The organism is Janthinobacterium darwini (assembly GCF_051380905.1).
Classification (GTDB): domain Bacteria; phylum Pseudomonadota; class Gammaproteobacteria; order Burkholderiales; family Burkholderiaceae_D; genus Janthinobacterium.
In genome coordinates this window covers 173,015-230,136 of sequence record NZ_JBNYXX010000003.1, presented here as the reverse complement: position 1 = coordinate 230,136, position 57,122 = coordinate 173,015, and the positions used below count along the sequence as shown (strand labels likewise).

Annotated in this window: 50 protein-coding genes, 2 tRNA genes and 4 pseudogenes (2 of these 56 running past the window's edge); 16 read left to right on the top strand and 40 right to left on the bottom strand. The window is 59.4% G+C overall.

Going from position 1 to position 57,122, the window contains the following annotated elements:
• Together ACQ4WZ_RS19410 and bla are read left to right on the top strand one after the other, a co-directional pair.
• Positions 1-1,960 carry the 3' portion of a hybrid sensor histidine kinase/response regulator gene (locus ACQ4WZ_RS19410; RefSeq protein ID WP_436574269.1) on the top strand. The gene continues 722 nt to the left of window position 1, outside the view, so 1,960 of the gene's 2,682 nt are visible here — the last part of the coding sequence; its start codon lies off the left edge, out of view; the stop codon is at positions 1,958-1,960.
• Complete coding sequence (gene bla / locus ACQ4WZ_RS19405) at positions 1,953-2,846, top strand: class A beta-lactamase (RefSeq protein ID WP_436574268.1); 894 nt, start codon at positions 1,953-1,955, stop codon at positions 2,844-2,846. Before ACQ4WZ_RS19410 ends, bla begins: the two co-directional genes overlap by 8 nt.
• A gap of 117 nt (positions 2,847-2,963) precedes the next feature.
• Here bla and ACQ4WZ_RS19400 read toward each other — a convergent pair whose 3' ends face one another.
• From ACQ4WZ_RS19400 to ACQ4WZ_RS19360, 9 genes are all read right to left on the bottom strand, one after another.
• Positions 2,964-3,404, bottom strand: a complete 441-nt coding sequence (locus tag ACQ4WZ_RS19400) for a DUF695 domain-containing protein (RefSeq protein ID WP_101484117.1) — start codon at positions 3,402-3,404, stop codon at positions 2,964-2,966.
• 44 nt (positions 3,405-3,448) lie between these two features.
• Positions 3,449-4,123, bottom strand: coding sequence for a hypothetical protein (locus ACQ4WZ_RS19395; RefSeq protein ID WP_436574267.1), 675 nt, complete (start codon positions 4,121-4,123; stop codon positions 3,449-3,451).
• A 161-nt stretch (positions 4,124-4,284) separates the two neighbouring features.
• Positions 4,285-4,635, bottom strand: coding sequence for a hypothetical protein (locus ACQ4WZ_RS19390; protein ID WP_436574266.1), 351 nt, complete (start codon positions 4,633-4,635; stop codon positions 4,285-4,287).
• Between the two features lie 113 nt (positions 4,636-4,748).
• Complete coding sequence (locus tag ACQ4WZ_RS19385; RefSeq protein WP_436574265.1) at positions 4,749-5,744, bottom strand: extracellular catalytic domain type 1 short-chain-length polyhydroxyalkanoate depolymerase; 996 nt, start codon at positions 5,742-5,744, stop codon at positions 4,749-4,751.
• A 123-nt stretch (positions 5,745-5,867) separates the two neighbouring features.
• Positions 5,868-8,087: a TonB-dependent receptor gene (locus ACQ4WZ_RS19380; RefSeq protein WP_436574264.1), complete on the bottom strand. Its 2,220-nt coding sequence runs from the start codon at positions 8,085-8,087 to the stop codon at positions 5,868-5,870.
• 147 nt (positions 8,088-8,234) lie between these two features.
• A complete protein-coding gene (locus ACQ4WZ_RS19375; RefSeq protein WP_101484112.1) occupies positions 8,235-9,041 on the bottom strand; it encodes an alpha/beta fold hydrolase in 807 nt (268 codons plus the stop codon).
• 116 nt (positions 9,042-9,157) lie between these two features.
• On the bottom strand, positions 9,158-9,796 hold the full coding sequence (locus ACQ4WZ_RS19370; protein ID WP_208327819.1) for a TetR/AcrR family transcriptional regulator: 639 nt from the start codon (positions 9,794-9,796) through the stop codon (positions 9,158-9,160).
• Positions 9,797-9,904: 108 nt separating this feature from the next.
• Positions 9,905-10,861 (bottom strand): bifunctional helix-turn-helix transcriptional regulator/GNAT family N-acetyltransferase, encoded by a 957-nt coding sequence (locus ACQ4WZ_RS19365; protein WP_436574263.1) that lies wholly within the window; start codon positions 10,859-10,861, stop codon positions 9,905-9,907.
• A gap of 83 nt (positions 10,862-10,944) precedes the next feature.
• Complete coding sequence (locus tag ACQ4WZ_RS19360; RefSeq protein WP_436574262.1) at positions 10,945-11,379, bottom strand: hypothetical protein; 435 nt, start codon at positions 11,377-11,379, stop codon at positions 10,945-10,947.
• 130 nt (positions 11,380-11,509) lie between these two features.
• Between ACQ4WZ_RS19360 and ACQ4WZ_RS19355 the strand changes: the two genes are divergently transcribed.
• Together ACQ4WZ_RS19355 and ACQ4WZ_RS19350 are read left to right on the top strand one after the other, a co-directional pair.
• A complete protein-coding gene (locus ACQ4WZ_RS19355) occupies positions 11,510-12,700 on the top strand; it encodes an Lcl C-terminal domain-containing protein (protein WP_436574261.1) in 1,191 nt (396 codons plus the stop codon).
• A gap of 40 nt (positions 12,701-12,740) precedes the next feature.
• Positions 12,741-13,259: a hypothetical protein gene (locus tag ACQ4WZ_RS19350; RefSeq protein ID WP_436574260.1), complete on the top strand. Its 519-nt coding sequence runs from the start codon at positions 12,741-12,743 to the stop codon at positions 13,257-13,259.
• A gap of 3 nt (positions 13,260-13,262) precedes the next feature.
• Here ACQ4WZ_RS19350 and ACQ4WZ_RS19345 read toward each other — a convergent pair whose 3' ends face one another.
• The gene (locus ACQ4WZ_RS19345; protein WP_101484107.1) at positions 13,263-13,979 is read right to left on the bottom strand and encodes an SDR family oxidoreductase; all 717 of its coding nucleotides are present in this window, start codon (positions 13,977-13,979) and stop codon (positions 13,263-13,265) included.
• Between the two features lie 151 nt (positions 13,980-14,130).
• Between ACQ4WZ_RS19345 and ACQ4WZ_RS19340 the strand changes: the two genes are divergently transcribed.
• Positions 14,131-15,435: an MFS transporter gene (locus ACQ4WZ_RS19340; protein WP_101484106.1), complete on the top strand. Its 1,305-nt coding sequence runs from the start codon at positions 14,131-14,133 to the stop codon at positions 15,433-15,435.
• 53 nt (positions 15,436-15,488) lie between these two features.
• Here the strand turns inward: ACQ4WZ_RS19340 and ACQ4WZ_RS19335 are convergent, their stop codons facing one another.
• A complete protein-coding gene (locus tag ACQ4WZ_RS19335; protein ID WP_436574259.1) occupies positions 15,489-15,914 on the bottom strand; it encodes an SMI1/KNR4 family protein in 426 nt (141 codons plus the stop codon).
• A 376-nt stretch (positions 15,915-16,290) separates the two neighbouring features.
• Between ACQ4WZ_RS19335 and ACQ4WZ_RS19330 the strand changes: the two genes are divergently transcribed.
• Both ACQ4WZ_RS19330 and ACQ4WZ_RS19325 read left to right on the top strand, forming a co-directional pair.
• The gene (locus ACQ4WZ_RS19330) at positions 16,291-17,871 is read left to right on the top strand and encodes an isocitrate lyase (RefSeq protein WP_436574258.1); all 1,581 of its coding nucleotides are present in this window, start codon (positions 16,291-16,293) and stop codon (positions 17,869-17,871) included.
• A gap of 252 nt (positions 17,872-18,123) precedes the next feature.
• On the top strand, positions 18,124-18,546 hold the full coding sequence (locus ACQ4WZ_RS19325; RefSeq protein WP_436574257.1) for a type II toxin-antitoxin system HicB family antitoxin: 423 nt from the start codon (positions 18,124-18,126) through the stop codon (positions 18,544-18,546).
• A 12-nt stretch (positions 18,547-18,558) separates the two neighbouring features.
• Here ACQ4WZ_RS19325 and ACQ4WZ_RS19320 read toward each other — a convergent pair whose 3' ends face one another.
• From ACQ4WZ_RS19320 to ACQ4WZ_RS19295, 6 genes and pseudogenes are all read right to left on the bottom strand, one after another.
• A complete protein-coding gene (locus ACQ4WZ_RS19320; protein ID WP_436574256.1) occupies positions 18,559-18,993 on the bottom strand; it encodes an STY0301 family protein in 435 nt (144 codons plus the stop codon).
• 10 nt (positions 18,994-19,003) lie between these two features.
• Positions 19,004-19,132: a BPSL0067 family protein gene (locus ACQ4WZ_RS19315; protein ID WP_436574255.1), complete on the bottom strand. Its 129-nt coding sequence runs from the start codon at positions 19,130-19,132 to the stop codon at positions 19,004-19,006.
• 41 nt (positions 19,133-19,173) lie between these two features.
• A pseudogene (locus ACQ4WZ_RS19310) lies at positions 19,174-19,362 on the bottom strand (transposase); the annotation flags it as partial.
• A gap of 715 nt (positions 19,363-20,077) precedes the next feature.
• Entirely contained in the window at positions 20,078-20,281 is a 204-nt protein-coding gene (locus tag ACQ4WZ_RS19305) for a KTSC domain-containing protein (protein ID WP_436574464.1), read from the bottom strand.
• A 28-nt stretch (positions 20,282-20,309) separates the two neighbouring features.
• Positions 20,310-22,070 (bottom strand): ATP-binding protein, encoded by a 1,761-nt coding sequence (locus ACQ4WZ_RS19300; protein ID WP_436574254.1) that lies wholly within the window; start codon positions 22,068-22,070, stop codon positions 20,310-20,312.
• Positions 22,071-22,083: 13 nt separating this feature from the next.
• Positions 22,084-23,259: an SIR2 family protein gene (locus ACQ4WZ_RS19295; RefSeq protein ID WP_436574253.1), complete on the bottom strand. Its 1,176-nt coding sequence runs from the start codon at positions 23,257-23,259 to the stop codon at positions 22,084-22,086.
• Positions 23,260-23,918: 659 nt separating this feature from the next.
• On the opposite strand from ACQ4WZ_RS19295, the gene ACQ4WZ_RS19290 reads away from it, so the two are divergent.
• Entirely contained in the window at positions 23,919-25,037 is a 1,119-nt protein-coding gene (locus ACQ4WZ_RS19290; protein ID WP_436574252.1) for a YecA family protein, read from the top strand.
• Between the two features lie 613 nt (positions 25,038-25,650).
• On the opposite strand, the pseudogene ACQ4WZ_RS19285 reads toward ACQ4WZ_RS19290, so the two are convergent.
• The 4 genes and pseudogenes from ACQ4WZ_RS19285 to ACQ4WZ_RS19270 form a co-directional block, all read right to left on the bottom strand.
• Positions 25,651-25,767 (bottom strand): annotated as a pseudogene (locus ACQ4WZ_RS19285) (transposase); the annotation flags it as partial.
• A pseudogene (locus tag ACQ4WZ_RS19280) lies at positions 25,758-26,057 on the bottom strand (restriction endonuclease); the annotation flags it as partial. The pseudogenes ACQ4WZ_RS19285 and ACQ4WZ_RS19280, both read right to left, overlap by 10 nt.
• 59 nt (positions 26,058-26,116) lie before the next feature.
• Positions 26,117-26,677, bottom strand: a pseudogene (locus ACQ4WZ_RS19275) (DUF4391 domain-containing protein); the annotation flags it as partial.
• Between the two features lie 71 nt (positions 26,678-26,748).
• A complete protein-coding gene (locus ACQ4WZ_RS19270) occupies positions 26,749-27,231 on the bottom strand; it encodes a hypothetical protein (RefSeq protein WP_436574251.1) in 483 nt (160 codons plus the stop codon).
• Between the two features lie 487 nt (positions 27,232-27,718).
• Here ACQ4WZ_RS19270 and ACQ4WZ_RS19265 point away from each other — a divergent pair, with 487 nt between their 5' ends.
• Entirely contained in the window at positions 27,719-28,048 is a 330-nt protein-coding gene (locus ACQ4WZ_RS19265) for a hypothetical protein (protein WP_436574250.1), read from the top strand.
• Between the two features lie 13 nt (positions 28,049-28,061).
• Here the strand turns inward: ACQ4WZ_RS19265 and ACQ4WZ_RS19260 are convergent, their stop codons facing one another.
• The 5 genes from ACQ4WZ_RS19260 to acs form a co-directional block, all read right to left on the bottom strand.
• Positions 28,062-28,436, bottom strand: a complete 375-nt coding sequence (locus ACQ4WZ_RS19260; RefSeq protein WP_436574249.1) for a phage integrase N-terminal domain-containing protein — start codon at positions 28,434-28,436, stop codon at positions 28,062-28,064.
• Between the two features lie 998 nt (positions 28,437-29,434).
• Positions 29,435-30,073 (bottom strand): DUF4102 domain-containing protein, encoded by a 639-nt coding sequence (locus ACQ4WZ_RS19255; RefSeq protein WP_436574248.1) that lies wholly within the window; start codon positions 30,071-30,073, stop codon positions 29,435-29,437.
• Complete coding sequence (locus ACQ4WZ_RS19250) at positions 30,066-31,376, bottom strand: tyrosine-type recombinase/integrase (RefSeq protein ID WP_436574247.1); 1,311 nt, start codon at positions 31,374-31,376, stop codon at positions 30,066-30,068. Before ACQ4WZ_RS19250 ends, ACQ4WZ_RS19255 begins: the two co-directional genes overlap by 8 nt.
• 231 nt (positions 31,377-31,607) lie before the next feature.
• Positions 31,608-31,698, bottom strand: a tRNA-Ser gene (locus tag ACQ4WZ_RS19245).
• Between the two features lie 190 nt (positions 31,699-31,888).
• Positions 31,889-33,895, bottom strand: coding sequence for an acetate--CoA ligase (gene acs / locus ACQ4WZ_RS19240; RefSeq protein WP_436574246.1), 2,007 nt, complete (start codon positions 33,893-33,895; stop codon positions 31,889-31,891).
• 293 nt (positions 33,896-34,188) lie between these two features.
• Between acs and ACQ4WZ_RS19235 the strand changes: the two genes are divergently transcribed.
• The 4 genes from ACQ4WZ_RS19235 to ACQ4WZ_RS19220 all read left to right on the top strand — a co-directional run bounded on the left by ACQ4WZ_RS19235 (position 34,189) and on the right by ACQ4WZ_RS19220 (position 37,569).
• Positions 34,189-34,809 carry a TIGR00645 family protein gene (locus tag ACQ4WZ_RS19235; protein ID WP_096234101.1) on the top strand — a complete coding sequence of 207 codons (621 nt, stop codon included), beginning with the start codon at positions 34,189-34,191 and terminating at the stop codon, positions 34,807-34,809.
• A gap of 99 nt (positions 34,810-34,908) precedes the next feature.
• A complete protein-coding gene (locus tag ACQ4WZ_RS19230; RefSeq protein WP_133993986.1) occupies positions 34,909-36,450 on the top strand; it encodes a fumarate hydratase in 1,542 nt (513 codons plus the stop codon).
• Positions 36,451-36,514: 64 nt separating this feature from the next.
• Positions 36,515-37,360: a glutamate racemase gene (gene murI / locus ACQ4WZ_RS19225; RefSeq protein WP_436574245.1), complete on the top strand. Its 846-nt coding sequence runs from the start codon at positions 36,515-36,517 to the stop codon at positions 37,358-37,360.
• A gap of 133 nt (positions 37,361-37,493) precedes the next feature.
• Positions 37,494-37,569, top strand: a tRNA-His gene (locus tag ACQ4WZ_RS19220).
• Between the two features lie 95 nt (positions 37,570-37,664).
• Here the strand turns inward: ACQ4WZ_RS19220 and ACQ4WZ_RS19215 are convergent.
• A complete protein-coding gene (locus ACQ4WZ_RS19215; protein WP_436574244.1) occupies positions 37,665-38,423 on the bottom strand; it encodes a hypothetical protein in 759 nt (252 codons plus the stop codon).
• 53 nt (positions 38,424-38,476) lie between these two features.
• Positions 38,477-38,923, bottom strand: coding sequence for a response regulator (locus tag ACQ4WZ_RS19210; RefSeq protein WP_166674921.1), 447 nt, complete (start codon positions 38,921-38,923; stop codon positions 38,477-38,479).
• A gap of 287 nt (positions 38,924-39,210) precedes the next feature.
• Between ACQ4WZ_RS19210 and ACQ4WZ_RS19205 the strand changes: the two genes are divergently transcribed.
• The 3 genes from ACQ4WZ_RS19205 (at position 39,211) to ACQ4WZ_RS19195 (ending at position 43,012) form a co-directional block, all read left to right on the top strand.
• On the top strand, positions 39,211-41,316 hold the full coding sequence (locus tag ACQ4WZ_RS19205; protein ID WP_436574243.1) for a TonB-dependent receptor family protein: 2,106 nt from the start codon (positions 39,211-39,213) through the stop codon (positions 41,314-41,316).
• 327 nt (positions 41,317-41,643) lie between these two features.
• A complete protein-coding gene (locus tag ACQ4WZ_RS19200) occupies positions 41,644-42,303 on the top strand; it encodes an FxDxF family PEP-CTERM protein (protein WP_101484886.1) in 660 nt (219 codons plus the stop codon).
• Positions 42,304-42,562: 259 nt separating this feature from the next.
• Positions 42,563-43,012, top strand: a complete 450-nt coding sequence (locus tag ACQ4WZ_RS19195) for a hypothetical protein (RefSeq protein WP_101484088.1) — start codon at positions 42,563-42,565, stop codon at positions 43,010-43,012.
• Positions 43,013-43,367: 355 nt separating this feature from the next.
• Here the strand turns inward: ACQ4WZ_RS19195 and ACQ4WZ_RS19190 are convergent, their stop codons facing one another.
• The 12 genes from ACQ4WZ_RS19190 to rimP form a co-directional block, all read right to left on the bottom strand.
• On the bottom strand, positions 43,368-43,712 hold the full coding sequence (locus ACQ4WZ_RS19190; protein WP_133994004.1) for a hypothetical protein: 345 nt from the start codon (positions 43,710-43,712) through the stop codon (positions 43,368-43,370).
• A gap of 150 nt (positions 43,713-43,862) precedes the next feature.
• A complete protein-coding gene (locus ACQ4WZ_RS19185) occupies positions 43,863-44,435 on the bottom strand; it encodes a hypothetical protein (protein WP_436574242.1) in 573 nt (190 codons plus the stop codon).
• A gap of 168 nt (positions 44,436-44,603) precedes the next feature.
• Positions 44,604-44,951 carry an energy transducer TonB gene (locus ACQ4WZ_RS19180; RefSeq protein ID WP_243858431.1) on the bottom strand — a complete coding sequence of 116 codons (348 nt, stop codon included), beginning with the start codon at positions 44,949-44,951 and terminating at the stop codon, positions 44,604-44,606.
• A gap of 119 nt (positions 44,952-45,070) precedes the next feature.
• Positions 45,071-46,810: a methyl-accepting chemotaxis protein gene (locus ACQ4WZ_RS19175; protein ID WP_436574463.1), complete on the bottom strand. Its 1,740-nt coding sequence runs from the start codon at positions 46,808-46,810 to the stop codon at positions 45,071-45,073.
• Between the two features lie 534 nt (positions 46,811-47,344).
• Positions 47,345-47,809, bottom strand: a complete 465-nt coding sequence (locus ACQ4WZ_RS19170) for a hypothetical protein (protein ID WP_436574241.1) — start codon at positions 47,807-47,809, stop codon at positions 47,345-47,347.
• Positions 47,809-48,759: a tRNA dihydrouridine(20/20a) synthase DusA gene (gene dusA, locus ACQ4WZ_RS19165; protein ID WP_436574462.1), complete on the bottom strand. Its 951-nt coding sequence runs from the start codon at positions 48,757-48,759 to the stop codon at positions 47,809-47,811. Before dusA ends, ACQ4WZ_RS19170 begins: the two co-directional genes overlap by 1 nt.
• A 177-nt stretch (positions 48,760-48,936) precedes the next feature.
• Complete coding sequence (gene typA, locus ACQ4WZ_RS19160; protein WP_101484081.1) at positions 48,937-50,769, bottom strand: translational GTPase TypA; 1,833 nt, start codon at positions 50,767-50,769, stop codon at positions 48,937-48,939.
• A 207-nt stretch (positions 50,770-50,976) separates the two neighbouring features.
• On the bottom strand, positions 50,977-51,912 hold the full coding sequence (gene truB / locus ACQ4WZ_RS19155; RefSeq protein ID WP_436574240.1) for a tRNA pseudouridine(55) synthase TruB: 936 nt from the start codon (positions 51,910-51,912) through the stop codon (positions 50,977-50,979).
• 2 nt (positions 51,913-51,914) lie between these two features.
• Complete coding sequence (rbfA, locus tag ACQ4WZ_RS19150) at positions 51,915-52,337, bottom strand: 30S ribosome-binding factor RbfA (RefSeq protein ID WP_034782531.1); 423 nt, start codon at positions 52,335-52,337, stop codon at positions 51,915-51,917.
• A 117-nt stretch (positions 52,338-52,454) separates the two neighbouring features.
• Complete coding sequence (gene infB / locus ACQ4WZ_RS19145) at positions 52,455-55,313, bottom strand: translation initiation factor IF-2 (RefSeq protein ID WP_133994010.1); 2,859 nt, start codon at positions 55,311-55,313, stop codon at positions 52,455-52,457.
• A 46-nt stretch (positions 55,314-55,359) separates the two neighbouring features.
• Entirely contained in the window at positions 55,360-56,925 is a 1,566-nt protein-coding gene (nusA, locus tag ACQ4WZ_RS19140) for a transcription termination factor NusA (RefSeq protein ID WP_071079176.1), read from the bottom strand.
• Positions 56,922-57,122 carry the 3' portion of a ribosome maturation factor RimP gene (gene rimP, locus ACQ4WZ_RS19135; RefSeq protein ID WP_071325130.1) on the bottom strand. Its footprint extends 288 nt past the window's final position, so only the last 201 of its 489 coding nucleotides appear in the window; its start codon lies off the right edge, out of view; the stop codon is at positions 56,922-56,924. The genes nusA and rimP overlap by 4 nt, the downstream gene beginning before the upstream one ends.

The window sequence follows — 57,122 nt, the reverse complement described above, 5'->3', positions numbered from 1 at the left end:
CGGCATTTCGCTCGACTTGACGGCCAGCAAGCAAAACGAGGAAACCCTGCGCCTGACTCTGGAGGCCGGTGAAGTGGCCACCTGGAACTGGAACATCGTGGCCGACCGGGTCACGGCCGACAGCAATATGGCGCGCTTGTTCTCCGTCAATGCCGAAGCGGCCACGGCAGCGCCGCTGGCGCGCTACCTGGGCATCATCCATCCCGATGACCGCGAGCAAGTCAGCGCGCAGATAAGCCAGGCAGTGCATGCGCACACGCCGTTCGAGGCCAGCTACCGCATCGGTACCGGCGATGGCCAGTACCGCTCGGTCATCGCGCGGGGCCGCGCGGAATACGCACCCGATGGCACGCCCTTGCAATTTCCAGGCGTCCTGCTCGACATCACGCGCCAGAAACAGGTGGAAGATGCGCTGCGCCGCAGCGAGGAACGCTACCGCACCCTGATCGAGCTGATGGACCAGGCCTTTTGCGTCATTGAAATGCTGTACGACGAGCAAGGCCACCCCATCGATTTTCGCTACATGGAAGGCAACGCCGCCTTCGTCAAGCAGTCTGGCCTGGACAATGCCATCGGCAAGACCATCCGCAGCTTCGTGCCCGACCACGACCAGCACTGGTTCGACCTGTACGACCAGGTCGTCAAAACCGGCGAGCCCGTGCGCTATGAAAACGAAGCCGTGGCCATGGAGCGCTGGTTCGAAGTCTTCGCCGCGCGCCTGGGCGGCCCCGGCAGCCGCCTGCTGACGATACTGTTCAGCGACATCAGCGAGCGCAAGCGCTCGGAGCAGCAATTGCGCCAGTTGGCGGACAATCTGTCCGAGATGGACCGGCGCAAGACGGAATTCCTGGCCACCCTGGCGCACGAATTGCGCAACCCGCTGGCGCCCATCCGCAACGGCTTGCAAATCATGCGCCTGGCGGCCGACAAACCCGCCACGGTGGCAAGAGTGCGCGACGTGATGGAGCGGCAAGTCAATCAGATGGTGCACCTGGTCAATGATTTGCTGGACGTGGCCCGCATCACGCGGGGCCAGATCGAACTCAAGCTGGAACGTGCAGACTTGAAAACCATCATCGCCAGCGCCGTGGAAACAAGCATGCCGCTGATCGAAGCGGGCCACCACCAGTTGCAGGTGCAACTCGACGAGCAGGCGCTGCCGCTCGAGGCCGACCCCACGCGGCTGGCGCAAGTGCTGGGCAATTTGCTCAACAATGCCGCCAAGTACACGCCCGCCGGCGGCCATATCAGCTTGCGCGCGGTACGCGATGGCAGCGAGGCCTTGATCGAGGTCAAGGATAGCGGCGTAGGCATCCCCGCCGAGTCGATCACGACTGTGTTTGACATGTTTACCCAGGTGTCGCAAAACATGGGCAGGGCTCAGGGCGGCCTGGGCATCGGCCTGTCGCTGGTGCGGCGCCTGGCAGAGCTGCATGGCGGCAGTGCCACGGCGGCCAGTGCCGGCGCGGGCCTGGGCAGTACTTTCATCGTGCGCCTGCCCCTGCTGGAGGAGGAAGCGGCAGCGCCCGCCGCACCGGCCGCCCCCGCCAGCGCCAGCGCCGCCCATGGTCCCCAATTCCGCGTGCTGGTGGTCGACGACAATGTGGATGCGGCCGATACCCTCGCCGCCGTGCTCGACATGATGGGCCATGCCACGCAAGTGGCCCACGACGGCGCGCAAGCCCTGGCCGCGGCGCCGCAATTTTTGCCAGACGTTATCTTCCTCGACATCGGTCTGCCCGGCATGAACGGCTACGAAGTGGCGCGCGCGCTGCGCAGGATACCGGCCGGCGCCAACGTCGTGCTCGTCGCATTGACGGGCTGGGGCGCCGAAGACGACCGCAGCCAATCGAGCGCGGCCGGCTTCGACTATCATCTGACCAAGCCGGCCAACCTGCTCGCCATCGGCGAACTGCTGGCCACCCTTTCCACACCAAAGACAGCGACAGACCATGACTGAATCCCCAAACCAACTCCGCCGCCACCTCCTGCTGGCCAGCGGTGCCGCCCTGCTGTGCCCGACATCGCTGCTGTTTGCCGCGCCCGCCACCAGCCTCGTCGCCGCCCACACGCAACTGGCCGCGCTGGAACAGGCCGCAGGCGGACGCCTCGGCGTTGCCGCCTGGCGCCAGGGCAGCGAACTGCGCATTGCCTATCGCGCCGACGAACGCTTTCCCCTGGCCAGCACCTTCAAGGCGATGCTGGCGGCCGCCGTGCTTGCCCGCAGCGTCAGCCAGCCGGGTTTGCTGGATCAGCACGTGCGTTACGAGAAAAAAGAACTGGTCACGTATTCGCCCATCACGGAAAAGCATCTGGCCGACGGCATGACCGTGGCGGACCTGTGCGCCGCCACCTTGCAGTACAGCGACAATAGCGCAGCCAATTTCTTGATGACATTATTAGGCGGGCCGCAAGCCGTGACGGCGTTTGCGCGCAGCATCGGCAATACGGTATTCCAGCTGGAGCGCTGGGAAACGGAACTCAATAGTGCCATCCCCGGCGAAGTGCGCGACACGGCCAGTCCCGCGTCAATGGCGCACAGCTTGCAGCAATTATTACTGGGAAATAGCTTGCCGGCGCCGCAGCGCCAGCAGCTCGACGCCTGGATGCGCGGCAACACGACAGGCGACAAGCGCATCCGCGCCGGCGTACCGGCTGGCTGGCAGGTGGCCGATAAAACGGGCTCGGGAGCGTATGGCAGCGTCAACGATATCGGCGTCGCCTACCCGGCCAGCGGCGCACCGCTGGTCATCGCCGTGTACTACACACGCGAACAGAAAAAAGCGGACACGAATCAGGACATCATCACGACCGCCACGCGCATCGTGGCGTCCGCGCTGGTCTGATTAGATCCAACCCTGATAAAACCGTTGCGAGCGGAAGGGAGCTGTCGCCGAGAGCGGAGCTGTGCTGTAGCACAGTGAGCATCGCAGGCGGCAGATCACGACGCGCAGCAGGTTTGATCAGGTCGTTGGGGGCAAGGCGGCCATGAAACCTGCATACGTGGACCAGGCGGGGTCGGCCGCGCTGCGGATTTCAATCGGGAATTTCGGGCGCGATGCCAACGCCGTATTCAGGCGATTGAAAAACTCTTCGCCCGATTGCGTGTAATAAATCCATTCGCGCAAGTTTTCACCCGTCGATACCAGCGCCAGGGTGGCGAAGCCGCCCTCTTCCACCACGGGCGCCAGCGCCGCTTCCAGCTCTTCCATGTGCTCGCGCTCGTTCGGCGCGGGCATGCCCGTTTCGTCTTCATAACGCCAGGCGATGATGATGCGGTCCGGCTGCGACGACAGGTCCCAGTCGTCATGGAAGGCGTCGACATAACGGTAGATGATGGCCATCTCGTCGCTATGCGTGACGATGGTGCCCCAGCTGCGGGCGGAAGTGGAATTCTGGTTCATGGTTGCAACAGTCAAAAAGAAGAATCGAGCAAAGGGCGAGCAGTCTACAGCACTGGCGGGCAAGTTACATTCCACGCGTCATACTGGGCACCGCTCTTGCGCAGCCAGACGCGGGCGTAGCTGTCGCGGTCACTCTTGAACACCAGCGCATAGCGCTCTTCGGCACGCGGTGCGGCGGCGCCCACGTCGACGGCCGCCAGCGTAAACTTCAGCGCCCGCAAGGGGGCGCAGGCCGTGTTACCCGCCATCAATAATCGCGCCCGCTCCAGCAGCGGCTTTTGATACAGCAACACGCCTTCCAGTTCCACATCGGGGATGCGCTGCAGCATGCGCACGGGCTCGGCCACCGCGCGGCAAGTGCCACGGTCGAGCCAGGCGTAATACTCCATGCCCGCCTCCTGCCAGCGCGCCTGCTTGCCCTCGCCATGCAGCACGAACTTGGTGCGCTGCGTACGGCACAGAGCGCCATGACCGCGATACGGCGGCGTTTCCGCGCTGCCCACCACTTCGCGACCACGGCCCCCCACCACGGGCACGCTCTCAAACACGGTGCGCGTGGCAGGCTCGCCCGGATATTGCTGCGCATAAAATTCCAGCAAGGACGCGCGCTGCTGCGCATCCACCGTCACCACCTCGGCGGCGTTGGCAGAGATGCACACGGTCGACACTACACACAGCGCCAAGTGGCGCACGAAATATCCTGGCATGTATCCTGGCATGGCATTCCTTCAATCGGAGTTCAGGGGCGGGTATCGCCCAAGCGCAGATTATATAGTTTGCAGCTAATACAGGGAGCCGCGGCTGTCAGGACGTGCACCCACTGGCGAAACTGGCTTGAACTTTAGTCAGACCTTGTCTTGCTCTCCACTACTTCCGTCAACTATTGCCGTTTGGCCAGCAAGGCGGGATCAAACGCCGTCCACGCCTCCAGTCGCAGCGCATACGCGGACGTCATCATCCAGCCGAATACCTCCGTTTTGTCTTCCTCGGGGCCGCAGGCTGCGTGCAGGCTGACGAGGCCCGGATGCGGGTGGCCCAGGTTCTGGAATCCCTTGCCATAGGCCGTGCCGGGCGGGCTCAGGGCCAGCCAGGCGGGTTCGCGGGAATAGAAATCGTTGAACAGGCGGTATTCGATGACGTGGTAACACTCGTGGTGTACGCGCAAGTCCATGCGCGCGAAGACGCCGGCCGGGTAGCGCTCCATCGCCGGCAAGACGATGCTGAGCAACAATTGCAGTCCGGCGCGGTCTTGCTACGAGCCGCTAGCATGGGATCTTTCACCGGCATCAAAAATGGGGCGCAATCACTGCACCCCATTTTACTAGCGGCAAATTCCTCAAAGCGTCAGCGCTGGTAGTTCTTGAAGAAATTCCAGCTGATCACGGTGGCGTCCGGCCCCAGTTCATCGCTGAACGGCCAGCCGGGAGGGCCGCCGCTCCACGCATGGTTCATGCCCTCGACCGTGTACTTTTGCGCGATGACGGCGCCGTTGTGCAGGTAGGTGTCGATGGAATAGCTGCGGCCGTACGGCACTGTCTGGCGCACGATGCTGTCGGCACGGTAGCGCACGCTGTCATTGTCGAGGCCATCGTCGCCCACATCGCTGGTCTGCAGGAATTGCTCGATGGTTTGCTCGCCGTTGACGGGGTTGACGACGATGTCGGCCGTGCCGTGGAACACCATCGTCGGCATCAGCCGGCGCGGCGAACCGGAGCAGCGCCAGGCATCCTTGCCCCGCGCTTTCGGGTCGAAGGAACTGCCGTTGAAGAGGGAATCGGCGGCCGTGAGCATGCCGATGGCGCCCTTGTACATGCCGCCCGAATGCACCATCACGGCGGCGAACACGTCCGAGTAGCAGGCGGCCATGATGGAGGCCATGGCGCCGCCCGCCGAGATGCCCGTCACATACACGCGGCTATCCTGCACCGCATACTTGCTCTTGACCTTGTTCAAGATACCCATCAGCACGGCCGGCTCGCCCGTACCCCGTTCCTGGTTCAGCGGCAGCATGAAATTCCAGCAACGCATGGGGTTGGCCGTGGCGTTCTGGCGCGGATAGACGACGATGAAATTTTCGCTGTCGGCCAGTTGGTTGTAGCGGCTGACGGCGGCCATGCTGTTCGGTTCGGAACCACAGCCGTGCAGCATCAGCACGACGGGCAGCGGCGTGTTCGGATGGTAATTGGTCGGTAGCCAGACCTGGTATTCGCGCGTGCCCCACAGGCTCGCGTACAGGCCGAAGTCCCACTGACCAGCGGCCGCCGGCAGCGCGGCCAGCAAGCCGCAGGCGGCGGCGATTGCGGATAAGAAGTGACGCAGTTGCTGATGCAGATGTGCCATGCCAGTCTCCTGATTCATTAAGGACGAAAACAGCGACAATGAACCGGCTTGGACCTTGGCCAGACCGGCACTTCCGACAGGCGAAGCCGGACCCAATGGGTCCAGCCCCGGCGGTGAAGAACTTTAAAATTTGTAGCCTGCCTTGGCGATGATCTGGCGCGGCGGACCGTAGAAACCGTCGAGGATGAACACGGCGGGAATGTTGTAGCCATCCGTGCGGTAGCGTTTGTTGCCCAGGTTGCTGCCGTGCAGACTGAAGGTCCAGTTCTTCGGCGCTTCCCACACGACACCAGCCGTCCAGATGCTGTAGCCGCCCTGCGCCAGGGTTTCGCTCAAGTCAGTAGTCGGATACACCTTGCTGCGGTAGCCATAACCGACCATGCTGCGCAGCGCGCCGCCGAAGACGTCGCGGTCCGTGCGCGTCAGGTTCAAGCCCACTTGCCGGCGCGGCGTGTTGCTGAATTTTTGCGTATCCGCAATGTTCTTGCCGCCACTCATGAACTCGTCATAGCTTGCGTTCAGCAGCGCGAGGAAACCGTTGACTTCCCACTGGCGGTTAGGCCGCCACGAGAATTCGAACTCGGCGCCTTTCACCGTCGCCTTGCCCGCGTTCGTGAAGTCGCCATAGAAGCCCGGCACGCCGCCCGGCTGTACATAGCTGGTAAACACCGACAACTGGATATCCTTGTAGCGGTTGTAGAACAGGGCCACGTTGGCGTCAAACGTATCGTCCGGTGCCGCGTACTTCATGCCCACTTCCAGCGCGTCGAGTTTTTCATCCTTGTAGGGGCGCGCGGAATCGGGCACCACCAGGTTGTTGGCGCGCACGTTGTAGCCGCCCGACTTGAAACCGCGCGACAGGTTGCTGTAGAAATTCGTCGTCTTCGACGCTTCATAGCGCACGGACAGTTTCGGCGAGGTATTGCTGACCGACAAGGACTTGTCGAAGTCGGCCGCCGTCTGGATGGGCCGCGTAAAGCCCACGTCGGCAAAAGCGCGGTTGAGCACGATGGCGCGCTTTTCCTCGCGCGTGTGGCGCAAGCCCGCATTGATGCTCCAGACCTTGCCCAGCGGCCAGGTCCAGTCCGTATACAGCGCCGTGCTGTCCGTCTCCACCGTGCTGACGGCGGCCGTGAACTGGCGCCCCAGGAAGTTGTTGTAGATGCCGCCGCCGGCCGTCCCCTCGAAGCGGTACAGGCCGATCACGCCGGCGCCGTAGTCGCCACTGTACGAGGCCTGCAATTCCAGGCTCTTCTGCTCGTCGCGCGAGTCGCCGAACACGTCAGCGATGGGCTGCGGCAAGCCGTCGAAGTCGATGGTTTGCTCGGATGTGCTGCGCCGCTTGGCACCGATCACTTTCACGGACCACTCGTTCGACAGCGTGTAATTGGCCACCAGCGAGCCGCCCCGGTTGTGCGTGAAGTTGTGGCCCGGCATGCCGCTCTGGATATCGTAGGCGCTGGTGCTGGCTGGCCGCCTGAGCGGGTCAAAGGCGCTCACGCCCATGCGCTGGAAGCCGCGCACGCCCGATTTGTCGTCCGTGGCGTCCAGGCTCAGCACGACGGTGAGGGGTATGTCCTGCGGAAAGTAACCGACGGACAGGCGCGCTGCCGTACTGTCCTGGTCGCTGACCTGTTCGCCATTGAAGGTGTTGCGACCGAAGCCGTCGCGGTCCAGCTTGGCAGCGGCCAGGCGCGCGCGCCAGGTGCCGCTCTCGTTGGCCAGATTGAAGGCGGCCTTGAAGTTGCGCTGATTGTAATTGCCGAGGCCCACTTCCGCCGAGGCGCCGTTTTCCTTCGCCAGGGGGCGCGAAATATACTTGATGGCGCCACCGATGGTGTTCTTGCCGTACAAGGTACCTTGCGGGCCGCGCAGCACTTCGATGCGCTGCACGTCGAACACGTCGAGCAGCGCGCCTTGCGGACGGGCCATGTAGACGTCGTCAAAATAAATGCCCACGCCCGGGTCCACGCCCCAGACGGGGTCGGCCTGGCCCACGCCGCGAATAAAGGCCGTCAGGGTGGTATTCGTGCCGCGCGAAGCGTACACGGTCAGGTTCGGCACGCGCTCCTGCAAGTCGGCCAGGTTCTGGATATTCGCCCGTTCCAGGGCCTTGGCGGAGAACGCCGTGACGGCCAGCGGCACGTCCTGCAGCCGCTCTTCGCGGCGGCGGGCAGAGACCGTCACGGTTTCCATGCGTTCTTTCGCATCGCTGGCCTCGCTGGCGCTCTGGGCGCTGGCGGCGGCAGACGTGGCGGCCTCCTGCGCCAGGGCCTGTGTAGAAAAGCTGAAGGCACCGGCAACGGCGAGGGCGGCGGGCATTAATTTCAAAGCAAGTTTCATAGCGTCTCCAATGTCAGGCTTGCTTGCCACCAGAGAAGATGACCGGATTCCAGAATCGCAAGACGTAACGGTACCCGCGCGCGCAATGCGAGCACCTGCCCTGCGATGACTGTTTCCCGGCCCCTGCCCGTGCGGCGAGTGGCCTGTTTATTTTGAATGTGTGGCGAGGAAGGACTGCAACAAGGTATTCACACGCTGCGCCTGGTCCAGGGGCGTGGCGTGGCGCGAGTTCGCGATAATCTCGATCTCGCACTGCTGAAACTGTGCGGCAAAGGCCCGCTTGCTGGCGACGGGCGTGTAATCCTGGTCGGCCGCCATGATGAAGACGGGCATGGCCAGGGCCTGGAAATGCAGATCAATATCCCAGTGGAAAATGGCGTCCAGCGCGGCCAGGTAGGCGCGCTTGTCCATGCCCGCCATCTGCGTGGCGAAGCGCTCGACGAGGGCTTGCTGGGACGGATCAGGAAACAGTTTCTTGCCGATGATCTTGCCCATGGCTTTCAGGCCGAAGGTAGCGATCACCGTGCGGCGTAGCCAGTAGGCAAACAGCAGCGCCGCCGGCTTGCTGCCCTGGAACGGCTGGGAGTTGATCAGGCACAAGCTGGCCACCCTGTCGGGAGCGCGGTTGGCCATTTCCAGGCCCACCATGCCGCCCAGGGAAAAGCCGACGATGTGCGCGCGCGGCACGTCGAGCTGGTCCATCAAGTTGAAGAGGTCGTTGGCGAAGTCGCCGATCTGCCAGTCGCCGTTTGGCGCAGGGCTGGCGCCATGGCCGCGCAGGTCGGGCACGATCAGGCGATAGCTGCTACCGAGTGCATCGATCTGCGGGCGCCAGTCTTCGGCGCAGGAACCGAGGCCGTGCAGCAGAAACACGGGATCGCCCTGCCCTGTCTCTGTGCCGAGATCGAGGTCGAGGTGATGCAATGTAACATCGGATGTCGTGTGACGCCGCATTCTGTCTCCTTGCTGTTGAACATGCTTTGTGTTCAGGTGCAGGAATATGTTTTCCTGCTGTTGGAAAACATAATACGGAATCCGAATTCCGATTTCAAGTTAATTCGATAAATATCTCAAGTCAGATAATTTAAAGCAACACGCACGAGTTCATCTTCGAGTGCCGCGCCCGACAAAAAGGACAGCGAACCCGTCAAGGTATGCTGGTTCAGGATGCCCAGCAGCACGGGCGGCACCACCATCATCGCCTGCGTGGGGTTGGGGTGACGGATGCTGGCCGACTTGCTGGCCAGCACGGCGACCGTGCGCTGCGAGATCAGATGATTGATCTGATGCACCCTGTCGCGAAATTGCGCATCCTGCGACGCGCGCGTGATCAAGGCGCGCAACACGCCGCGCCGGCCCGTGTTGACAGCAACAAACATGGCCACCATGGCGCGGATGAACTCTTCCAGGCTGCGCGTTTCCCACTGGCGCAGCTCCGTCAGGGTCTCGACCTTTTCCACCATGTCGGAAAAAAAACGCTGCAGCAGCAAGCGGCTCAGGGTGTCCTTGTCGCCCAATAAACGGTAAAACGTGCCCACCGAGGTTTCCGCCAGCCTGGCCAGGTCGGCCACGCCAATTTCATCGAAACGGTTTTCCGCCAGCAACTGCTCGCCTACCAGCAGCAGGCGCTCGAATGCTTGTTTGCTGCGCGCCTGGGTGGGCTCGGGTGGAACGATCATCTGCGGGAAGGGCATCGGAAAGGAAGGCATGCGGCGTCGGCGTCTCTCGATAGTGGAACCGTGGTTCCGTTATTGGGTGCGCGTATTGTAACGCGTGAGACGGCCGATGGGGAGCGCCGCGTGGCGCCCCGGCGTGTGCTACCGGCCCTGCCACTCCATGTAGACGTCGGCGCGCTGGTAATGCGCGTCGCCGGCGGGCCGCGCCACGTGCTGAAAGCCGCTGCTTTCATACAGGCGGATGGCGGGCGCCAGCTTGCTGTTCGACTCCAGGAACAGCAGTTGCGCGCCGCTGGTTTCGAAAGCATCGAAGGCCCGCTCGATCAGGCGGCGCGCGATGCCCAGGCCCTGGCATGCTGGCGTGACAGCCATCTTCGACAGCTCGATGCTGGCATCGCCAGCGCGGATCAGGGCGCAGGTGCCGACGATTTTTCCATCGAGGCGCGCGAGGAAGATCTGCCCGCCATCGTCAAGTATCGAGCGCTGCGGATCGGACAGCACTTTGTCGTCGAGCGCCTCGACATAGAAATAGCGTTCCAGCCATTCGATATTCAGGCGCTTGAAGTCCGCCGCGTAGGGCGCGGCGTAATCGATGATTTCCACGGCGGCCCGCTCGCGCTGGCGCCGGCAAGCGGCGATGGTTTCGCCAAAGCCTTGCGACTGCAAGCGCGCCTCCGCCCGGTCCAGGCTGGCCATCAGATGCGGCGTGCCTTGCTCGAATACCACATCGACGGCGGCGCGCACATCGTCCCACAGGGGTGCCATATTGCGCAGCAAGGCTTGCCCGGCATCGGACAGCGCCAGCAGGCGGCGCCGCTCATCCTTGGCGTCCGGCATTTCCGTCACCACACCGGCATCGAGCAGCTTGCGCCCCAGTTGCACCACCACCGGGTGCGTCTGGCCGATTTGCGCGGCCAGGGCCGTGATCGCCGTGGGGCCGTTGTCGCGGAGCAGCAATAACAAGGGGAAACAGCGCGAGCTCAGCTCGACGCCGGCCGCCAGATAGCTGGTATCGACGCCCGCATACAGTTGATCGGAAAGACGGCGCAGTCGGCTGCCCAGCATCAGGGAGCCGTAGGTTTGCAGGTTGGAAGACATGTTTGACAGGATATATGTAAGTAGTTACGTATACCCTAACGTAAACAAACTTTCAGTGTCAAGCGTCAGCGCTTGTTGATCGCTTATTCATCATCATCGTCATCGGCCAGCGCCAATTGCAGCCTGGCCCGGAACACCGCCCCCGCCATCTCGCCCAAGCCCGGCCACACCTGCGTCAGCCAGCGCCTGCCTTCCTCGCTCGGTTCCACATACGGCGCGCTGCGCGTAGCGCAGTCCAGGCCGATTGCGATGACTTGCCCCGCATCTTCCAGGCCGCCCGCGATCATGGCATCGATGGGCAAGGCGATCAGCTCGGCGGTCAGATGTGGACGCAACAGGCAGGCGGGCGCGATGATGGCGAACGACGCTTCTGCATAACTCCAGCAATTGGTGGGCCAGTGGGCGTTTTTCACATTTTCCAGGAAGACAGCATCACTGAGCGTTTCCGGATGGGCTTGCGCCTGCGCATAGAAAGCGGCAAGGGCGACGAGTTGTGGCGGGGAAGTCCAGGTGGGCATCGGTCAACAATCCAGGCAAGGCCGCGCCGGGGTGGCGGCAACGGTGGACTCTAGCATGTTCAATCGTCGCGCTGAAACACCAATGAGCCGGGCATAATCACGTCCGCCGCCACTCTCGCCAGCCACAGCCATGCCAACCGCCTTTGAACTCTGGAAAGCCGAACTTTTAATTGTGGGCAACATCGTCCAGGATGACGACAGCACCACGCCGCCCGATGAAGCCCAGCGGCGCTTCCAGCGCTACTGCGCCATGCTCGATGCGCTGACGGGCACGGAAGGCGCGCAATACGCGCTGGCCATTGTTCAGTCCGTGCAAGCCGAGCACGATTACGGCGCCTACCAGACGGCCAACCGCGCCGCCTGGCGCTTCGGTGAAACGGCGTATTGCACGACCCTGCTGCAGGAACTGCCGCGTTTGATCGCTACCCTGCCCGACTGGGCCGGTGACTTTCTCGTCGGCATCGCCAACGGCGAGGGCACGCCCCACGCCTCGGCCATCACCTGCTTCAACACCCTGCTGGCCGCCGCGCCGACTGCGCATCGGGCGCTGATCGCGGCGTTTATTGCACAGGAAGAAGACGACGGCTGGCTCGATCATTGCCCCGGCGTGCTGGGCGCCATCGCCGGCGAGCGCTACGCGGGCATCATGCCTGGCCACAATGGCGCGCCCAGTTACCAGCTGTTCCTGCTACCCGGCGAAGCCGACGCCCTGCCTTGGCAGGCAGCTCTAGCCTGGGCAACGGCGCGGGGCGCCTGCCTGCCGACGCGCAGCGAACTGGCCCTGCTGCACGCCAACCTGGGCCACGCCTTCCCGGATGCCTGGTACTGGTCGCCGGAAGAGGACGCCATCCTGCCCCGCATGGCCTGGAACCACGATTTCGACAGCGGCACCCAGTACAACTTTCGCAAAACCTACTCGGGCCGTGCCTGCGCCGTGCGCCGGGTCGCGCTGCCGCCATCGGCCGCCGCGCCCGTTCCCCTGCAACAGGGCGAACGCTATGCCGGCCTGATTCTCGGCAGGGATGGCGCGCCCGATTACCACCTGGTGCTGCAGCCGGACAAGTGCGAGCTGGAGAGCCATACCTGGCAAGCCGCATCAGACTGGGCCGCCAGCCTGGGCCACAGCTTGCCGGATCGGCGCGAGCAGACCTTGCTGTATGCGACATTGAAAGAAGAGTTCCGGCCCAACTGGCACTGGTCGTGCGAACCGGGCGACATCGAGGACGAAGCCTGGTGCAAGGATTTTGACACGGGCGTCAGCTATCAGACCGCGCGCGAGTTTGACGGCTACGCGCGCTGCGTGCGCCGAGTGCTTGTATAGTGCGCGTTTGCTCGCGCGAGCTGCCCCATCAAGGAAACCCATGCTGTTATCACTCGACGATCCCATCTGGCCCACCCTGGAAGGCGGCTACCGCACGCCCTACGACGTGGCAGAGGCGCTCAAGGCCATGCAGGCAGGCAAAGACGTCTGGCATGAACTGTGGGAAGAACTGCACCACCAGGGCGACGTGGGCGTGGCTTCATATGCGGCCGTGCCCCAGCTCGTCCACCTGCTGGGCGACGCTGACGCGCGAGAGGAAGATTTTTATGCGCTCATCGCCCTGATCGAGCTGGAGCGCCACCGCAAGCACAATCCGCCGCTGCCGGCGTGGCTGGCCGGCAGCTACCAGGCAGCCTGGGCGCAACTGCCCGCCATCGCCGCGCGCGACCTGCAGAGCCAGTTCGATCCCGTCATGCTGGAATCCGTGTTTGCCGTGCTGGCCCTGGCCAAGGGCAACTTGCGCCTTGGCGCCCTGCTGCTGCAGATGGACTCCTCCGAAGCGGATGAGTGGCTGGAAGAGCGTCTCGGCTGGTCCGAAGTCTATGGCGCAGACGCCTAAGGCCTAGAAACGCTCGTCGCGCAGCGCCGGCAGCACCAGTTCGCGCACGAACGAGGCATGCGATAGGCTCAGCAGCATGCGCACGACGGCGACGACGTCATGCACGGGGATCAGCTCGCCCTCGCCCCGCGCCGCCGCATCCGCCAGCGGCACCGACAAGTCGTCGTAGGTATTCAGATAGCCCAGCTGCAGCGCCGTCACGGCCAGCCCCTGCGCGCGGAAACCTTCACGCAAGGCATCGGCGATGCCGTTCAGGGCAAATTTCGAGGCGCTGAACGTCACTTCCGGGCGGCCGCTCTGGCGCAGGCCGGAAGTGGAGCCCGTGAGTATCAGCTGCGGCTTGCTGCTGGCCAGCAAGCGGGGCACCAAGCGCTTGAGCAGCAAAATGGTCGCCGTGATGTTGGTATTGACCATGTCGACGATGGCGTCGTCTGCATCACCGAGGAAAGCGTAGTCATCGCTGAACGCCTTTTCTTCCCATACGCCCAGGTTGTAGATCACCGCGTCCAGCGCGGCCGGCGCATCACGCGCGATGCGTTCGACAGCCTCGGCAGGTGCGGCCAGGTCCGCCGCAATCCATTGCAGCTGTGTGCCCTGGCCGGCAGGCAAGTCGGCGGGTTGCTGGCGCGATACGCCGATGACGGCATGCCCGTCAGCGAGCAAACCGTCCACCAGCGCGCGTCCCAGGCCCCGGCTGGCGCCCACGATCATGATGTGCATACTGTGTCCTTTCCAATGAAGTCAACGCTGATGATAGCGGCGTTGTATTAAGCACAGCTGAGACGACTGCCCATCCCCACGCGTTTACTCGCACGGCGGAAATGCGTATGCTAGGTCTGGCAATCTCCGATAACACACAAGAACGAGACACATGCCTACTTCCAACACCGCCGCAATCAACGCCGCAAGCCGTCCCCTCACCAAACAAGACTATAAGACCCTGTCGCTTGCCGCCTTGGGCGGCGCGCTGGAATTCTACGATTTCATCATCTTCGTCTTCTTTGCCAACGCCATCGGCCAGCTGTTCTTCCCGCCGGAAATGCCGGAATGGCTGCGTTTGCTGCAAACCTTCGGCATCTTCGCCGCCGGCTACGTGGTGCGTCCTTTGGGCGGCATCGTCATGGCCCACTTCGGCGACTTGCTGGGCCGCAAGCGCATGTTCACCCTCTCCATCCTGATGATGGCCGTGCCGACCCTGCTGATCGGCCTGCTGCCCACCTATGCCACCATCGGCCTGGCCGCCCCGCTGCTCTTGCTCTTGATGCGCGTCTTCCAGGGCGCGGCCGTGGGTGGCGAAGTGCCGGGTGCCTGGGTGTTTGTCTCCGAACACGTGCCCAGCCGTTTCACGGGCTTTGCCTGCGGCGTGCTGACGGCCGGCCTGACGGTGGGCATCCTGCTCGGTTCGCTCGTGGCGACGGGTTTGAATACCGTCTACACACCGCAAGAAATCACCGAAGGCGCCTGGCGCTATCCGTTCTTGCTGGGCGGCATCTTCGGCTTTGGCGCCATGTATTTGCGCCGCTGGCTGCATGAAACCCCCGTCTTTGCGGAAATGCAGCAGCGCAAGGCACTGTCCACGGAAATGCCGCTGAAATCCGTGCTGCGCAGCCACCGCGGCGCCGTCGCCGTGTCGATGCTGCTGACCTGGATGCTGTCGGCCGGCATCGTCGTCGTCATTTTGATGACGCCGGCCCTGCTGCAAAAGATCCACCACATCGCCCCGCGCACCACCCTGGTGGCCAATACCGTGGCGACCCTGTGCCTGGCCTTCGGCTGCATCATCGCCGGCATGCTGGCCGACCGCCTGGGCGGCAAGCGCGTGATCTTCGTCGGCTCCGTGCTGCTGGCCATTTCCACGTATATCTTCTATACCACCGTCGGCAGCCGCCCCGACCTGCTGCTGCCCCTGTACGCGATGACGGGCCTGTTCGTCGGCGTCGTCGGCGCCGTGCCCTATGTGCTGGTGCAAGCGTTCCCGGCCCAGGTGCGCTTCTCGGGACTGTCGTTTTCCTACAACTTGTCGTACGCGATATTCGGCGGCCTGACGCCCGTGGTCGTGACCCTGATGCTGAAAAACAACGTGCTGGGCCCCGCTTACTACGTGATCGGCGTGTGCGTGGTCGGCATGCTGACGGCGCTGTTCATCAAGGATCAGCGGCAGACTGTGGGACGCTAGATACACGCAGCGCACGGGCTTGCCTCGTGCGCTGCGGCAACTGCCCCGGTAAGCTATCTAGAAAATAGCAACAGGAAGTCTTCAAAGGAGTTTGCAATCTTTCGCCAGTAGTCATCGTCCCACAAGATGACAGAGGGCGCGCTGTGGGCACCCCTGTAATCGAAACAGAATGGACTCCCGTCACCGGCCATGCCGAAACAAATGATTTCTGTAAAATCAATAATGTCCGGCATGGCTCCCGGCTCAGCACTGACACTTCCAGGCTCCCCATAGCAGCCATCACCTACGAAACACACGCCAAGCTTCGCTGTCTGGGCACCCAATTCGACGACATCCATATAGATGTGAGCCAATTCCGTCTGCAAGACGTTACCGAAAGAATCGAGCTCTTCCTTCAGTCTCAAATTACAGAATCCTTCCGCGTCCCGATACCTTGCTGCAAAAGCAACATACTCGACGGGCAAATCCATACCGTTCATCTGCATTGCTGACTTTACCTTTCACAATCGGAACATGATATTAAAACAAAATTGCTTCTGCGCCACCTTCGGGTGGTTTTTTTTGCCCCGATTTGTCGCGCTGCACCAAATTCTGAAAAGACGTTTCACATCGCGAAATTTCAAACAGCAGGCTCAGCCATTAATGCTCTCACTTTTTGAAAATTCGTTTCACATCCTGAAAAATTATAATTAAGCCTTTGAAAAACAAGGATTAAATTTAAGTTATATGTCTTATATAAGACTTGAACATCGGCGCGAATCGGCCTACTATTTAGTCATGCAGTTTGCTTCGACAAGACGTTGTGGCGCACTCGGCGATTTTCTCAAACATAGCTTTTCTTTTTAGGAGATTCACATGTCCCAATATCAAGACGACATCAAAGCTGTTGCTGGTTTGAAAGAGCAACAAGGCAGTGCCTGGAACGCCATCAATCCCGAGTCCGCCGCCCGCATGCGCGCCCAGAACAAGTTCAAGACCGGCCTGGACATTGCCCGCTACACGGCCAAGATCATGCGCAACGACATGGCTGCCTACGATGCGGATCCATCCAAGTACACCCAGTCGCTCGGTTGCTGGCATGGTTTCATCGGTCAACAGAAGATGATCTCGATCAAGAAGCACTTCAACAGCACCGACCGCCGCTACCTCTACCTGTCCGGCTGGATGGTCGCCGCACTGCGCTCAGAGTTCGGCCCGCTGCCAGACCAGTCTATGCATGAAAAAACCGCCGTCACCAGCTTGATCCGTGAGCTGTACACCTTCCTGCGCCAAGCCGATGCCCGCGAACTGGGCGGCCTGTTCCGCCAGCTGGACGCGGCCCAAGGTGCTGAGAAGCAAGCGATCCAGGTCAAGATCGACGGCCACGTGACCCACGTCGTGCCCATCATCGCCGACATCGACGCCGGTTTCGGCAATGCCGAAGCGACCTATTTGCTGGCAAAACAGTTCATCGAAGCGGGCGCCTGCTGCATCCAGATCGAAAACCAGGTGTCCGACGAGAAACAATGCGGCCACCAGGACGGTAAAGTCACGGTGCCACATGAAGACTTCCTGGCCAAGATCCGCGCCATCCGCTACGCTTTCCTGGAACTGGGCGTGGACGACGGCATCATCGTCGCCCGCACCGATTCGCTGGGCGCCGGCCTGACCAAGCAGATCGCCGTCACCAATGAACCAGGCGACCTGGGTGACCAATACAACGCCTTCCTCGACTGCGAAGAAGTGTCGGCCGATGCGCTGGGCAACGGCGACGTCATCATCAAGCGCGAAGGCAAGCTGCTGCGTCCAAAACGCCTGCCGAGCAACCTGTTCCAGTTCCGCGCCGGTTCCGGCGAAGAGCGTTGCGTGCTCGACTGCATCACCTCGCTGCAAAACGGCGCCGACCTGCTGTGGATCGAAACGGAAAAACCGCATATCGCGCAAATCGGCGGCATGGTCAGCGAAATCCGCAAGGTCATCCCGAACGCCAAGCTGGTGTACAACAACAGCCCATCGTTCAACTGGACCCTGAACTTCCGCCAGCAGGTGTATGACATCATGAAGGCCGATGGCAAGGACGTGTCCGCCTACGAACGCGCCCAGCTGATGAGCGTGGAATACGACCAGACGGAATTGGCGATCACGGCCGACGAGAAAATCCGCACCTTCCAGGCCGACTCGGCCCGCGAAGCCGGCATCTTCCATCACCTGATCACCCTGCCGACCTACCACACGGCCGCCTTGTCGACCGACAACCTGGCCAAGGAATACTTCGGCGACCAGGGCATGCTGGGCTACGTGGCCGGCGTACAGCGCAAGGAAATCCGCCAGGGCATCGCCTGCGTGAAACATCAAAACATGTCCGGCTCGGACATCGGCGACGATCACAAGGATTACTTCAGCGGCGAAGCGGCGTTGAAGGCGGCTGGTAAAGACAACACCATGAACCAGTTCTGAGATTTTAGTTTGGCTGTAGAGTGAAAAAAAACCCGCTTCGGCGGGTTTTTTTGCGTCTGCGCTGCGGGCAGGCGGCAATTTCGTAGGTCGGCTTAGCGGAACGCGTAAGCCGACATGCACAGCCGCAGGCGCGGCTTGGCAGGGTTGCTTATTGAGTGCGAAAAGCGCTTCCGCTATCTTTATTGCATTTGAACTCTGGCAGCGCAGCGACTATGCTGAAATGCACGCTCAGCTCAATCACAGGGAGCGACCATGCATATCCCCGTTGTCATTTTCAAAGATGCAGCCAGCGTGTACGGTGTGAACGTCCCCGACATCCAAGGCGTCCACTCGTGGGGCGACAGCGTGGAAGACGCGCTCAACAACGTCCGGGCAGGCATCACCAGTCACATCGAGACATTGCTGGAACTGGGCGAGCCCGTGGATATCACGCAAAGCAAGATCGAAGCCCTGCAGGCTAATCCTGAACATGCGGGCGGCATCTGGGCATTGGTGCACCTCGACCTTGAAAAGCTCGATAGCAAGCCCGAACGCATCAACATCAGCCTGCCACGCTTTGTGCTGAGCAAGATCGACCGCTATGCGGCGGCGCGACACGAAACGCGCAGCGGCTTGCTGTCGCGTGCGGCGCTCAGCTTGATCGAGGCCGAAGCCAAGGGCGGTGGTGCGCGGTGATACCAAAATGCCTTAACGGCAATCGATATCGATCTCGTTCTGCCCAGCCTTGCTGCCTTTCCTGTAGGTAAATTCGCAAACGCTGACACTGTCGTCCATCCTCCTCGACAGTGTGACTTCACCATGCACGCCGTAACTGCATTGCTGCCACTTGCCATCTGGATAGGGGCCCTCCAGACGGTAGCTGAGCGTCGTTTGCCCTTTCTTCTTGCGCTCCCCGCTGGGCACCAACTGCCCCCTGCGCTCCGGTGCGCCATCGATCGGCGCTGCGGCGCTCAGGTAGAGCGGGCTGCCAATATACGATGTCCAGCCAGCCGGTACGGCATCCAGTTTGATAGAGGTCGCAGGCACGCTCGTCGGGCAAGCGAGCGATGTGGCCACGGCGGCGTGCGCGAGCGCCGGGAAAAGCCAGCAGGCGGCGCCGGTCAACAAACGTCTAGGTTGCATGGATACTCCGCTATTCGATGACGAAAAAAGCATCGGCATTGTTGCTGGGATCGATATGCAAGCCATTCTTGTACTGGCCTTTGGATCGCAAGGTGCGGGAAGTCACGACGCCCGGGCGCTTGCCCGACCACTGATCCATGACAATGATACCGTCCAGCGTCTGTCCCATATACAGGGCCGCGTGATTGCCTTACTCTGTGGCGTGATGCCTTGCCGCTCCAACTGAAGCTGCTGCACCCAGCGGCGCAGCACTGATTCGCCGATGCCGACCGACCGGCTTGCCTCTGTATGGCTATATCCTTGATCCAGTACCAGGCATGCCGCCTGCCGTTCGAACTCAGGGGAAAACGTACGTCTTTGCTTGCTCATCAAACACCTCTCCATGGCGAGCACTCTCGCCTAAATCAGTGTCCGGGTACATTAAACCACTACAGGTGGCAATTTCGTAGGTCGGCTTAGCGGAACGCGTTAGCCGACATGCATAGCCACAGGCACGAATTGATGGGGTTGCTTATTGAGTGCAAAAGAACCGCTTCCGCGATCTTTATTGCATTTGAAACATTGTATCGCAGCGACTAGGCTGAAATACACGCTCAGCTCAATCGCAGGGAGCGGCCATACATATCCCCGTTGTCATTTTCAAAGATGCAGCCAGCGTATTCGGTGTGAACGTCCCCGACATCAAAGGCGTCCAGGAGTATTGCTTGGTTGATTGTCTTGGTAGTTCACTGGATTTCGCAGTATGGCGTGCCGGGATCAGGTTTACCGACTGGACAGGGACTGATGCATAGGCTCCGTAGGAGCCTACTAGGTTCTTGTCGGCATGGGTTCATAGCCTATCGGAGGGAAATCGAAGGGTCGGACCTACCGGCCCGGCCTTCTTCGAATCGACCAACTGCTGCCCGCTGCACGAGCAGGTTCCGCGCCGAGGACACGCGTTCGTGGTTCTAATCAAGCTCTCGACTGAGCTAGCTTCTACCGTGCCTATAAAGCCTCAGCCCGTGTACGAATGGGAGACCTGCCCCATGGATGTGTACCATGAGTGGCGCGAATGGTGGACGATACCCCATGGGTGGGCTAAAAGTCAGACCTGAGCGTAAGAATACGAATTCTTAATATTAGTTGCATGATAGCTGCCAACCGATGCCGCGTACCTGAGTTCATTAAAGACGCTCTCAGGGACATTGAAGTAGTCGTATGTCTTATTCGACTTAAACTCGATGCGCAAAGTACTCGCGTTTGAGTCATAGCCAATACGCTCGATGTTCGATGAGTCAACGTAATGCATTTCCATAGTATCTCCTGTTTGGTTGGCCCTACTTGGGCGCGGCGCTCGGATCTTGATTACGCCACGCAGACACCAGTCCTGAATAATCCTCCTTGCCAAAAGCCTTCGACCAGCTTGCGGCGACCACCGGGTCTTTGCTATCCGGGAAATGCCCTTCTCGCGGCAACTTAAACCGACAGCGCATCGGCAACCGGGCAGCCTCACCAGCGATAATGGCCTCCCCCGTTCGAAGCACTGGCAAGCTGTCCACGATCCCGGAAATACCCTCCGACATTGCCGATTTCACGCGACTTCGATCTGTAGCGTTATTGATTCTTAGAGCGAACAACGTTCCGCACTGAGACAAGATCGTTTCATCTATTTCGGAGGGGCGTTGACTGACAAGCATGGCGCCGACGCCAAACTTGCGCCCCTCCTTCGCAATCTTCTGCACCATGCCTTTGGCCAAGCCAACTGCCCCCGCCGACAAGTAGCGATGCGCCTCTTCCAGTACTAGTAGAACAGGTCTATTTTTCATGCCCTCTTTGTAGTTCCGCCCCCATAACGCCGACTCGAAAATAATGTCTAGAACGGACCCTAACAGCAAATCCAGGCGCGCAGAAGGCATGCCCGAAAGGTCTAGAATGGTGATCGGCTTATCATGACCAAGCCAACATTGAATCAACTCCGGTAGATCCTTTTTCACTTTCAAACCGGCGTCGGGCTGCCAATCGCCGGGACTCATGAAAAATGAAAATTGATTGTCCAACAGACGTGACCGCATCAAATCGAGCTGCCTTTTCATCGAGCCGCCGCTGCCCTTAAATGGAGACTTCCCTCCTGCCGCAGGGGGATTAAATTTCGGCGGAACCAAAGTCTCCGCATTCCCTTTATCGGCAACAGAGGGCGTAGTTTGTTCCTTGTCCTCCCAATTCACGTTGTCATGCCACATCAGGTCATGCCAGATCTGTTTAAGGTTAAACGGAATCGGAGTGTCTGCCGAAATCCGCTCCAGATCAAAATCTTGGACGTTATTGTTCTTTATGAACGCAATTTTTTGCTCCACGATGCGATCAAAAATCAAGCTCTTATTGCCCTCCGAAATCGGGCCGCAAAGAAAATCGATCAGGTTTTCGGATGAAACGCACCAGTAGGGAATATGAAGCTTGGTTTCACCGCCCTTGGGGATGACCGAGAAAACGGAGGCGATATCGCCCAGCGCCGCCGAATACTCGCCGTGGATGTCGATCAACACGATTCGCGCGGCAGGATAGCTGGTCGCGCCATGCTCATCCGTCACAATGGATCTGAGCAGACTAGACACGCTAGTGGACTTGCCTGAGCCCGTCGAGCCCAGCACCGCAGAGTGCCGGGTTACGAGCTTATCTAAGTCAATGCTGACCTTGATACTGTCCGAGCTCGAAAGCGTGCCTACGACTATTTGGCCGGAAGCCGCACCGCCATAGATTTTTCTGAGATCGCTCTCGACAACCAAGTGCGCCTCGTCGTTGATACTGGGGTATTGGCTGATGCCCCGCTCAAACTCGTCGCCAATCGTTTCGCCCACCAATTCGATCTTGATCCAGCGCCGATCCATCTCGTGCGCGTTGCCGACCTGGTCCACGCTGGAGGATTCGCTTGTTTCGGCGATTAGCCCATACAGGTTGTTATACCCTTGGGGAATCCTGACGAAACTGCCCACTTGGCCTACGCGATGGGTTTTTCCACCAATGATCAGCAAACCAGAATTCACCTGCGGCGCCAACTCAACCGTCAAGGACGAGCCCGCGACGGCGCTGACGCTACCCAAGTAAGTCGGCTCCTTATTCATCGGTGGCAACCTCAAGCGCTGGCTCTATCGCTTTGGACTTTCCACCGCCTGACATGGCGAGGAATCGAGCCAACAGCTTGAAATCCCCTAATAAGAACGTGCCTTCCTTCCAGTATTCCGCGCGGATCGCTTCCCAATTTTTGCTGGGCGGATCTCCCAATTTCCAAGGGGCCTTGATGCCGTTAATGATCGCGCCGTCCCGGCAGTAGACGCTCATGTTCGGGCAGCGGGAGGCCAGTTCCGCTGCGTATACCTCGTTGTCAAGATTTTGATACTGCAACGCGATCAACGCGGAGGAGGGATTTGCGGACATGCACTCGCTCAGCTTGGCGGAGATATGCGCGTCGGCGAACGAGAAGCCCGAGCAGATGAGCAAAGTGTCCGGCTCTAGCAAAAAATTCTTCAAACGCTCAAACAACGATGAGAACGGCGCAGACTGCGTTTGGTCATACTTTATATGGGATGGATACACCATCGTCGAGCCTGCATCCGTGTTACTGCGGACGATCTCACCGCTAGCGCTCTTTGACCAGCCAATGGAGCCGTGCAGTTTCCAGAGGCGCACCCAACGCTTTGGCAAGTCGTTATTTGAAATGCTGGACGGATCGAAGAATGGAACTTTTGAACCGGAGAAACCGTCAAAATAGGGCGTCTTGACACGCTCCATCGCCTCCTCAAAAAGCAAATCGTAGTTTGTGGTAAAAATTTCCACCGGGTGATTTCGATTGATGCCGTTGATCCAAGAAATCGTATCGGAAAATGGGTTTTCTCCCGCTGGTAAAGGCTTGCTCACGATCTCATAAATCAACGAACATATTTTCTGCGACAGAGATTGGAAGCCCGTCGCGTCGAGGCCACAGACCTTGGATTCGCCGATCACCTCTGCCAGCGCCCGAATGCGAGAGAGAGCCAGCTCGATGTTCGAGTTGTGGATTTGCTTTTCGATCCCTTCAAAAGCTTCCTTAAATTCATCCTTAAGACCCGCCCGGATCAAGTCTGTTAAGCCAGCCACATTGGGGATCAACGGCACATAGGCACCTGCCTTACCGATGTTCACGCTGACGGGCGCGCCTGCGCCGATCAGTATTCCTATCTTTTTTCGCCCATGGGAAATGATATGTTTGAAGTCAAACATATATTGATCGGGATTGTGAACGGTGTTCGACACGGTAGCCCTTTGGGAAGTGAGATAAAAATAAGGCCTGGAAATGTCGCGCAACCTTATGATGTACGACGATGGTTTAAAATTATAATATTGATAATTTGAAATTTATGCAAGAAAAGTTTGTTTACTTGGACATTTCAAGTCCCTGGCAGGCTAAATGGTAAGCGTTGGATGACACAATAGCTTCCAATCTGCTATCGAGGAGCGTCAACTTGCGGCGAGGCGGGGTCAGCGAGGCGGGGTCAGGTCCGCCATTTGGACACGGATTGATGCTTTGGGTACCGTAGAAACCTTTAGGTCTTCGTCGGCATAAGTTCATAGCCTATCGGGGGATTCGAGGGGTGGACCTACCGACCCTCTTCGAATCGAGCAATTGCTGCCCGCTACGCAGGCTCGGGCAGCTTCGCGCGCTGAGGGTGTACGTTCTTGGTTCTGACTGAGCCGGCTTCCGCAGTGCTCAATGCATCAACCCGTGTCCAAATGGCGGACCTGACCCCGGCCTTCCTACTACTTGCACACGCAGACAGCAAAATTACGGAGCCAGTATACCGTCGAAGGCCAAAATTGGTAAAACCTTTGCGATAAATGTAATATTCAAAAAAATCTGCGATTTTCTTGCAGCCAATTGAATTAGTATAATTCTACAAAGATACAAAGGCGATATGAACACAATTCCAAACCGCACTACGAAAACTGGACGAAACGAACCTTGCCCTTGCGGGTCAGGAAATAAATTTAAAAAATGCCATGGTGGAGGTACACCTCCAAAATTAACGCCGGGGCGCTTGGATGCGCAGAAACTGAAAACATTGCCCCATAAAAAATGCATGGTTCCCCAATCCATGGCTAATGAATGCAAGCGAGGTACAATTGCTGCCCATACCGTTTCACGATCTGGAAGTTTAGGCGCGATCGAACGCGATGGCTGCGTTTACTCATACAAAGTAAGCCAGCAATCATTGACAAAAACTGGCGGAAAACTCTTACCACAACTCGTCGGTTGGAAGGTGGCGTCAACTTTCCCAGGGTTCTGCGGGCACCATGACAAACAATTATTTGCACCGTTGGAAGACGCAGCATTCACAGGTTCGCGAGAGCAATGTTTCTTACTAGCCTATCGTGCAATTGTCTGGGAGTTATATGCTAAATCAGCATCAAAAAATCAAAACTCCCTTCGCCACGCATTAGCGTACAAAGACGCGGGACTTAGAGAATTCATTGATTTATTCAACAGCGGTGTAGAACTCGGATTGCGTGATGCAACCGGTAATAAGACCATATACGATGCAATATTGGAAAGCAAGGATTGGAGTAAAGTCCGAGGCGTCTTGTTCGAATTTGACAATATTTTTCCTATTCAGTGTACAGGAGCATTTTTTCCTCATGCTGACGTCGATGGAATTCTTGTACAAGAAGTTGACGAAAAAACAAAAAGACCAGATGCAATATGTGTCATGTCATTTGCCGCTAATATGCGAAGCTACTTCTTGTTGTGTTGGGTTGAACAAGATCAGGCAGCCTGCGAAGCATTTGCCAACGCATTACGTGCTAAGCCAGCTACTCACGTCGCTCCGATCTTAGGATCAATGCTTCTACAAAGCATCGAAAATTGTCATTTTTCTCCAAGCTGGTATGAAGGACTGTCCGAACAAGGTAAAAATTGGTGCAATTCACAAATGGCAAATCTGGGCCATTTGGGCGGACAAGGGGGAACTCCTGCATCTTTTGCGAACCGCGACTATTTCGCGGGTATCAATGTGACGTTGGTTCGCGACATTTAGCAAACGGTCATTGAGTTTGGACTGTCACTATGGCGTTACCAAGCACTAGGGACTAGCGCGTGCCGGGGTCAGGTCCGCCATTCGGACACAAACTGATGCGCTGGGCGCCGTAGAAGCCAGCTCAGTCGAAACCTAATTAGAACCACGAACGGGGCGCCAGGGTCAGGTCCGCCATTCGTACACGGACTGATGCAATGGACGCCGTAGAAGCCGACTCAGCCGAAACCCTGATTAGCACCACGAACGCGCGCCTACGGCGCGCGGAGCTGCCGCGCAGCGGCAGCAGCCAGTAGATTCGGAGAGGGCCGGGCCGGTAGGCCCGACCCTTCGAATCCCCCGCGCACGCCCCGCAGGGGGCGTGCTTCTCTCCGCCAAAGACGAAAAAAAAGCTACCCGAGGGTAGCTTTTTCTTTTTCGTCTGTGGCGGAGAGGGGGATTCGAATCCTAGTTGGCAATGCTTATGGACGGTTAATTTTAACGGGTTGTAAATTGAGGATTACCCTCAATTATGCCCTTACTGATAAGTTGCTTAATTGCACTGTGTAGTGGTCAACCCATCCCGGAGACTACGTTAAGTTTTTCTTCGGCGATGGCCGGTGCCAATCCGTGATTAAACTGATTCGCCGATGCCGACCGACCGGCTTGCCTCCGTATGGCTATATCCTTGATCCAGTACCAGGCATGCCGCCTGCTGTTTGAACTCAGGGGAAAACGTACGTCTTTGCCGCACGCGATCTTGGCATCTTCCTTGCGCCGCAAGTCGTCGGTGAACAGGCTGCTCTTGGTCTCCACGACGAAGTACAAACGCTGCGTGCCGTCTTCGTCGAACAGGATAGCCCAGTCTGGGTTATAAGGCCCCAGTGGCGTGGGCACCTTGAACCAGCTAGGCAACTTCGCATACAGCACCACGCCGTGGTTCTTCTCCAAGGCATCAGCGAAGTCGCGCTCTGTGTTCGAGTCGTAGATGACGTGCTCGTAGATTGACCGCTTGGTATCCAGTAACATATTGCGCAGGTAGCCTCCTGTTCCAGTCGCAGGCATTCGCGCAGGGCCGCTCTGCGCGCATCGGCGTGCGCCGGATCATCCATAACCTTATAAGTGCCTGTATGACGTGACACTTGCAACGCCGTCAGACAGTCCAGCCAGCCTTGGTATAGGGCCATCAGCGTGGTTTGGGGTTGGCGCGTCAAGGCAACGCTTTGCATGAATGGATGCGCTGGAGTTAGATCAACGGCGACTTCGACGATGGTCACCTCGCCATCCAGCACAATTTTTGCGGCCTCATTCTGTGCCCAACGTTTGTGGGCAGCAGACAGAAACAGTCCCTGCGGTGTCGTCAGCAGTAGCAGTACGGGGTAGGGCACTGCCCGGTGTACCAGCTCGGCCAGCCGTGCTGTGTTGACCATTTTAGTGGCGGGCATGCGGGCTGGGGCTGCCGCCTCGTCGTCTGCGGAAATGGAATTCGCGCCGCGCGTCGTGATGCTCAGCACCGCCACTTCCAGGTATTCGCGTTGCCCGTCCCGATAGTTGGGAATGCCCACCGTGTTGGGCTTGAGCGCGGCGATCCATTGGATTTCCTCGATGGTGTCGGTCAGAAGCCGTTTATCGGCAGCGGTGGGGGCGCCGTTCTCGATCAGCATCCTCTTCGGGACACGCTGGTCCACACGGCAACTGGCTGGCAACGCCAGCGCCGCAATTACCTCGAACGCCATCACGCGCCGTTCCCTGGCAATACCACCAAGAAAGCGGCCACCTCGAAGTCATTGCTGCCGGCGAACTCACCCTTCATGGCATGGGTGCCGCCCGGCGAAAACAGGCTGGCCACGGCACGTTCTTCGTTCTTGCCCACCACCGACGCCACTGCGGCGGCAAGCAGTTTCTGGGCGTGGCGCATGTCCTCGCCCTGGCGCGTGTCCTTATCGAACTTGGCGCAGGCGCCATCATCGGGCAGCTCGCGCCCGAGGGCCAGGCGCTTGAGTCGATCCAGAATACGCTTGGCCTGGGGGAACGGCAACAGCACGGCACCATCATCGCCAACATGGGCCAAGTAGATCGGCGCGAGTGGATAGTCGGATTGCTGGCCCTTGGCCGCGACGGCGCCTTCGGCACGTAGGCAGAAGATGACGCCGGGAGCGATATCAGCGTCAATGCTGGTCGTGACTGCATAGGTGCCTACCCGCGCCCGTGAAGCCATCGCCCACACTGGTGGGGGAATCGGCTAAGCAGGCGCTCATGCCGCGCCCCTCGTCACCGGTGGATGTTCCGTGCTCTTGCTGCGGTGAAAATGAGCGCTGCTTCCGCTGCGATGGCAAAGGCTACTATGAAGTGAGCGAGGAAAAAGCAGCTCGTATGGGCAAGCTCGCAACCAGTTCCCCAACGCCGGTACGCCATGGCCCAGTTAGCTTCGCATCAGATACGCGTGGAGCCGCTTATGGATTGCGAGAGCAGGGGCGCTTCGCCAGCGCGCCCCTCCATGACGATTTCGGCGACGATTCGTCCAGCTGATCATGCGATGTTGTATAGCACTACTGGCCGACAACTCCGCGCCGATCAGGTATGCAACTGGGGCCGATGCGGCCCGCTGGGGCGACCGAAGCACCGTGCACCTCTTATTAACTCCCACTCAAGCGATTCCACGCCTAGCGTCAATACAGCGCTGCTGCCATAGAGCGATTGCCACCATGCAGCAACGCGCCGTGCTGGAAGCGGCCAAGGCACTGGCAGGAAAAGGCAGCTTGATTCCGGCGCAGTTGCGGTATCGGGACCAGTTGAACCGCTTTCGTGCGCAGTGCGACAAGGTTGGCATTCATGGTGTGCATGGGCTGCGCCATGAGTACGCGCAGCGGCGCTATGCCGAGCTGACTGGCCGACCTAGTCCAGCCTGTGGCGGCCCGACGTCCAGACAGCTGGATGCTTCACAAAAACTCGCAGATCACGCTACGCGGATGAAGATTTCGGTTGAGATGGGGCATGGGCGTGAGCAGGTCACTTCCATTTACCTGGGGAGATGACCGCCCACTTGCATCAGGGCCGTAGCGAATGGAACAGAAGAGTTGCAAAGGAGTGCAGCCTTGGCGCTGCCGGAATGATCGCGGAGATGCCATATTCGCCGTTGCTGCGCGCGATGATGTTCTCCTTGCCGATCTTCTCGGCCCACCAGCGCAAAGCGCTCATGCGATTCTTGATCGTTCCGGTACTGACGCCATCCTGCTTCCACTTGTCGAGCAGCGCCGCCACGTGCTTTGGTTTCAGACTGTCCACGCTCATATGCTGGAAGCCCCGTTCCGCCAGGTCGTTGGCGCACAAGTTTAATAGGCGCTCGCGGTCGGCCTGCGTCGCAAAGCTGCCATCCCGGTTGCGGTGACACAGTTGCTTGAGCTGGTAGTTCAGGTCGCGCATGGCAAAGTCATCCTTTCGATCTTTGGTTTTCACATCGATGCCGCGTGGTGTAATCCTGTCTGGTAAGTGTTTCTGGCCACCCTCACTGCCTCGGCAGAAAAGGTTGAATCAAGGGCCTCGGGACACCACTCCCGTATATGCGGTTGCTGTTACTGCCTGCCCGCGCCGCATACGCGTGTGGCACCGCTGCGCGCTCCCGGAGGAAGCTGCCGCAGCGGGGACCAATCACCCAGGGTCCATGGAGTGCACATCGTGCACGGATCAACTTCTATTAATCAGCCCGTAGCGGGCAAAGGACATCGCAGGGCTTGCCTGCGATGCGGGGCGCCTGGCCCCATCACTGAACAACATCACGCGGTGGAATTCCGCTTGCCGCCTGGGCCTATGCCGTCGGCGGCGCGTCGTCACTGGCAGCACGCCGCCAGTAACGACGCGCGCACGTAGCCATGGCATGCGACGGCATACATGCCAGCATCGCACTCGCGGTGACGATACTGGCGGCTCTGAAGCACATGCGCTGGCAGCAGCCGCGATGGCATCGCATCGCGGGCATTTCTGCTAACGGTGCGGCTTGCGGCAAAGCCATGCTGTGCTTCATACGGTGCGCTACCTCGCGGGGCATGCGAACCAATCGGGGCAGGAGTCTTGCTCCTGTTTGAAGAAGCGCCCACCGGGCGCAATCATCCAGGCAATCCGTCTTGCGGACTGTGGGATATGTTAGCGCTGAAGGCAGCGCTTTATCGTGCCGAGATGTGCATGCTTCCGCATGGCCCGGCGATATATCTAGCAGAAACTGCTATGTATCATGGTGGCGGGTAACGACCGCAACGCCTATGCCGCTAAGCATAGGGACATGCTCGAAGCATGCCCTCGTGGGAGCGATTCCCACATAAGAGAGCTTCATTCTATGCCGGTTAACGACGTTTGCAAGCGGTTCGTTTCGTCAAGTGCGCTTTTGGTAGTGCGCAGAATAGGGCCCCGGTCAAAGGCTCCGATAGCTACTGCATGTTGTCGCCCTGGCGACGTACCCGCCTCCTTGACTCCTTCATCGCACTAACCAATTGGTCCATGCTCATACCGTTACGTAAATAACTGGCAGCGAGCGCCGTCGCGACACCCTCCAGCTGACGGGAAACGACCTGCAAACCGTCCTGTTCAATTTGCCGAATGGCTGCTTGCTGGATACTGTGCTGTGCTTCACTGACGGAAATGCGCTCCAATGCAGGAAATAAGGCGGTTTCGAGGTGACGGATAGCGAGCAGGGTTGCCCGCAGAACACTGGTCTGCACATGGCCCCACTCCGGCTCATCGAATATTTCGTCGATTGCAATAGGCTTTGGCAGTGGATGCAATTTTTCTCGATTGAATTCTGTGCTCGGGTCCTGCTTCCGCTCCAGCATCTGATGCGCTGCAAGCCTGTGTTCGCGGGCTTTGGCGATGGAGACTTCGGGATACCGGCCAAAAGTCAGAGCGCTTTCCCCACCGCCTTGCTGGCGATACTTCATGCGCCAGATCTTGCTGCCGCTGGGCTGCACTTCGATGTACAGACCAGCCCCATCGGAAAGTTTATATAATTTGTCCTTCGGAGCAGCCTGCTTGATAAGCGCATCCGTGAGGCGCAATACATACTTAGACATGGTGCCCTCCTGTTCCGCCATCCCGGCTGGATTCTCCGCTGACCAGCGTTAATCTGGGCGTCAGCGGCGGCGCTCCCTTGCCGCTGACGGCATCGATGTAGTCGGCCCAATCCTGCATCATCCGGCGCCGTTCCGCCAGGAACTGCGCCCGGTCATAGGCGCTGGCCACCTTGTCCTTCGGTGCATGTGCCAGTTGCCGGTCCACGACTTCATGCCGGTAGCCCAGGCGCTCCTTGATCGTGCTCATGGCCAGCGCCCGGAAGCCATGGCCGGTCATCTTGCCCTTGTATCCCATGCGCCCAAGCGCCACCAGTATCGTGTTATTGCTGATCGGCTTTTCGTGGTCGCGCTGATTCGGGAACAGGTACTTGCTGCGGCCCGTGATCGCGTGCAGTTCGCGCAGCAGCTCCAGCGCCTGGCGCGACAGGCAGACGTGATGGTTGGTCATATCCGGATTGACGGTCAGCTTGCCACGCTTCATGCGCTGCCATGGAATGATCCACTCGCCGCGCTCCAGGTCAATTTCACACCAGGGCGTCTCGATCAACTCGCTGGTACGCACAAAGCACAGCAGCATCAGACGCAGCGCAATGCGGGTCGGCGCGAACATACGTGCTTCGTTGCGGTCCAGAATGGCCAGGAACAGCGGTAGTTCGTCGGCGTTGATGGCGGCAAAGTGTCCGGCGCGGACAGTCTTCAACACATCCTTCATATCGGTGACCAGATTGCGCTCTGTGAATCCGCACTGAATCGCGTAGCTGAAAATTGACGCACATACCGCTCTCAGGCGATGGGCGACTTCACTCGCGCCACGGTCCTCGATCTTGCGCAGCGCGGCGATCAGATCGCGGTGCTTTATCTCATCGATCGGCATGCGGCCAATGGCTGGAAAGATGTCCGCTTGCAGGCGCTGGATGGTGTTCTTGGCGGTGCGTTCGCTCCACGTGGGCACTTTGTTGCCGTGCCACTCGCGCGCGATTTTTTCGAACGTGTTGGACGCCTTATCCTTTGCCAAGCGTTTGGCGTCGTCGCGATGCTTGGCGGGGTCGATTCCTTGCAGCAGCAGGCGGCGTGTCGCCAGACGCTTTTCACGTGCATCCTGCAAGGTAATTTCCGGGTAAGGGCCGAACGTCAGCGTATTCTCTTTGCCGTTGGCCTGCCGGAACTTGAAACGCCAGATGCGGGAACCAGTTGGCGCGACGACGAGGTACATGCCGTCACCATCGAACATTTTGTATGGCCGCTCGCGTGGCTTGGCGTTGCGGATGAGTAAATCTGTCAGCGGAGCAATGATCTTTGGCATGGCAAACCTCCTGCGCGGCATGCTGTAAAGATCAATATAGTCGTTTTTTTGAATTTTTGGGGCAAGCGGCAATGGCTGAGTGCGAGAAGCCCCCAAACTTGCGCCTACTTGAGGTTGATGTCCTGGGACGCTGTGCAACGTCCAGAAACGAAAAAACCGCTTAGAATCAAGGCTCTAAGCGGTTTTTGAGGGACTTCCTGAGACGTCCTGATCTTACTTAATTACTATCCGTGGCGGAGAGAGGGGGATTCGAACCCCCGATAGAGTATTACCCTATACACGCTTTCCAGGCGTGCGCCTTCAGCCGCTCAGCCATCTCTCCTGAAGGCAATGCGTGCGTCTTGCTTGCTCACATTGTGTACTGCATATCGCTTGTCGCGAAGCCGCAGATTATAGCAAAGATTCTACAGACTGCCAAAGTTATTTACCCAGGGGTAAAAGTTTGGCCAGGCTTGCCGGAAGGATGCGCGCCAGTGGTGCGCACGGTCCTTCCGGAGGGACTGGCCTGTCTGTTAAGACGTTTCCTTCAGCTGATCCAGAATCGCCGGGTTTTCCAGGGTCGAGACGTCTTGCGTGATCGTCTCGCCCTTGGCCAGCACGCGCAGCAGGCGGCGCATGATTTTGCCGGAGCGGGTTTTCGGCAGGTTGTCGCCGAAACGGATTTCCTTCGGTTTCGCGATCGGGCCGATTTCCTTGCCGACCCAGTTGCGCAGCTCCAGCGCCAGTCGTTTCGCTTCCTCGCCTGTCGGACGCGCTTGCTTCAGCACCACGAAGGCGCAGATCGATTCGCCTGTCGTGTCGTCCGGACGGCCCACCACGGCCGCTTCGGCCACCAGCGGGTTGGCTACCAGCGCCGATTCGATTTCCATCGTGCCCATGCGGTGGCCCGACACGTTCAAGACGTCATCGATGCGGCCCGTGATGGTGAAGTAGCCCGTTTCCTTGTTGCGGATGGCGCCGTCGCCTGCCAGGTACATCTTGCCGCCCAGCTCTTCCGGGAAGTAGCTGGACTTGAAACGCTCGGGGTTGTTCCAGATCGTGCGGATCATCGATGGCCATGGACGTTTTACCACCAAAATACCGCCCTGGCCGTTCGGCACGTCCTGGCCCGCTTCGTCGACGATGGCGGCCATGATGCCCGGCAATGGCAGGGTGCAGGAACCGGGGACCATCGGCGTGGCGCCTGGCAGCGGGGTGATCATGTGGCCACCCGTTTCCGTTTGCCAGAAGGTATCGACAATCGGGCATTTCTCGCCGCCGATGTGCTTGTAGTACCACATCCACGCTTCCGGATTGATCGGCTCGCCAACCGTGCCCAGCAGGCGCAGGCTCGTCAGGTCGTAGTTGCTTGGATGGACTTTCGGGTCCACGTCGGCCGCCTTGATCAGCGAACGGATGGCCGTAGGCGCCGTGTAGAAAATGCTGACGTTGTGCTTCTTGATGGTTTCCCAGAAACGGCCTGCGTTCGGGTAGGTCGGGATGCCTTCGAACACCACTTGCGTGGCGCCCACGGCCATCGGGCCATACGCGATGTAGCTGTGGCCCGTTACCCAGCCGATGTCGGCCGTGCACCAGAACACGTCGTTGGGCTTGATGTCGAAACTCCACTTCATCGTCAGCGCGGCCCACAGCAGGTAGCCGCCGCTCGAATGCTGCACGCCCTTCGGCGTGCCCGTCGAACCGGAGGTGTACAAGATAAACAGTGGATGCTCGGCATCGACCCATTCCGGTTCGCATTGCGCGCTCTGGCCTTCGACCAGGTCGTGCAGCCACGTGTCGCGGCCAGCTACCATCGGCAAGTCGCTGCCCGTGCGTTTGTAGACGATGACGTTTTTCACGCAATCGCAGCCGCCCAGCGCCAGCGCTTCGTCGACGATGGATTTCAGTGGCAGCTTCTTGCCGCCGCGCAATTGCTCGTCGCCCGTGATGACGGCGACGGCGCCCGCGTCGATGATGCGTTCCTGCAAGGATTTTGCCGAGAAGCCGCCGAACACGACGGAGTGGGTGGCGCCGATGCGCGCGCACGCTTGCATTGCGGCAACGCCTTCGACGGACATCGACATATAGATGATGACGCGGTCACCCTTGGCGATACCTTTGGCTTTCAGGCCGTTGGCGAACTTGCAGACTTTTTCGTGCAGCTCTTTGTATGTTGCCTTGGTGACGCTGCCGTCATCCGCTTCGAAGATGATGGCCGTCTTGTCGCCCAGGCCATTTTCGATGTTGCGGTCCAGGCAGTTATAGGACACGTTCAGCAGGCCGTCTTCGAACCACTTGTAGAACGGGGCGTTGTCTTCGTTCAGGGTGCGGGTGAACGGCTTTTTCCAGCTCAGGTTTTCGCGCGCCAGCTTGGCCCAGAAGCCTTCGTAGTCGCGCTCGGCATCGGCCACCATGGCGCGGTAAGCGTCCATGCCGGAAATCGTTGCCTGTGCGGCAAATGCTGCCGACGGTTCAAATACGCGCGACTCTTCCGGTCCCTGCTGCTCTGTGCCCTGCCCTTGGTTCTCTATAGCGGCCATGCTAGTCTCCAGTGTAGTAATTGTTTGTTAACACAATATTCCTGCTGTCTTACTGACGCCTTACATGCAGCGTTTTCCTCGATCCATTCTAACCATAATCGCCACTGGCGACGGGCGTCAAGAGTGCGCCATCCAGCCTTCAGGATGAAAAACCGACAACGCCGCAACTACCTGATGCCACTTTGTGTTTCATCAAGGCCAAGAATCCAAATCGAGGGTATGCGCAGTGATCAGCAGCGAGTGTAAAATGTCGGGCATACCAAAAATTGGTATTTACCCCCAGGAAACTCCAGATGATCGACCATTCACAAAAACCCAAACATAGCAAACTGCATCCCCTGTCCGCCTTCATCTTCATGTCGCGCTGGCTGCAGCTGCCGCTGTACCTGGGCCTGATCCTCGCACAATGCGTGTACGTATTTCACTTCTGGGTGGAACTGTCGGACCTGATCGGCGCCGTGTTCGGCAATGATGCGGCCCTGCAGCACGTCATCAGCGCCGTCACCGTGGCCGGCGTGCCGCCACCGGTCAAGCTCAATGAAGCGACCATCATGCTGGTGGTGCTGGGCTTGATCGACGTGGTCATGATCTCGAACCTGTTGATCATGGTCATCATCGGCGGCTACGAAACGTTTGTCTCGCGCATGCACCTGGACGACCATCCGGACCAGCCTGAATGGCTGTCGCATGTAAATGCATCCGTGCTGAAGACGAAACTGGCGATGGCCATCATCGGCATTTCGTCCATCCACCTGCTGAAGACCTTCATCAACGCCACCGCGTATGCCAAGGAACCGAATGTGGTCATCGCGCAAACGGCGATCCATATGGTCTTCATCCTGTCGGCGATGGCGATTGCCTACACGGACCGCATCATGACCGTGACGCAGAACCAGGCCCGGGCGCCCCATTAGAAAGAAGCCCATGGCCGCCAGCGGTGGCCATGGGCTTTGTTATTTCCGATGCCGTAATTAGTAAAGAATCTTACCCTTCTTATCCACCGCGAGAACACCATGACTGTCATAAAGCAAGAAGACCTGATCGAATCCGTCGCCGCAGCGTTGCAGTACATTAGCTACTACCACCCTGCTGATTACATCGAGCATCTGGCGCGCGCCTATGCGGCCGAGCAAAGCCCGGCGGCAAAAGATGCGATCGCGCAAATCCTGACCAACTCGCGCATGTGCGCGGAAGGCAAGCGTCCGATTTGCCAGGACACGGGCATCGTCAACGTCTTCCTGAAAATCGGCATGGGCGTGCGCTTTGAAGGTTTCAGCGGCACGGTCACCGACGCCGTCAACGAAGGCGTGCGCCGCGCGTACAACTTCGACGACAACAAGCTGCGCGCCTCCATCGTGGCCGACCCGCATTTCGACCGCAAGAACACCAAGGACAACACGCCAGCCGTGGTGCACATGGAACTGGTCGAAGGCAATACCGTCGACGTGAAAGTCGCTGCCAAGGGCGGCGGCTCGGAAAACAAATCCAAGATGATCATGATGAACCCGTCCGATTCGCTGGTGGACTGGGTCATGAAGACCGTGCCAACAATGGGCGCCGGCTGGTGCCCGCCTGGCATGCTGGGCATCGGCATCGGCGGCACGGCTGAAAAAGCCATGCTGATGGCAAAAGAGGTGTTGATGGAAGACATCGACATGTTTGAGCTGAAACAACGCGGCCCGCAGAACAAGCTGGAAGAACTGCGTATCGAGCTGTGCGACAAGATCAACTCGCTGGGCATCGGCGCGCAGGGCCTGGGCGGCCTGACGACCGTGCTCGACGTGAAAATCATGATGCACCCGACGCACGCCGCGTCGAAGCCTGTCGCCATGATCCCGAACTGCGCCGCCACGCGCCACGGCCACTTCGTGCTCGACGGCTCCGGCCCTGCCTACATGACGCCGCCATCGCTGTCGTCGTGGCCGGAAGTGCACTGGACGCCGGACACGGAAAAATCCAAGCGCGTCGACCTGAATACCCTGACCAAGGAAGAAGTCGCATCGTGGACGCCGGGCCAGACCTTGCTGTTAAACGGCAAGATGCTGACGGGCCGCGACGCCGCGCACAAGCGCATCCAGGACATGCTGGCCAAGGGCGAAGAATTGCCGGTCGACTTCAAAAACCGCGTCATTTACTACGTCGGTCCCGTCGATCCGGTGCGCGACGAAGCCGTCGGCCCGGCCGGTCCGACGACCGCCACGCGCATGGACAAGTTCACCGACATGATGCTGGAAAAAACGGGCCTGATCGCCATGATCGGCAAGGCCGAGCGTGGCCCGGTCGCCATCGAATCGATCCAGAAGCATCAGTCGGCCTACCTGATGGCCGTGGGCGGCGCCGCCTACCTGGTGTCGAAAGCCATCAAGCACGCCAAGGTGCTGGGCTTTGCCGACATGGGCATGGAAGCGATCTACGAATTCGACGTCGTCGACATGCCAGTGACGGTGGCCGTGGATGCGAAAGGCACTTCGGTGCACAACACGGGCCCGAAAGAATGGCAGGCGAAGATCGAGCAACTCAGTAGCGTCAGCAAGATTCCCGTGACCGTCGCTTAAACAGGCACTACCCGACGCCGCGCGGCAACATAGCGCGGCGTTTTTTTATCTAATTCGGCTTTATATGACTTCTATTGCAAGCACTGCCCGCCCAGACGCGCCCATCGGCATTTTTGACTCCGGCGTGGGCGGCCTGTCGGTGCTGCGCCATATCCGCGCGCAGTTGCCGCAGGAAGATTTAATGTACTTTGCCGATTCCGCGTATGCGCCGTACGGCGACAAGACGGAACAGCAAGTAGTCGACCGTTCGCTGGCGATCACCGCCTTCCTGTTACAGCAAGGCGCGAAAGCATTGGTGGTGGCGTGCAACACGGCCACCATCGCCGCCATCAAAGCGCTGCGCGCGCGCTACCCGGACCTGCCCATCGTCGGCGTCGAACCGGGCTTGAAACCGGCGGCCAGCATCAGCCGCAATGGCAAGATCGCCGTCCTGGCCACGGAACGCGCCTTGCGCGGCGACAAGCTGCTGGCCCTGCGCGAGCAGGTGAGCGCCGCCACGGGCGCCACGTTCATCCTGCAGCCCTGCATCGGCCTGGCCGACCGCATCGAGCAGTGCGAGTTGGGCAATGATCCGGCGGACGCTACGAGCGCCATGCTGGAACGCTACATCGCGCCCATGCTGGAGCTAGGCGTCGATACCCTGGTGCTGGGCTGCACCCACTACCCTTTCGTGCAGGACGCCATAGTACGCACGGTGCGCGCGCATACGCAGGAACAGATCACCCTGGTCGACACGGGCGACGCCGTGGCGCGCCAGCTGGCCCGCCTGCTGGACGCGGCAAGTCTACGCCGCATCGACAACGACGCACCACGACTGCAGGGCTACACGACGGCCAAGGTCGAGTCCTTGGCGAAAGCCTTCGCCGGTTTGCTGGACTTGCAGCCGCCCGTCGCGCACCTGTCCGTGTGAGTGAAAACGAGCGTTTTCATGCAATCTTTCGATTCTTTAAAAAAGACTGCATTTAGATTTGCCACTTTGCCGAGTTCTTTGTATAATTCGGCACCTGTTCAGCAAAACAGCTAAACAGGCAAGTAAGACAGTGGTGGCTGTAGCTCAGTTGGTAGAGTCCAGGATTGTGATTCCTGTTGTCGTGGGTTCGAGCCCCATCAGCCACCCCACAGAATAAGCAGCAAAATCAAAGGGTTACACGCTTCGGCTTGTAACCCTTTTTTCATTTTCGCCAGCCATAAATAAAAATGGCGCCTCCGGCCGTTCAGTCCGGCTTCCCCGGTAGCAATCCCAACAGGAACTGGCGCGCGCTGGCGGCAGCAGGCGAGCGCGACGACGGATGCTGGATGCGGTAGCATTTTCTGTGACCCAGCGGGAACTGCCACAATTGCGCATTCGGTATACCATCGTCGACATAATCGCAGCCCAAGGCCTTGCCCTGCTCATCGCGGGCCAGTGGAAAGAAGTCGCGCCGGTGCCCGGCGGTGGCACTGCCGTTGGCAAAAATAATGATCTCGGGCTGGAAGAAAGCGATTTGCACATCCAGCAGTAGCTTGGAATAGTGTTTGATCTGATCAAAATGATCGCACCGGACGGGACTGCCTCGTTTCCATGCCATGCATAACAGGTTGGCGTAGATCAAGCCGTCGCTGCCGGAGCGCTGCGCCACGGCGCGCGTAAAATTATGGAAGGCACGGCCCTTGATATCAGAGCGCGACAATTGCTGCGCAAAGTAAGCCTGGTGCACCGACATTGACTGCTCAACATAGTGCTCCAGCGAACTAAAACGCTCCCCTGTTTTCAGCACATTCCATTGCCGCGTTTCACAGCCAACGATCATGATGCGCTGCCGGGCGCCAAGCCAGTTGGGCGGCACGCTGGGAAGGAAGAGACCGGAGAGTTCTTTCGCATCGGCACGCGGCGCATGACGGTCGAGCAACTCCGTGTCGAAGTCGGCCAGCGCGCGCAGATAACGGCTGGCCAGGTCGCTGCTTGCAGCTGGCTGCGGGGAGTGCATGGTCATTGCGTGCCTTTGTCCGGACGCCCGGGGATGGGCCGCAAACCTTAGCACAGATTTTAGCCAGCCAGCACCGACTGCACCGTCGTCGCCAGGTCTTCCAGGCGCACGGGTTTCACGAGGAAGTGGCGGAAGCCCACGGCCAGCGCGTCGTCCATATACATGGGCAGGCTGTGGCCGGTGACGGCGATCAGCACGGCGTTGGCCGTCTCGGGATGGTGGTGCAGGCGGCGGCCGATTTCGATGCCGCTGATGCCGGGCATTTCGATGTCGAGGTAGACGGCGTCGGGCACGCACAGCTTGACTTGCTCGACGGCCATCTGCCAGTTGCGCACCACCACCGCGCTATGACCCAGCGCTTCGAGCAGCATGGCCAGCGATTCGCCCACCTCCTGGTTGTCGTCGACCACCAGCAGATTGAGTTTGCGCCCAGCACTTGCTTGCTGGTCGCCCTGGCGGCGCTCCACGGGGGAATGGCCTGGTGTCGTTTCAGTTGTCTGGCTCATAGTACGTTCACGTCTTACGGCTGCAAAAGCGGCAGTATACAAGAAGCACGCACAATGCCGCCGCACCCTAGCACTGTAGCCAGGCGGCAATCCTGGCGACCGCTGTACCGCGCCAGCAACACTTCCCTGCCTTCGTGAGAAGAAAGCCCACCCTACGCAGTACGCGCAATTGACGGATAAAATGAGAATCATTATCATTCTTATCCCCTTGCGCCGGATGTCCACGCCACGATATTGTCGCGCCGCCCGATTGCCCGCGCAAACATTGTCATTACGGAGATTCATGCATGGCTGCCACACTTTCCACACTGCCCTTGTCGCTGCGCCCGTGCGCGCTGGCCGTCGCCCTCGCCTGCCTGGGCGCTTCCCTTGCCGCGCAGGCACAGGACGCCAATACAGCCGATAGCGCCGGGCCCATCCTGGAATCCATCCAGGTCAGCGGCAACCTGCTGGGCACCAGCATGGCCGCCAGCACGAAAAATTTCGCGGGCGCGCGCACGGTGGTGCAAAAGGATGACATCGAAAACTCGGGTGCGGCTAGCCTCAGCGATGTGATGCGCCGCATTCCCGGCGTACAGATCAGCGACAACTCGGGTAGCGCCGGCAGCGCCATTTCCCTCAATATCGGTGTGCGCGGCCTGGCCGGCCGCTATTCGCCACGCAGCACGGTGTTACTCGATGGCATACCGATGTCGGTGGCGCCGTATGGCCAGCCGCAACTGTCGTTCGCACCCGTCAGCCTGGCCAATGTTGAAACGGTCGACGTCGTGCGCGGCGGCGGCGCGGTGCGCTTCGGCCCGCAAAACGTGGGCGGCATCATCAACTTCAAGACACGCCGCGTGCCCACCACGCCAGGCATCACGGGCGACGCCACCGTACGCCATAACGCGTACAGCGAAGTGGGCCACAACACGCAAGCCAGCGTCTTTGCAGGCACCCAGCTCGACAGCGGCCTGGGCCTGGCGGTGCTGTACTCGGGCATCCGCGGTAGCGACTGGCGCGTCGGCAGCGATGAAAAAGTCAACGATTTCGCCCTGAAATTCCGCTACGACCTGAGCCCCACGGCCGAGGTGTACGGCAAGCTGTCCTACTACGACGTGACGTCGCGCACGCCGGGCGGCCTGACCGCCGCGCAGTACAAGCAGGACCCGTTCCAGAACACGCGCCCCACCGACTACTGGAACGGCGAGCGCAAGGCTGTCGACATCGGCTACCTGAATGCCCTGTCTGGCACGCAGGAATTCGAAATGCGCGCCTATTACAACAAGAGCTCGCGCGAAAGCACCCTGATCAGCGGGAAAAACCTGGGGCACCAGCCGCGCAACTATGAAACGACGGCCATCGAACCGCGCTACACGCAGCGCTTCGTCACGGGCAAGGTCTCGCAGGACGTCACCATCGGCTACCGCTACCTGGCCGAGCGGGCAGACGAGACCATCTACAATGTTGTCATCGCCAGCGGCGTGCGACAGGCGCCGACGCGCTTTGCCGACAACGCCACCGATGCCCAGGCCGTGTATATCGACGACAAGATCGCCATCGGTGCCTGGCGGATCACGCCGGGCGTGCGCTATGAACACATCAAGACGGTACGCTTCAATCACTTGCCGACCGACCAGAAGATCGAGTTGCTCAACAACAAGGCCCTGCCCTCGCTGAACGTAGCCTATCTGCTCAACAACAACGTGACCCTGTTCAGCAACTACAACAGCTCGTTTGGCGCCGTGCAAAACACGCAGCTCAATGCCCAGTCGAGCAAGAACCCGCTGCAGCCGGAACTGGCGAAAACAGCCGAGCTTGGCGCGCGCTGGAAGAGCGGCCAGCTGTCGGCTGAAGGGACCTTGTTCAACATCAAGTTCGACAACCAGATCCAGTCCGTGGGCAGCGGCGAAAACGTCGTCTTCTACAACGTGGGCGCCACGCTTCACCGGGGCCTGGAAACGGCCATCGATTACCACTTCGACCAGTCCGGCCCGCTGGCCGGCTTGAATGCTTACGCCACCTACACTTATACCAAGGCGACCTTGCAGGATGGCGTGAACGCGGGCAATGACGTGCCCTTCTATTCGCGCAACACGGACACCGTCGGCGCCCACTACCAGCTGGGCGCCTGGGGCTTCGACCTGTCAAGCAGCCACCAGAGCCGCCAGTTCGCCGACGACGCCAACAGCGTGGCGGAAAACGCGGCCGGTAACCTGGGCGTGATCCCGGGCTTTCGCACCTGGAATACGCAAGTGAAATGGACGGTACCGGGCCAGAAAGGCCTGGAACTGGTCGCCGGCGTCAATAACCTGAGCGACAAGCGTTACTTTACGCGCACTTCGGATGGCAACCTGGGCAAGCTGGTGGGCGCGCCGCGCATGGTCTACCTGCAGGGCCGCCTGGCGTTCTGACCGCTGCATGGGCAGTGCCTATCGAATTGATATGCCGGCATACCCGCAGCCATCCTCAGAAAAACCTGCATCTTGTTGTTTCGATGCAGGTTTTTTTACGCCCCGATGTTACAAAAATTCCATCATGCAAGAGGGTCCGAGGCGGCGCTCGCCTTCCCACAAGCATTATTTATTTCGCAATGGAAATTAATTGCATTAGAGATACAAATGATTTCACAATTGCACATATTTTTAGCGATCACTTGCTCTTTGTGTGATTTTTGGTGATATTATTTAAATGCCATTTAGGAAATTAAATTATCTTATAATCAATCAAACGAGACCACCATGAAAATGCCAACTACCGTCCTGAAGATTGCCGCATTGGCCGCCCTGGCCACCGCTGGCGCCGCCAACGCCGCGACCGAATTGGTGGTCAACGGCAGTTTCGAAAGCAATGTCATTGCCTCGCCCTATGCGCAGTTGAGCGCTGTCACGGGCTGGACTTCGTCCGTCAGCGGCGATACGGCCTTTGAAATCCAGAGAGGCGCCACGCAAGGCGGCCAGAGCGGTTTCAACCCCGTCGCCGCCGATGGCATGCAATACCTGGAACTCAATACCGAAAGCCTGTCCTCGCTGTCGCAATCGATCGCCACGACGGCTGGCGGCACGTATGCGCTGTCGTTTGCCTATTCGGGCCGTCCCGACACGCCGGGCGGCGCGAGCAGCCAGATGAACGTGTACTGGGGTTCCACCCTGCTGACACCCACGGCCCTGGTCGGCAACACGGGTGGTGTCTGGCAAAGCTACAGCCAGAACCTGACGGCGGTGGGTAGCTCGACAGTTCTGCGCTTCGAATCGATCGGCCCCGTCAGCGCGCCCACATATGGCTCCTACCTGGACAACGTCTCGGTGATGGCTGCCGTGCCGGAACCGGAAACCTACGCCATGATGCTGCTGGGCCTGGGCTTGCTGGGTTTCGTGGCACGCCGCAAGACTGCCGCCTGACGCCGGGCCAGTCTTCACGCAATAGCCGCCCCGCCATCTGGCCGGGCGGCTTTTTTCATGGGCGAGCGGGTGCATCAGCTCATAAAATGTTGCCAAGAAGAATTAAATTGACGCTACAATAGTAGGGTATCAAGCAATGCCTAGCATCGCTCCGCCAGGGCCACTACCCCGCCCTGATCATCAGCACGCATTTTTTGAACAGGATGACTGGCGCTGCCGGGCCCGTTTGCGCTCTCGGCTTGGCCACCACACACGCCCCATGTCTGCAGAAAAAACTATTACCGAAACCAGTTCCTACGGCAAGGATACGCCAGTGGGTCGTCCCGACATCGATGGCCGCGCCGGCATTTTCGTGCCCACGGCGGAATTTGACATCGACAACACCACCACCATCCGCAAGGGCGCGGGCATCGTCGGCTTCGGCAACCTCGATGGCACCCTGACCGTGTATTTCGAAGCGAACCGTTTCGACGAAAGCAATCTGCACAAGTGGGAACACAAGGCGCGCAAGGCGTATGACCGCATGGTCATGGGCGCACCCACAGTGTCGAAGGCGAAAATCGATGCGCGCATGCTGGAACAGGTCGGCATCATCGATGGCATGGGCATCAATCTCAAGCATCCGGAACGCCTGACGCACTGGCTGGCGATCTCGAACGTGCCGGACACGGCGCCGGAAGAGCCGGTAGTGCGCTGGAAAAACCGCTAATCGGCCGGAGAGCGAGGCTGGGCGCCAGCCACGAGGTGTTGTCCTACATCGCGACGGACATTCATCCGATGCACCAGAGCATCAACTCAAACTATGATGAAAACCTGACCACACATTTCCCACCACTCAGGAGTACGACATGTCCCGCCTCATCCCGATCAGCTTTGGCGCCTTGCAAATAGGTCTGGCAGCGGCGGCGGTGTATATCCTGTGCTCGGCGGATGTGCTGCACCAGAGTTCGGTGTATTTCCACTAATTCAGCTTCGCGGCGACGCCCGCCAATGACAATGCGCGCCGTGCTTCGCTTGGAACGAAGCACGGCGCGCATTCTGGCGTAAGGTGCTGCAGGGAGCCTCTAGCGGCGGCCGTAGTAGCGTCCGTGCCCGCCCCAGCCGCCACGGTGTCCGCCGTAACGTCCAAAACCAAACATGAAGTCCAGCCCGATCGATACGGGGGGATTGTAATAATACGGTTGCGGCGCGTATACGGGCGCCGGCACATACACGGGCTGCTGCACGTAGACGGGCTCATTCGTGTATTCCACGCGCGATGACTGCACCGGGGTGGACGAGACTGTATGCCAGTCGTAGGGATTGTAGGTTCCCTGCGGCGCGCGCGAACCGTAATACGCGGGTCCGGGGGGCGCCACGACGCAGCCACCCAGGGCGGCCAGCGAAATTACTGCCAACAGGGTTTTCATCGCAATTCTCCTAATGTGTACTACCTTAATTAAGTACTATAAGAAATTACGCCGTGCTTTGCTGTGCTTTTACCGATTGTTACACCCCGACGCACGCTGCAACATGAAATGTGGCAAAGCTGCCACAAGCGGCCCAGGCGGCATGTTTCCTCAAATAAACGGAATCGCGCAGGTATCGATGGCCTTGCCCGCGGCGTCGTAGCGCTGCACGCACACCTGGTAGCGCACGCCGTAATCAAGTTCGACCTGCTCGACCTTTCCATACTTCAATTTCCAGCTGGGCTGCAGCTGTTGGCGGCCAGCCAGTGCGGCCACATCCTGGGGAATCGCCATCGCCGTCTGCGTCTCGCCCTGGCGCGCATCCTGGCGCCGCGCCACGTCGATGGACACGTTCAGCGCCAGGTCCACGCCGCCATCCGTGTAAGCGAGCGTGGGCGCGCCGCGCTGCGCCCGCATCACGCCCCAGGCGCAAGGCTTGCCGTCCGCATCGCATTGCTTCAATTGCGCCAGAGGAAAATACTCAGGGGCAATCTTGCCATCCTTGATAGGCCAGCTGGTGCGCACGCCATCGCGCTTGCCCGTCAGGGGATTGTCCCAGCTCAGACTATTGACGACGGCCACGGTCTGCCCCGCCTGCAAGCCCGCAGGCGTGCCCAGCGATGCGCAGGCGGAAAGCAGCAAGCCGGTGGCGGCCAGGGAGGAAAGTGTCAGGATGCGCTGCATGGTAAGCCTCTTGTGATGGGATATCCCGAAGGTATGTTTCGAGGGTAACAGAATCGGGAGCGGCGCCGCCGTTGGCTGGCGCACATAACAGAACGGGCGGCACCCTTGCAGGCGCCGCCCGTGGCGGAGTCGGCCACGCCGGGAGACCCGCTCCCGGCGATATATGGATCAGTCCAGCTTCCAGGCGTAATCGACCTTGGTCCAGGTTTGCGCCGCAGCGCCATCCTTGGTGCCTGGCTTGAACTTGCATGCGGACAGGGCCTTGATGGCGGCCTTGTCCAGGTTCTTGAAGCCGCTGCTCTTCTCGACTTTCGAATCGGCAACGCTGCCATCGGCATTGACCAGGAAGGACATCGACACGGTGCCCTGCTCTTCGTTCATCAGCGAGGCTTTTGGATAGTCGGCCTTGCAGTTCTTGGCATCGAACGACGCCGGCACCTCGGCCGCGAAGGCGGCGGAAGAAACGGAAACCAGCAAGACTGCTGCAACACTCATCAAACGTTTATTCTCAAACATGTGCTTCCCCAAGATTATCAGATACGGTAATTACAACTTCTTGCCTGCCAAGAAGGTTGGTGCCACCGGGATGTCTGCCCCCGGTGCCAGCACCATGCCTCCGTCAAACTGCCTGGCGCTTAAAACTCTTCCCACTCGTCATTGCTGCCGGCACCTGCCGCCTTGCGTGGTGCAGGAGCAGCCGCCGGAGCGGCCGCTTCCGTCTTGCGGGTAAGTGACTTGACCGGGCGCAATGCCGGCGCCGGCTTGCGCACGGCCACTGGTGCGGCAGCCACGGGTGCCGGCACATACGCTGCCGGTTTCTCTTCGCCTTCGACCAGTTTGAAGATGCTGACCACGTGGGCCAATTCGGCCGCCTGGTCTTGCAAGCTTTGCGCCGCAGCGGCCGCCTGTTCCACCAGCGCCGCATTTTGCTGCGTCATGCCATCCATCTCGATGATCGACAGGTTGACCTGTTCGATGCCGGCGCTTTGTTCCTGGCTGGCACTGGCGATCTCGCTCATGATGTCGGTGACGCGGCGCACGCTGTCGACCACTTCACCCATCGTCACGCCAGCCTGGCCGACCAGGCGCGTACCACGTTCCGTCTTCTCGGCTGAATCGTCGATGAGGATCTTGATTTCTTTCGCGGCGCCGGCGGAACGCTGGGCCAGGTTGCGCACTTCCGAGGCCACCACGGCAAAGCCGCGGCCTTGCTCGCCGGCACGTGCCGCTTCCACGGCCGCGTTCAGCGCCAGGATGTTGGTCTGGAAGGCGATGCCATCGATCACGCCGATAATGTCGACAATTTTCTTCGCCGATTCATTGATCGAGCTCATGGTGTCAACCACTTGCGACACCACGGAGCCGCCCTTGATGGCGACATCCGATGCGGTGGCGGCCAGCTTGTTGGCTTCGCGCGCATTGTCCGCATTCTGTTTCACGGTCGAAGTCAGCTCTTCCATGGCCGACGCCGTTTTTTCCAGTGCGCTCGCTTGCATTTCCGTACGCGACGACAAGTCGATATTGCCGTCGGCAATTTCGCGCGACGCCGTGCCGATGGTTTCCGTCCCCACGCGCACCTGGCCGACGATGCCCACCAGGCTGTTGCGCATTTCCTTCATTTCCGCCAGCAGGCTGGACGTATCGGAAGGCTGGGTGTGGATGCCGATCGACAGGTCGCCATTGGCGATGCTGCCGGCGATCGATGCCGTGTAGTCAGGCTCGCCGCCCAGCTGTTTCAGCAGGCCGCGGGTGATCACCAGTGCCGCCGCCACGCCCATCGCCACGGCCAGCACGCCGAGAACGATCATGAACAGACGCGCGCTGTCGAAGGCCTTGCGGGCGTCCGATTGCATCTGCTCGTTGAGCTTGTCTTCCAGCACGGCCAGTTGCTCCAGCGCTTCCATCCATTTTTTCTGTACCGGGCGGATTTCCTTGATCATCACGCGCGTGGCGCCTTCCGCATCGTTGGCCATCCACAGTGCGGATGCCTTGGCGATGGCCGGCATGGCGGCCGCCTCGTATTCCTTGATCGAGGTCAGCAGGGCTTTTTCTTCAGGAGTGGACTCGACGGCGAATTTCTCTTCGAGCTTCTTCTGCGTTTCCTGATAGGTGCTGGTCTGCGTCTTGATACGCGCCATTTCCGGCTCCATATCGCTCGCATCAGTCATCAGGGTGAGAATGCGCAGCGAGGTGACGCGGTCGCTGACGTTGCCACGCATATCGATCACCAGGCGGGTGACGACATTATTGACATTAATCACGTGGTCGAGACGTTCCTGGATTTGCGCCATGCGCGCGATGCCGAGAACGGTCACGGCCACCAGCAGAACCAGTACCAGGGCGAAACCCAGGCCCAGACGGGTACCAACCTTCATTTTTGCTAAATTCATTTCGGCTCTTCGTAAATGAAACTATTGATAAGGATTTTTGCCCGGCACGACAAGACGAAGGCTGCGCAACACCGGTATCCGCCCTTACCCATTGGTATGCTGGCGGTCTCCGGCCGCACGCAGCCTGGGGTACTTCCTGGTCTACAACAGCCCTGAAAACGCCAGTGACTGCGAATGCAAATTTGCTCCACACAGTGAATTTCTGACAGCGTTGATGTGAGATCAACATCAAACATTCACACGAGAAATATTTGTCTATAATCAATTATAGGTGTAAATTTTGCCTCAAAGCAAGCAATATGTACCTGAATAAATGCCTGATTAACTTTCTTCGGGGAAATGGCAACAACGCCGTTTCTTGCCCCCTAGAAATGCCCTACGACAGTGCGGGCGTGCGCCGAAACAGCGCATTTACAACACATGGCATAGCCATATGACATCGTTTCGGAAGAGGTACTCAGAGGAGGGGGTAGTGCGGACAATACCAGTGCGCCGAGGCACCGGTATAGACAAGTTGGCTCAGCGGTCCCAGCTGCAATGCATCACATAGGCGTGGCACTCTGTGCCAAAGACAAAGACGCTCCAGATGGCGCCCAATTGAGCGGCCAGGATGCGCTGGCCTGATGATACCAGTTGATACCAGCGGGGATCGCTACCAAGCAATTCGGCCAGTTCACCCTCGAAGCCATCATATAAACGCGCGTCGAGCGGCTGCCGGTCGGCCTCGCTCATCGGGAGCATGCGCTCGAGCAGCCACTGGCGCGGCGTACACAAGGCGCCGCTGCATACCATGCTTTCGACCGGCTGCAGGCGCATGCCGTCCGGCTGTATTTTCAGGACGCGGCACAGCGCGTCGAACGCCGACTGCGGCGCGATGGGCCCCAGATACGCGCAAAGAAACAAGCTGCCATCATCCTTCATTGCGGTGACGGCTTGCAGGTAGCCATGCAACTGCCGTGCATGGGCGTGGCCGTCGCCGCGCATCAGGCAGGCAAGGACAAGCGCGCGGCCGCTTCCAGCAGCAAGCGCGGATCGCCCGAGGCCAGCTTCTTCGAGTCCGACAAAGTCTGGCGGAAGCCGCGCGCACCGGGCAGGTTTTGCATCAGGCCCAGCATGTGGCGCGTGACGCTGTTCAGCTTTAAACGCCCCGCTTCTTTTTCCAACTGCGCGCTGATATAGGGAATCATCGCTTCGAGCACCTGCTCGCGTGTTTTTACAGGGGTGTCGTCGCCGTAATAGCGCTGGTCAAACTGCGCCATGACATACGGGTTGTGATAGGCCTCGCGACCCAGCATCACGCCGTCGAGGTGCTGCAAATGCAGGTCGATTTCGTCCAGGGTCTTGATGCCGCCATTGATAATGAACTCGAATTGCGGAAAATCACGCTTCAAGCGGTAGGCATAGTCATATTTCAGGGGCGGCACTTCGCGGTTTTCCTTCGGACTCAGCCCCTTCAGGATGGCATTGCGCGCATGCACGATAAATGTCTTGCAGCCGGCGTCGGCCACGGTGCCCACAAAATCGCGCACGAAGTCGTAGGACTCGCTGTCGTCGATGCCGATGCGGTGCTTCACGGTGACGTCGATATCGACCACGTCGCGCATGGCTTTCACGCAGTCGGCCACCAGTTGCGGCTCGGCCATCAGGCAGGCGCCAAACGCGCCCTTCTGCACGCGCTCGGACGGGCAGCCGCAATTGAGGTTGATTTCGTCATAGCCCCACTGCTGGCCCAGTTTCGCGCTGGTGGCCAGGTCCGTCGGATCGCTGCCGCCCAGCTGCAGCGCCACAGGATGCTCTTCCTCGTTGAAGCGCAAATGGCGCTCCACGTCGCCATACACCAGCGCCCCCGTCGTCACCATCTCGGTGTAGAGCCAGGTGTGGCGCGTAATTTCGCGATGGAACTTGCGGCAATGGCGGTCGGTCCAGTCCATCATGGGGGCGACGGACAGGCGGCGGGAAGGCAGGGAGGACGTAGTCATAGGATCAATAAAAACAGGTCAAAACATAACAGCTTCTAGAAACAACAAACCCGCTGCGCGCATCACCGGTTAAAGTCACGCGGCGCAGCGGGCCGAAAGCGGCATGGACGTCAATCCATGCTCACGCAGGTGTTACGCGTCGCGCGACGCTTTTTTACGCTCGTGCTCTTTCAGGAAGCGCTTGCGCAGACGGATCGATTTAGGCGTGATTTCCACCAGTTCGTCGTCCTCGATGAATTCAACTGCGTATTCCAGCGACATCTGAATTGGCGGTACCAGGCGCACTGCTTCGTCGGTACCCGACGAACGCACGTTGGTCAGCTGCTTGCCCTTGATCGGATTGACGACCAGATCGTTGTCGCGCGAGTGGATACCGATGACCATGCCTTCGTAGACTGGGTCATTGTGCGATACGAACATGCGGCCGCGGTCTTGCAGTTTCCAGATAGCGTAGGCAACAGCAGCGCCGTCATCTTGCGAGATCAGCACGCCGTTACGACGGCCAGCCATTTCGCCACGGGTGTTGTCGACAGGCGCGTATTCATGGAATACGTGGCTCATCAAGCCGGTACCGCGGGTCAGGGTCATGAATTCGCCCTGGAAGCCGATCAGGCCACGCGCCGGGATCAGGTACTCGAGACGCACGCGGCCCTTGCCATCCGATTCCATGTTTTGCAGGTCGCCACGACGACGGCCCAGTTCTTCCATGACGCCGCCCTGGTTGACTTCTTCAACGTCAACCGACAGGTTTTCAAACGGCTCGTGGCGCACGCCATCGACCATTTTGAACACCACGCGTGGACGCGACACGGCCAGCTCGAAGCCTTCGCGACGCATGTTTTCGATCAGAATCGTCAGGTGCAGCTCGCCGCGGCCCGATACTTCAAAGATCGTGTCATCGTCGGTCGGCGAAACGCGCAGAGCAACGTTGGCTTTCAGTTCGCGGTCCAGACGGTCGCGCAGCTGACGGCTGGTGACGAATTTGCCTTCGCGGCCAGCCAGTGGCGAGTTGTTGACCATGAAGTTCATGGTCAGGGTCGGCTCGTCGACGGTCAGCATAGGCAGCGCGTCCGGGGTATCGACTGCGCACAGGGTCGAACCGATGCCGATTTCGTCGATACCGTTGATCAGGCAGATGTCGCCGGCAACAGCTTCGTCCACCAGCACGCGCTCCAGGCCCTTGAAGTTCAGCACCTGGTTGATGCGGCCTTTGATAGGCGTGGCGCCTGGGCCATTGATGACCAGCACGTCCTGGCCGACCTTGACGGTACCGCGGTTGACGCGGCCAATGCCGATCTTGCCGACGTACGACGAGTAATCCAGCGAGGTGATCTGCATTTGCAGCGGGCCTTCAGGATTGTCGTCACGCACTGGAACGTGTTCCAGGATGGCGTCAAACATCGGCTTCATGTCGCCGCTGCGCACGTCTTCGGTCAGGCCGGCATAGCCGTTCAGGCCCGAAGCGTAAATGATAGGGAAATCCAGTTGTTCGTCGGTAGCGCCCAGCTTGTCGAACAGTTCGAACGTCTGGTTGATGGCCCAGTCCGGGCGCGCGCCTGGACGGTCGACCTTGTTGACGATGACGATAGGCTTCAGACCCAGTGCCAGCGCTTTGCGCGTGACGAAACGGGTTTGTGGCATCGGGCCTTCTTGTGCATCGATCAGCAGCAGAACCGAGTCAACCATCGACAGAACACGTTCCACTTCGCCGCCGAAGTCGGCGTGGCCTGGGGTGTCGACGATGTTGATGTGGGTGCCTTCGTACTCAACAGCGCAGTTCTTCGACAGAATCGTAATGCCGCGCTCCTTTTCCAGGTCGTTCGAGTCCATGACTCGGGTGTCGACCGCTTGGTTTTCACGGAAGGTGCCGGACTGGCGCAGCAGCTGATCCACCAGCGTGGTTTTGCCGTGGTCAACGTGGGCGATAATGGCGATATTACGAATTGCGCGTTTTGTATTTGACATGGTCGTAGTAGTTACTGAAAAACTGCGGAGTGCGTACAAGGTGTACGAGATACCCGAATGCTAATCTATTTCCGGAACCGCGTAGTATAGCATGTTGCGTTGCAACGCTATCTAAAAATGCTGGCGGCTCCCGCAGTCGGGGACGATTTGTTTAAAAAAGCGACACTGGTTAAAGAGTGTCGCTGGGTAATGTGACGTTGCTGTGACTTATTGATGCGCCGTGGCAATCAAACGCTCCGGTGCCAGGACGCTGTATTCCTGCAACTGGCCAGTGCCCAGCAGCTTGCTATCGTGATACACGCGCACCCTGCCCGGTTCAGCCGGCACGGCAACGTCTTCCTTGCCCAGTGCGATGCGCTGGCCGTGGAGGAAACGTTTGGCCAATTCTTCCGTCAGCTGGACGGCGGGGAAACTCGACAGCAAGGCATCGACAGGCGCCAGCAAGCTCAACGGCGCGGCATGCGCCGTCAGCTCGTCGAGCGTGACGACGCCATCGAGGGTCAGGCTGCCGACTTGCGTGCGGCGCAAGGCGTTCAGATGGCCGCCGCAACCGAGGGCATGGCCGATGTCTTCGCCCAGCACGCGGATATACGTGCCCTTGCTGCACATCACGGACAATTTCAGAAACGGGGCTTCATAGCCGAGGAACTCGAGCTTGTGGATGGTCACCGGGCGCGCTTCGCGCTCCAGGGTGATGCCTGCCCTTGCATACTCATATAAGGGCTTGCCATCTCTTTTCAAGGCCGAGTACATGGGCGGCGTCTGCAGGATAGGCCCGCGGAACTGCGCCAGCACGGCTTCGATCTGCTCCTGAGTGACGTTGACTTCGCGCGTTTCCAGCACTTCGCCTTCCGTGTCGCCCGTATCCGTCGTCTGCCCCAGGTGCACCAGGGTTTCGTAGGTTTTATCGGCTTCCAGCAAGTCCTGCGAGAACTTCGTGGCCTCGCCAAAACACAGCGGCAGCAAGCCCGTGGCGAACGGGTCCAGCGTGCCCGTATGGCCCGCTTTTTTCGCATTCAGCACGCGCTTAGCCTTGATCAGGGCGTCGTTGCTGGACCAGCCCACGGGCTTATCCAGCAGCAAGACGCCGTCGACCAGGTCGCGCACCCGCTTGATGCCGGGCGGTTTCTTCGGACCCGCCACGCTTACTGCTCGTCCGCTTTGTCTGCAGGCTTCTCGTCCGGCTCGGCGTCGGCCGCGCGCGTGGCGTTGGCCTTGTCGATCAGCAAGGACATTTCCATGCCGCGCGAGGTCGAGCTGTCGTGCACGAAATGCAGCATCGGCAGGGTGTGGATGTGCAGGCGCTTGCCCAGCAAGCCACGGATGAAGCCAGACGCAGCCATCAAGCCTTCGGTGGTGTTCTTGATGGCTTCCTTGCTGTCTTTCAACATCGTGAAAAACACCTTGGCATGCGCGTAGTCAGGGGTGATCTGCACTTCGGTGATGGTGATCATCGTGCCCACGCGCGGGTCTTTCAATTCGTAGGCGACGATTTCAGCCAGATCGCGCTGGATCTGGTCGGCCACGCGCAAGCCGCGCGCTGGCATGGTTTTGCTATGTTTAGCCATGATTTTATGCTGTCCTAAGTGCCGCAGGGCGCATGAGTCAAACGGTTGCCCGTTGACCAATGCGCCCCACGTGTTTGCGCGGACAACCATATGTCCGCGCCATTGTTCTTGCCGAGATTACAGGGTACGAGCGATTTCCTGAACTTCGAACACTTCCAGGGTGTCGCCAACCTGAATGTCGTTGTAGTTCTTCAGCGACAGGCCGCACTCCAGACCGGCGCGAACTTCTTTCGCATCGTCCTTGAAGCGTTTCAGGGAGTCGATCTCGCCGCTCCACACCACGATGTTGTTGCGCAACAGGCGGACGGAAGAAGCACGCTTGACCACGCCATCGGTGACCAGGCAACCGGCAATCGCGCCCACTTTCGAGACCAGGATAACCTGGCGGATCTCGACCTGGCCGATGACGGTTTCGCGTTTCTCTGGAGCCAACATGCCCGACAACGCCGATTTGATCTCATCGATCGCATCGTAAATGATGTTGTAGTAGCGAATGTCCACGCCATTCGACTCGGCCAGCTTGCGTGCCTGGGCATCAGCACGGGCATTAAAGCCGATGATGACCGCTTTCGAGGCGACTGCCAAGTTGACGTCCGATTCCGTGATGCCGCCGACTGCAGCGTGAACAACTTGTACGCGCACTTCGGAAGTCGACAGTTTCTGCAGCGAACCAACCAGCGCTTCTTGCGAACCTTGCACGTCGGTTTTGATGATCAGCGGCAAGTTTTTCACTTCGCCTTCGGCCATCTGGTCGAACATGTTTTCCAGTTTCGCAGCTTGCTGCTTGGCCAGTTTCACGTCGCGGAACTTACCTTGACGGAACAGACCAATTTCACGCGCCTTGCGCTCGTCAGCCATGACGACGACTTCTTCACCGGCAACCGGCACTTCCGTCAAGCCCTGGATTTCGACCGGAATCGAAGGACCCGCTTCAGCGATGGACTTGCCGTTCTCGTCCAGCATGGCGCGAACACGGCCATACGAAGAGCCAGCCAGAATCACGTCGCCGCGTTTCAAAGTACCGGACTGCACCAGGATCGTCGCGACAGGACCACGGCCCTTGTCCAGACGTGCCTCGACAACCAGGCCGCGCGCAGGCGCATCGACAGGTGCCGTCAGTTCCAGCACTTCGGCTTGCAACAGCACTTGTTCCAGCAGGTCGTCGATACCTTGACCCGTTTTTGCCGAGACCGGCACGAATGGCGATTCGCCACCGTATTCTTCCGGCACGACTTGTTCGGCGACCAGTTCCTGCGTCACGCGGTCCACGTTACCACCCGGTTTGTCGACCTTGTTGATCGCCACCACCAGCGGCACGCCGGCTGCTTTCGCATGGGCAATCGCTTCTTTCGTCTGCGGCATCACGCCATCATCGGCGGCAACCACCAGAATGACGATGTCGGTTGCCTTGGCGCCACGGGCACGCATTGCGGTAAACGCTTCGTGGCCCGGGGTATCGAGGAAGGTGATCATGCCGCGTGGCGTATCGACGTGGTAAGCGCCGATATGCTGCGTAATCCCGCCCGCTTCGCCGGATGCAACCTTGGCGCGGCGGATGTAATCGAGCAACGAGGTCTTACCATGGTCGACGTGACCCATGACGGTGACCACCGGTGCGCGTGGCTTGGTTTCGAAGTGTGCGTGTTCGCCCACATCGGCCAGCAGCGCTTCCGGATCGTCCAGTTCGGCGGCGAACGCCTTGTGGCCCATTTCTTCCACCAGAATCATGGCGGTTTCCTGGTCCAGCACCTGGTTGATCGTGCACATCTGGCCCAATTTCATCAAATGCTTGATGACTTCGGATGCCTTGACGGACATTTTGTGTGCCAATTCGGCCACGGTGATCGTTTCCGGTACGTGCACGTCTTTGACGACGGCTTCCGTAGGAGCCTGGAAGTTCGATTCACGGTCGTCATGGTGCGTCGGGCGACGGCCCTTCGCGCCACCGCGCCAGCTGTCACGGCCGCCTGGGCCGCTATTGCCGCGTGGTTTAGGACCACCGGTGGTGCCGCGTTTCTTCGCGTCATCGGACCAGGTGGACGACACATTGGCCGACTTGATGGATTTCTTGTCTGCAACAGCAGGCTTCTTGTCGCCCGGCTTGTCGCCAGGTTTCTTGTCAGCAGGCTTGTGCAGGGTGCCTTCCGGCGCCTTCGGCTTCACCGGAACCGGTACGGGTTCAGGAGCTTTGATGGCGCGGCGTGGCGCGTTCATCATGGCCTTGATCTGGGCGACTTCGTCGGCAACGGCCTTGCGTGCACGCTCGGTGGCTTCCGCTTTGTCAGCGGCTTCCTTGGCGGCAACAGCAGCGGCAGCGGCTTTCTTCTTCGCTTCTTCAGCGGCAGCAGCTTTTTTCGCTTCGGCAGCGGCGTCGTCAACGACAGGCGCAGCGGCGCTGGCGGCAGGCGCAGCAGCAGCTTTGGCAGCCGCTTTCTTCGCTTCCGCTTCAGCTTCTTTCTTCGCAGCCAATTCAGCCTGTTGCGTGGCTTTCGCCTGGGCTTCTTTTTCCGCGTCGAGCTTGGCCAGACGTTCTTGCTTTTCGCGCAGATCGGCTTCCTGGCGGGCGATCAGTTCAGCCTGTTTACGGGCGTCTTCCTCACGGCGCGCCACGTCGGCGGGATCGATCACCGGTGCGGCAGGCGCGACCGGTTCAGCTGCGACCGGCGCAGCTTCGTCACGCTGGACGAAAGTGCGTTTCTTGCGCACTTCCACCTGGATGGTGCGCGATTTGCCGGTGGCGTCAGCTTGCTTGATTTCAGTCGTTTCCTTGCGGGTCACGGTGATTTTTTTCTTTTCTGTGTCAGCCGCTGCGCCGTGTGTGCGGCGCAGATGATCCAAAAGCTTGTCCTTATCATCTTTCGACAATGGATCTGACGTCGAACTTTTCTCGACGCCGGCAGAACGCAGCTGCGTCAGCAGCAAATCTGCAGGCATCTTCAGTTCGGTGGCAAATTGGGCTACGTTGTTACTCGCCATTCAGTCCTCTTTTCTATGTGTCGCGGAGATGATAAAGATACTCAAATTAAGCCTTTGCGGATTCGGCCAGACTCCATGCCTTGGCTTGCAACGCCTTGGCACGATCGTCGTATTTCGAGTCAACCAACTTCATCTCATCGTCGGTCACATCTTTAAATTCACTTGTAATCAGTTCACGCGCACGGTCCGCAGACAAGGCCAGGATTGCGCCAAATTCGTCGTATGCCAGTGCTGCAAATGCTTCAACGGTCTTGATACCAGCCAGACCCAGCTTGCCGGCGGTAATGCGGTCCATGCCTTCCAGACCCACCAACGCCTCGTCCATGCCTTCCAGACCCTCTTCCGAAGCAATCGCTTCGGTCACGAGCGCATCACGCGCACGGGTACGGAGTTCATTGACGGTATCTTCGTCAAACGATTCGATTTCCAGCATTTCGGAAATTGGCACGTAAGCGATTTCTTCCAGACTGGCGAAACCTTCTTCCACCAGAATATCGGCCACTTCCTGGTCGACATCGAGCTTTTCCATGAACAGGATGCGCACGGCAGCCGTTTCCTGGGCAGCTTTGTCAGCCGATTCTTCGGCCGTCATGATGTTGATCTTCCAGCCGGTCAGGTCCGAGGCCAGGCGCACGTTCTGGCCGGAACGGCCGATCGCGATTGCCAGGTTTTCTTCGTCCACGACGACATCCATCGCGTGTTTTTCTTCATCGACCATGATCGACGAGACGTTCGCCGGCGCCAGGGCGCCGATGACGAACTGCGCCGGATCTTCCGACCACAGCACGATGTCGACACGTTCGCCACCGAGTTCGCCGGTGACAGCCTGCACGCGCGAACCGCGCATGCCGACGCAAGTACCGATCGGGTCGATGCGCTTGTCGGCCGTGTAGACGGCGATCTTGGCGCGCACGCCGGCATCGCGGGCTGCGGATTTGATTTCCAGCATGCCTTGTTCAATTTCCGGCACTTCCAGCTCGAACAGCTTCATGATGAATTCTGGCGCGGTGCGCGACAGGATCACTTGCGGGCCGCGCATATTGCGGTCGATGCGCAAGATATAGGCACGGACACGGTCGCCGATACGCAGATTCTCTTTCGGGATCATCTGATCGCGTGGCAGACGCGCTTCGATCTTGCCCGATTCGACGATGGCGTCGCCGCGTTCCATGCGCTTGATGGTGCCGGTCACGAGCGAATCGCCGCGTTCGAGGAAGTCGACCAGGATCTGTTCACGTTCGGCGTCACGCACGCGCTGCAGGACAACCTGTTTGGTATCCTGGGCGAAACGGCGGCCGAATTCAACGGATTCGATCGGTTCTTCGATGTGGTCATCGACTTCGATATCGGAAATCTGTTCTTTTGCCTCGAAATGCAGGATCTCCTGATCCGGCAATTGCAGGCCCGCTTCATCGGGCACAACGTGCCAGCGGCGGAACGATTCGAATTCGCCCGTTTCGCGGTCGATCGAAACGCGGATGTCTACCTCACCCTCATACCGTTTCTTCGTGGCTTGCGCCAACGCGAATTCGAGGGCGCCGAAGACGACATCTTTATCGACGTTTTTTTCGCGCGCCAGCGCGTCAACCAATAATAAAACTTCGCGGCTCATGCTTTGCGTCCCTTAAAAACCACCTGCGGCACCAAGCGTGCCTTATCCACATCCGCGAGTGTAAATTCCAACATCGCCGGACCATCCTTACCTTCAAATTCCAACGACAATTTATCGCCCACGGGTTCTTGCAAGATCCCCTGGAACGATTTCCGGTTGTTCGTACCCGGCATCGCCACATTCAGCTTGACGATGAT

Coding starts and splice junctions, on each gene's coding strand:
- ACQ4WZ_RS19260 (WP_436574249.1), bottom strand. CDS start 28,436: ATGCGCGACCTGAACTACCAGCTCAAGCAACTGTGTCACCGCAACCGG.
- ACQ4WZ_RS19400 (WP_101484117.1), bottom strand. CDS start 3,404: ATGAACCAGAATTCCACTTCCGCCCGCAGCTGGGGCACCATCGTCACG.
- ACQ4WZ_RS19365 (WP_436574263.1), bottom strand. CDS start 10,861: ATGTCTTCCAACCTGCAAACCTACGGCTCCCTGATGCTGGGCAGCCGA.
- ACQ4WZ_RS19230 (WP_133993986.1), top strand. CDS start 34,909: ATGACTGTCATAAAGCAAGAAGACCTGATCGAATCCGTCGCCGCAGCG.
- infB (WP_133994010.1), bottom strand. CDS start 55,313: ATGGCGAGTAACAACGTAGCCCAATTTGCCACCGAACTGAAGATGCCT.
- ACQ4WZ_RS19195 (WP_101484088.1), top strand. CDS start 42,563: ATGTCTGCAGAAAAAACTATTACCGAAACCAGTTCCTACGGCAAGGAT.
- ACQ4WZ_RS19270 (WP_436574251.1), bottom strand. CDS start 27,231: ATGGCTTCACGGGCGCGGGTAGGCACCTATGCAGTCACGACCAGCATT.
- ACQ4WZ_RS19255 (WP_436574248.1), bottom strand. CDS start 30,073: ATGTCTAAGTATGTATTGCGCCTCACGGATGCGCTTATCAAGCAGGCT.
- ACQ4WZ_RS19330 (WP_436574258.1), top strand. CDS start 16,291: ATGTCCCAATATCAAGACGACATCAAAGCTGTTGCTGGTTTGAAAGAG.
- ACQ4WZ_RS19370 (WP_208327819.1), bottom strand. CDS start 9,796: ATGCCTTCCTTTCCGATGCCCTTCCCGCAGATGATCGTTCCACCCGAG.
- ACQ4WZ_RS19315 (WP_436574255.1), bottom strand. CDS start 19,132: ATGGATCAGTGGTCGGGCAAGCGCCCGGGCGTCGTGACTTCCCGCACC.
- ACQ4WZ_RS19190 (WP_133994004.1), bottom strand. CDS start 43,712: ATGAAAACCCTGTTGGCAGTAATTTCGCTGGCCGCCCTGGGTGGCTGC.
- dusA (WP_436574462.1), bottom strand. CDS start 48,759: ATGATGGACTGGACCGACCGCCATTGCCGCAAGTTCCATCGCGAAATT.
- ACQ4WZ_RS19355 (WP_436574261.1), top strand. CDS start 11,510: ATGCCAACCGCCTTTGAACTCTGGAAAGCCGAACTTTTAATTGTGGGC.
- ACQ4WZ_RS19325 (WP_436574257.1), top strand. CDS start 18,124: ATGCATATCCCCGTTGTCATTTTCAAAGATGCAGCCAGCGTGTACGGT.
- ACQ4WZ_RS19350 (WP_436574260.1), top strand. CDS start 12,741: ATGCTGTTATCACTCGACGATCCCATCTGGCCCACCCTGGAAGGCGGC.
- ACQ4WZ_RS19200 (WP_101484886.1), top strand. CDS start 41,644: ATGAAAATGCCAACTACCGTCCTGAAGATTGCCGCATTGGCCGCCCTG.
- ACQ4WZ_RS19320 (WP_436574256.1), bottom strand. CDS start 18,993: ATGCAACCTAGACGTTTGTTGACCGGCGCCGCCTGCTGGCTTTTCCCG.
- ACQ4WZ_RS19175 (WP_436574463.1), bottom strand. CDS start 46,810: ATGAAGGTTGGTACCCGTCTGGGCCTGGGTTTCGCCCTGGTACTGGTT.
- bla (WP_436574268.1), top strand. CDS start 1,953: ATGACTGAATCCCCAAACCAACTCCGCCGCCACCTCCTGCTGGCCAGC.
- ACQ4WZ_RS19185 (WP_436574242.1), bottom strand. CDS start 44,435: ATGCAGCGCATCCTGACACTTTCCTCCCTGGCCGCCACCGGCTTGCTG.
- ACQ4WZ_RS19250 (WP_436574247.1), bottom strand. CDS start 31,376: ATGCCAAAGATCATTGCTCCGCTGACAGATTTACTCATCCGCAACGCC.
- ACQ4WZ_RS19305 (WP_436574464.1), bottom strand. CDS start 20,281: ATGCATTACGTTGACTCATCGAACATCGAGCGTATTGGCTATGACTCA.
- acs (WP_436574246.1), bottom strand. CDS start 33,895: ATGGCCGCTATAGAGAACCAAGGGCAGGGCACAGAGCAGCAGGGACCG.
- typA (WP_101484081.1), bottom strand. CDS start 50,769: ATGTCAAATACAAAACGCGCAATTCGTAATATCGCCATTATCGCCCAC.
- nusA (WP_071079176.1), bottom strand. CDS start 56,925: ATGAGCCGCGAAGTTTTATTATTGGTTGACGCGCTGGCGCGCGAAAAA.
- ACQ4WZ_RS19180 (WP_243858431.1), bottom strand. CDS start 44,951: ATGTTTGAGAATAAACGTTTGATGAGTGTTGCAGCAGTCTTGCTGGTT.
- rbfA (WP_034782531.1), bottom strand. CDS start 52,337: ATGGCTAAACATAGCAAAACCATGCCAGCGCGCGGCTTGCGCGTGGCC.
- ACQ4WZ_RS19380 (WP_436574264.1), bottom strand. CDS start 8,087: ATGAAACTTGCTTTGAAATTAATGCCCGCCGCCCTCGCCGTTGCCGGT.
- ACQ4WZ_RS19345 (WP_101484107.1), bottom strand. CDS start 13,979: ATGCACATCATGATCGTGGGCGCCAGCCGGGGCCTGGGACGCGCGCTG.
- ACQ4WZ_RS19290 (WP_436574252.1), top strand. CDS start 23,919: ATGAACACAATTCCAAACCGCACTACGAAAACTGGACGAAACGAACCT.
- ACQ4WZ_RS19395 (WP_436574267.1), bottom strand. CDS start 4,123: ATGCCAGGATACATGCCAGGATATTTCGTGCGCCACTTGGCGCTGTGT.
- ACQ4WZ_RS19335 (WP_436574259.1), bottom strand. CDS start 15,914: ATGAACGGTATGGATTTGCCCGTCGAGTATGTTGCTTTTGCAGCAAGG.
- ACQ4WZ_RS19385 (WP_436574265.1), bottom strand. CDS start 5,744: ATGGCACATCTGCATCAGCAACTGCGTCACTTCTTATCCGCAATCGCC.
- ACQ4WZ_RS19340 (WP_101484106.1), top strand. CDS start 14,131: ATGCCTACTTCCAACACCGCCGCAATCAACGCCGCAAGCCGTCCCCTC.
- ACQ4WZ_RS19360 (WP_436574262.1), bottom strand. CDS start 11,379: ATGCCCACCTGGACTTCCCCGCCACAACTCGTCGCCCTTGCCGCTTTC.
- ACQ4WZ_RS19210 (WP_166674921.1), bottom strand. CDS start 38,923: ATGAGCCAGACAACTGAAACGACACCAGGCCATTCCCCCGTGGAGCGC.
- murI (WP_436574245.1), top strand. CDS start 36,515: ATGACTTCTATTGCAAGCACTGCCCGCCCAGACGCGCCCATCGGCATT.
- ACQ4WZ_RS19235 (WP_096234101.1), top strand. CDS start 34,189: ATGATCGACCATTCACAAAAACCCAAACATAGCAAACTGCATCCCCTG.
- ACQ4WZ_RS19170 (WP_436574241.1), bottom strand. CDS start 47,809: ATGCGCGGCGACGGCCACGCCCATGCACGGCAGTTGCATGGCTACCTG.
- ACQ4WZ_RS19205 (WP_436574243.1), top strand. CDS start 39,211: ATGGCTGCCACACTTTCCACACTGCCCTTGTCGCTGCGCCCGTGCGCG.
- ACQ4WZ_RS19375 (WP_101484112.1), bottom strand. CDS start 9,041: ATGCGGCGTCACACGACATCCGATGTTACATTGCATCACCTCGACCTC.
- ACQ4WZ_RS19265 (WP_436574250.1), top strand. CDS start 27,719: ATGCAGCAACGCGCCGTGCTGGAAGCGGCCAAGGCACTGGCAGGAAAA.
- ACQ4WZ_RS19215 (WP_436574244.1), bottom strand. CDS start 38,423: ATGACCATGCACTCCCCGCAGCCAGCTGCAAGCAGCGACCTGGCCAGC.